Annotated in this window: 53 protein-coding genes and 1 riboswitch (2 of these 54 cut by a window edge); of the genes, 28 read left to right on the forward strand and 25 right to left on the reverse strand. The window is 70.5% G+C overall.

From position 1 onward, the window contains the following. The 4 genes in view from Psi02_RS12735 to Psi02_RS12750 are tightly spaced (at most 10 nt apart) and all read left to right on the forward strand, a layout consistent with a single transcriptional unit that may run on beyond the window. Positions 1–884, forward strand: partial view of a DUF418 domain-containing protein gene (locus tag Psi02_RS12735; RefSeq protein ID WP_203973777.1) — the 3' portion only. 103 nt of this gene lie to the left of the window's left edge; the window shows 884 of its 987 coding nt (coding positions 104–987); its start codon lies beyond the left edge, outside the window; it ends in the stop codon at positions 882–884. Continuing rightward, positions 814–1605 (forward strand): carbon-nitrogen hydrolase family protein, encoded by a 792-nt coding sequence (locus Psi02_RS12740; protein ID WP_203973778.1) that lies wholly within the window; start codon positions 814–816, stop codon positions 1603–1605. The genes Psi02_RS12735 and Psi02_RS12740 overlap by 71 nt, the downstream gene beginning before the upstream one ends. A 10-nt stretch (positions 1606–1615) precedes the next feature. Further along, the gene (locus Psi02_RS12745; RefSeq protein ID WP_239094839.1) at positions 1616–2074 is read left to right on the forward strand and encodes a hypothetical protein; all 459 of its coding nucleotides are present in this window, start codon (positions 1616–1618) and stop codon (positions 2072–2074) included. After that, positions 2071–2505 (forward strand): hypothetical protein, encoded by a 435-nt coding sequence (locus Psi02_RS12750; RefSeq protein ID WP_203973779.1) that lies wholly within the window; start codon positions 2071–2073, stop codon positions 2503–2505. Before Psi02_RS12745 ends, Psi02_RS12750 begins: the two co-directional genes overlap by 4 nt. On the opposite strand, the gene Psi02_RS12755 is transcribed toward Psi02_RS12750, so the two are convergent. From Psi02_RS12755 to Psi02_RS12765, 3 genes are all read right to left on the reverse strand, one after another. Next, positions 2484–3974, reverse strand: coding sequence for a carboxyl transferase domain-containing protein (locus Psi02_RS12755; RefSeq protein WP_203973780.1), 1491 nt, complete (start codon positions 3972–3974; stop codon positions 2484–2486). The two genes, Psi02_RS12750 and Psi02_RS12755, sit on opposite strands and share 22 nt — an antisense overlap. Beyond that, the gene (locus Psi02_RS12760) at positions 3971–5143 is read right to left on the reverse strand and encodes a CaiB/BaiF CoA transferase family protein (RefSeq protein ID WP_203973781.1); all 1173 of its coding nucleotides are present in this window, start codon (positions 5141–5143) and stop codon (positions 3971–3973) included. The genes Psi02_RS12755 and Psi02_RS12760 overlap by 4 nt, the downstream gene beginning before the upstream one ends. A 184-nt stretch (positions 5144–5327) precedes the next feature. After that, positions 5328–5483: a hypothetical protein gene (locus tag Psi02_RS12765; RefSeq protein ID WP_203973783.1), complete on the reverse strand. Its 156-nt coding sequence runs from the start codon at positions 5481–5483 to the stop codon at positions 5328–5330. Between the two features lie 184 nt (positions 5484–5667). Between Psi02_RS12765 and Psi02_RS12770 the strand changes: the two genes are divergently transcribed. Beyond that, positions 5668–7629, forward strand: coding sequence for a DUF6571 family protein (locus Psi02_RS12770; protein WP_203973785.1), 1962 nt, complete (start codon positions 5668–5670; stop codon positions 7627–7629). Position 7630: 1 nt separating this feature from the next. Here Psi02_RS12770 and Psi02_RS12775 read toward each other — a convergent pair whose 3' ends face one another. After that, positions 7631–8050 carry a hypothetical protein gene (locus tag Psi02_RS12775; RefSeq protein ID WP_203973787.1) on the reverse strand — a complete coding sequence of 140 codons (420 nt, stop codon included), beginning with the start codon at positions 8048–8050 and terminating at the stop codon, positions 7631–7633. A 157-nt stretch (positions 8051–8207) separates the two neighbouring features. Here Psi02_RS12775 and Psi02_RS12780 point away from each other — a divergent pair, with 157 nt between their 5' ends. Continuing rightward, positions 8208–8510, forward strand: coding sequence for a hypothetical protein (locus Psi02_RS12780; RefSeq protein ID WP_203973789.1), 303 nt, complete (start codon positions 8208–8210; stop codon positions 8508–8510). A gap of 5 nt (positions 8511–8515) precedes the next feature. On the opposite strand, the gene Psi02_RS12785 is transcribed toward Psi02_RS12780, so the two are convergent. From Psi02_RS12785 to Psi02_RS12795, 3 genes are all read right to left on the reverse strand, one after another. Continuing rightward, a complete protein-coding gene (locus Psi02_RS12785; protein ID WP_203973791.1) occupies positions 8516–10339 on the reverse strand; it encodes a hydantoinase B/oxoprolinase family protein in 1824 nt (607 codons plus the stop codon). Next, positions 10336–12378 carry a hydantoinase/oxoprolinase family protein gene (locus Psi02_RS12790; RefSeq protein WP_203973793.1) on the reverse strand — a complete coding sequence of 681 codons (2043 nt, stop codon included), beginning with the start codon at positions 12376–12378 and terminating at the stop codon, positions 10336–10338. The genes Psi02_RS12785 and Psi02_RS12790 overlap by 4 nt, the downstream gene beginning before the upstream one ends. 160 nt (positions 12379–12538) lie before the next feature. Continuing rightward, a complete protein-coding gene (locus Psi02_RS12795; protein WP_203973795.1) occupies positions 12539–13228 on the reverse strand; it encodes an SRPBCC family protein in 690 nt (229 codons plus the stop codon). Between the two features lie 368 nt (positions 13229–13596). Between Psi02_RS12795 and Psi02_RS12800 the strand changes: the two genes are divergently transcribed. Further along, positions 13597–14985 carry a cytochrome ubiquinol oxidase subunit I gene (locus Psi02_RS12800; RefSeq protein ID WP_203973797.1) on the forward strand — a complete coding sequence of 463 codons (1389 nt, stop codon included), beginning with the start codon at positions 13597–13599 and terminating at the stop codon, positions 14983–14985. Between the two features lie 10 nt (positions 14986–14995). Beyond that, entirely contained in the window at positions 14996–15940 is a 945-nt protein-coding gene (cydB, locus tag Psi02_RS12805) for a cytochrome d ubiquinol oxidase subunit II (protein ID WP_203973798.1), read from the forward strand. Here cydB and cutA read toward each other — a convergent pair. The 6 genes from cutA to Psi02_RS12835 form a co-directional block, all read right to left on the reverse strand. After that, on the reverse strand, positions 15898–18300 hold the full coding sequence (cutA, locus tag Psi02_RS12810; protein WP_203973800.1) for an aerobic carbon-monoxide dehydrogenase large subunit: 2403 nt from the start codon (positions 18298–18300) through the stop codon (positions 15898–15900). The two genes, cydB and cutA, sit on opposite strands and share 43 nt — an antisense overlap. Next, positions 18297–18797, reverse strand: a complete 501-nt coding sequence (locus tag Psi02_RS12815; RefSeq protein WP_203973802.1) for a (2Fe-2S)-binding protein — start codon at positions 18795–18797, stop codon at positions 18297–18299. The genes cutA and Psi02_RS12815 overlap by 4 nt, the downstream gene beginning before the upstream one ends. Further along, positions 18794–19693: an FAD binding domain-containing protein gene (locus Psi02_RS12820; protein WP_203973804.1), complete on the reverse strand. Its 900-nt coding sequence runs from the start codon at positions 19691–19693 to the stop codon at positions 18794–18796. The genes Psi02_RS12815 and Psi02_RS12820 overlap by 4 nt, the downstream gene beginning before the upstream one ends. Before the next feature lie 18 nt (positions 19694–19711). After that, positions 19712–21082, reverse strand: a complete 1371-nt coding sequence (locus Psi02_RS12825; RefSeq protein ID WP_203973807.1) for a uracil-xanthine permease family protein — start codon at positions 21080–21082, stop codon at positions 19712–19714. Positions 21083–21293: 211 nt separating this feature from the next. Then, on the reverse strand, positions 21294–21512 hold the full coding sequence (locus tag Psi02_RS12830) for an RNA-binding S4 domain-containing protein (RefSeq protein ID WP_203973809.1): 219 nt from the start codon (positions 21510–21512) through the stop codon (positions 21294–21296). Positions 21513–21527: 15 nt separating this feature from the next. After that, positions 21528–23141 carry a PucR family transcriptional regulator gene (locus Psi02_RS12835; RefSeq protein ID WP_239094840.1) on the reverse strand — a complete coding sequence of 538 codons (1614 nt, stop codon included), beginning with the start codon at positions 23139–23141 and terminating at the stop codon, positions 21528–21530. Positions 23142–23299: 158 nt separating this feature from the next. Here Psi02_RS12835 and Psi02_RS12840 point away from each other — a divergent pair, with 158 nt between their 5' ends. From Psi02_RS12840 to Psi02_RS12855, 4 genes are all read left to right on the forward strand, one after another. Then, a complete protein-coding gene (locus Psi02_RS12840) occupies positions 23300–24220 on the forward strand; it encodes an oxamate carbamoyltransferase subunit AllH family protein (RefSeq protein WP_203973811.1) in 921 nt (306 codons plus the stop codon). Beyond that, on the forward strand, positions 24217–25581 hold the full coding sequence (locus Psi02_RS12845; RefSeq protein ID WP_239094841.1) for an AllF/FdrA family protein: 1365 nt from the start codon (positions 24217–24219) through the stop codon (positions 25579–25581). The genes Psi02_RS12840 and Psi02_RS12845 overlap by 4 nt, the downstream gene beginning before the upstream one ends. After that, positions 25578–26963, forward strand: a complete 1386-nt coding sequence (locus Psi02_RS12850; RefSeq protein WP_203973813.1) for a YlbE family protein — start codon at positions 25578–25580, stop codon at positions 26961–26963. The genes Psi02_RS12845 and Psi02_RS12850 overlap by 4 nt, the downstream gene beginning before the upstream one ends. A gap of 153 nt (positions 26964–27116) precedes the next feature. Then, positions 27117–29108 carry a serine/threonine-protein kinase gene (locus Psi02_RS12855; RefSeq protein WP_203973815.1) on the forward strand — a complete coding sequence of 664 codons (1992 nt, stop codon included), beginning with the start codon at positions 27117–27119 and terminating at the stop codon, positions 29106–29108. 28 nt (positions 29109–29136) lie between these two features. Here Psi02_RS12855 and Psi02_RS12860 read toward each other — a convergent pair whose 3' ends face one another. Genes Psi02_RS12860 through Psi02_RS12870 form a run of 3 tightly spaced genes read right to left on the reverse strand, consistent with a single transcriptional unit; the run spans position 29137 to position 33885 of the window. Then, positions 29137–30744, reverse strand: a complete 1608-nt coding sequence (locus Psi02_RS12860; protein WP_203973816.1) for a bifunctional 3'-5' exonuclease/DNA polymerase — start codon at positions 30742–30744, stop codon at positions 29137–29139. Positions 30745–30777: 33 nt separating this feature from the next. After that, positions 30778–32283: a metallophosphoesterase family protein gene (locus Psi02_RS12865; protein WP_203973817.1), complete on the reverse strand. Its 1506-nt coding sequence runs from the start codon at positions 32281–32283 to the stop codon at positions 30778–30780. A gap of 33 nt (positions 32284–32316) precedes the next feature. Beyond that, positions 32317–33885 carry an FAD-binding oxidoreductase gene (locus tag Psi02_RS12870; protein WP_203973994.1) on the reverse strand — a complete coding sequence of 523 codons (1569 nt, stop codon included), beginning with the start codon at positions 33883–33885 and terminating at the stop codon, positions 32317–32319. An 86-nt stretch (positions 33886–33971) separates the two neighbouring features. Between Psi02_RS12870 and Psi02_RS12875 the strand changes: the two genes are divergently transcribed. The 3 genes from Psi02_RS12875 (at position 33972) to Psi02_RS12885 (ending at position 36885) form a co-directional block, all read left to right on the forward strand. Then, positions 33972–35498, forward strand: a complete 1527-nt coding sequence (locus tag Psi02_RS12875) for a glycerol-3-phosphate dehydrogenase/oxidase (protein ID WP_203973818.1) — start codon at positions 33972–33974, stop codon at positions 35496–35498. A gap of 52 nt (positions 35499–35550) precedes the next feature. After that, entirely contained in the window at positions 35551–36456 is a 906-nt protein-coding gene (locus Psi02_RS12880; protein ID WP_203973819.1) for a ferredoxin family protein, read from the forward strand. Between the two features lie 114 nt (positions 36457–36570). After that, positions 36571–36885, forward strand: coding sequence for a WhiB family transcriptional regulator (locus Psi02_RS12885; protein ID WP_076434697.1), 315 nt, complete (start codon positions 36571–36573; stop codon positions 36883–36885). A gap of 84 nt (positions 36886–36969) precedes the next feature. Here the strand turns inward: Psi02_RS12885 and Psi02_RS12890 are convergent, their stop codons facing one another. The 6 genes from Psi02_RS12890 to Psi02_RS12915 all read right to left on the reverse strand — a co-directional run bounded on the left by Psi02_RS12890 (position 36970) and on the right by Psi02_RS12915 (position 42996). Continuing rightward, positions 36970–37629, reverse strand: coding sequence for a phosphoribosyltransferase (locus tag Psi02_RS12890; protein ID WP_203973820.1), 660 nt, complete (start codon positions 37627–37629; stop codon positions 36970–36972). Positions 37630–37665: 36 nt separating this feature from the next. Then, entirely contained in the window at positions 37666–38763 is a 1098-nt protein-coding gene (gene rsgA / locus Psi02_RS12895; protein WP_203973821.1) for a ribosome small subunit-dependent GTPase A, read from the reverse strand. A 678-nt stretch (positions 38764–39441) separates the two neighbouring features. Next, positions 39442–40701, reverse strand: a complete 1260-nt coding sequence (gene glyA, locus Psi02_RS12900) for a serine hydroxymethyltransferase (protein ID WP_203973822.1) — start codon at positions 40699–40701, stop codon at positions 39442–39444. 26 nt (positions 40702–40727) lie between these two features. After that, a riboswitch (ZMP/ZTP riboswitch) is annotated at positions 40728–40832 on the reverse strand. Between the two features lie 26 nt (positions 40833–40858). Then, positions 40859–41059: a hypothetical protein gene (locus tag Psi02_RS12905; protein ID WP_203973824.1), complete on the reverse strand. Its 201-nt coding sequence runs from the start codon at positions 41057–41059 to the stop codon at positions 40859–40861. Next, entirely contained in the window at positions 41056–42006 is a 951-nt protein-coding gene (locus tag Psi02_RS12910) for a YihY/virulence factor BrkB family protein (protein WP_239094842.1), read from the reverse strand. Before Psi02_RS12910 ends, Psi02_RS12905 begins: the two co-directional genes overlap by 4 nt. Positions 42007–42168: 162 nt before the next feature. Continuing rightward, positions 42169–42996, reverse strand: a complete 828-nt coding sequence (locus tag Psi02_RS12915) for a TIGR03084 family metal-binding protein (RefSeq protein WP_239094843.1) — start codon at positions 42994–42996, stop codon at positions 42169–42171. 298 nt (positions 42997–43294) lie between these two features. Between Psi02_RS12915 and Psi02_RS41065 the strand changes: the two genes are divergently transcribed. From Psi02_RS41065 to Psi02_RS12935, 5 genes are all read left to right on the forward strand, one after another. Further along, positions 43295–43378, forward strand: coding sequence for a putative leader peptide (locus Psi02_RS41065; protein ID WP_357054749.1), 84 nt, complete (start codon positions 43295–43297; stop codon positions 43376–43378). Between the two features lie 140 nt (positions 43379–43518). Then, positions 43519–45201, forward strand: coding sequence for a nitrite/sulfite reductase (locus Psi02_RS12920; RefSeq protein WP_203973826.1), 1683 nt, complete (start codon positions 43519–43521; stop codon positions 45199–45201). Further along, complete coding sequence (locus Psi02_RS12925; protein ID WP_203883160.1) at positions 45198–45350, forward strand: DpnI domain-containing protein; 153 nt, start codon at positions 45198–45200, stop codon at positions 45348–45350. Before Psi02_RS12920 ends, Psi02_RS12925 begins: the two co-directional genes overlap by 4 nt. Before the next feature lie 45 nt (positions 45351–45395). Next, the gene (locus Psi02_RS12930; RefSeq protein WP_203973828.1) at positions 45396–46124 is read left to right on the forward strand and encodes a phosphoadenylyl-sulfate reductase; all 729 of its coding nucleotides are present in this window, start codon (positions 45396–45398) and stop codon (positions 46122–46124) included. A gap of 119 nt (positions 46125–46243) precedes the next feature. After that, positions 46244–46996: a sirohydrochlorin chelatase gene (locus tag Psi02_RS12935; protein ID WP_203973830.1), complete on the forward strand. Its 753-nt coding sequence runs from the start codon at positions 46244–46246 to the stop codon at positions 46994–46996. Positions 46997–47024: 28 nt separating this feature from the next. Here the strand turns inward: Psi02_RS12935 and Psi02_RS12940 are convergent, their stop codons facing one another. Further along, positions 47025–47900 (reverse strand): DUF1707 SHOCT-like domain-containing protein, encoded by an 876-nt coding sequence (locus Psi02_RS12940; protein WP_239094844.1) that lies wholly within the window; start codon positions 47898–47900, stop codon positions 47025–47027. A 231-nt stretch (positions 47901–48131) separates the two neighbouring features. On the opposite strand from Psi02_RS12940, the gene Psi02_RS12945 reads away from it, so the two are divergent. The 6 genes from Psi02_RS12945 to Psi02_RS12970 all read left to right on the forward strand — a co-directional run bounded on the left by Psi02_RS12945 (position 48132) and on the right by Psi02_RS12970 (position 54951). Then, positions 48132–49736 carry an isovaleryl-CoA dehydrogenase gene (locus Psi02_RS12945; protein ID WP_203973832.1) on the forward strand — a complete coding sequence of 535 codons (1605 nt, stop codon included), beginning with the start codon at positions 48132–48134 and terminating at the stop codon, positions 49734–49736. Positions 49737–50237: 501 nt separating this feature from the next. Continuing rightward, on the forward strand, positions 50238–50666 hold the full coding sequence (locus tag Psi02_RS12950) for an OsmC family protein (RefSeq protein WP_203973834.1): 429 nt from the start codon (positions 50238–50240) through the stop codon (positions 50664–50666). Positions 50667–50909: 243 nt separating this feature from the next. Further along, positions 50910–53033: a glycogen debranching protein GlgX gene (glgX, locus tag Psi02_RS12955; RefSeq protein WP_203973835.1), complete on the forward strand. Its 2124-nt coding sequence runs from the start codon at positions 50910–50912 to the stop codon at positions 53031–53033. A gap of 9 nt (positions 53034–53042) precedes the next feature. Further along, on the forward strand, positions 53043–53906 hold the full coding sequence (locus Psi02_RS12960) for an AraC family transcriptional regulator (protein ID WP_203973837.1): 864 nt from the start codon (positions 53043–53045) through the stop codon (positions 53904–53906). Continuing rightward, positions 53903–54649, forward strand: a complete 747-nt coding sequence (locus tag Psi02_RS12965; protein WP_239094845.1) for an AzlC family ABC transporter permease — start codon at positions 53903–53905, stop codon at positions 54647–54649. Before Psi02_RS12960 ends, Psi02_RS12965 begins: the two co-directional genes overlap by 4 nt. Then, positions 54646–54951, forward strand: coding sequence for an AzlD domain-containing protein (locus tag Psi02_RS12970; protein WP_203973839.1), 306 nt, complete (start codon positions 54646–54648; stop codon positions 54949–54951). Before Psi02_RS12965 ends, Psi02_RS12970 begins: the two co-directional genes overlap by 4 nt. 5 nt (positions 54952–54956) lie before the next feature. On the opposite strand, the gene Psi02_RS12975 is transcribed toward Psi02_RS12970, so the two are convergent. Further along, positions 54957–56033: an ATP-dependent DNA ligase gene (locus tag Psi02_RS12975; RefSeq protein ID WP_203973841.1), complete on the reverse strand. Its 1077-nt coding sequence runs from the start codon at positions 56031–56033 to the stop codon at positions 54957–54959. Beyond that, positions 56017–56754 (reverse strand): pyrimidine reductase family protein, encoded by a 738-nt coding sequence (locus Psi02_RS12980; protein ID WP_203973843.1) that lies wholly within the window; start codon positions 56752–56754, stop codon positions 56017–56019. Before Psi02_RS12980 ends, Psi02_RS12975 begins: the two co-directional genes overlap by 17 nt. A gap of 139 nt (positions 56755–56893) precedes the next feature. Here Psi02_RS12980 and Psi02_RS12985 point away from each other — a divergent pair, with 139 nt between their 5' ends. Together Psi02_RS12985 and Psi02_RS12990 are read left to right on the forward strand one after the other, a co-directional pair. Continuing rightward, on the forward strand, positions 56894–57295 hold the full coding sequence (locus Psi02_RS12985) for a hypothetical protein (protein WP_203973845.1): 402 nt from the start codon (positions 56894–56896) through the stop codon (positions 57293–57295). Between the two features lie 32 nt (positions 57296–57327). Further along, positions 57328–57671: the beginning of an acyl-CoA dehydrogenase family protein gene (locus tag Psi02_RS12990; RefSeq protein ID WP_203973847.1), read on the forward strand. 1717 nt of this gene lie beyond the right edge of the window; only the first 344 of its 2061 coding nucleotides appear in the window; the start codon lies at positions 57328–57330; the stop codon falls past the right edge of the window.

Consider the following 57671-nt stretch of genomic DNA (forward strand, 5'->3'; position numbering starts at 1 on the left):
CCTACCGGAAGTCGACGTCGATCGACTGGGTGATGGGCAACCTGTTCCAGAGCCGCTTCTATCCGATCTTCGCGTTCCTCTTCGGCATGGGCTTCGCGCTGTTCCTCCAGTCGGCGCGGGCACGGACCGGTCGTCCGCGGCTGGTGCTGCTCCGGCGGCTCGTCGTCCTGGCCCTGCTCGGCGCGGCCCACTGGTGGGTCGAGCCGGGTGAGGTGCTGCTGCCGTACGCGATCCTCGGCGTCACCGTGCTCCTCCCGGCGAGCTTCCTGCCCACACCTCTCGTTCTGCTCGCCGGCACGGGGACGATGGTCGCCGCCATGGTCACGGCCAAGCCGTACGTGCTGATCGCCGCGCTGTTCCTGCTCGGCCTGGCCACGGTCAGGTACGGCCGAGCCGCGCGCCTGGCGTCGCCGGTCGTGTTCGGGACGAGCGCGGTGCTCGCCGTGACGCTGACCTGGTGGTGGAACCATTCGCCGCCCGGCGGCGGGGTCTATCAGGCGGCGGCCCTGTGCGGCGCGGCCGCGTACGGCACCGGCTTCCTGCTGGTCGTCCGGCGGACCGAGGTCTTCGAGGCACTCGGCAGGATGGCGCTGACCAACTACGTGAGCAGCACGGCCGTCATCCTGACCGCGGCGCCGCTGCTGAGATCGGACGGCACGGGAACGGCCGTGGTCGGCGTGACCCTCGCCGCGCTCGTCGCGCAGGCCGCCTTCAGCCGGTGGTGGCTGACGCGCTACCGGTACGGCCCGCTGGAATGGGTCTGGCGATCCCTCACCTGGTGGGAACCGGTCGTCAACCGGCAGACTGGGATCCGTGACCCGTATAGCCCTGTGCCAGATCCCCATCGACCACGATCCGAAGACGAACCTCGAGACCGTTCGTGACGCCCTCGCCCAGGCGGAAGGCGCCGACCTGGCCGTTTTCCCCGAGGCGACGCTCACCCGGTTCGGCAGAGGCGTGGCGGAGGCCGCCGAGCCTCTCGACGGCCCGTTCGTCACCGGGCTCGCCGACGCGGCCAGGGAGCACGGCATCGCCGTCATCGCGGGCGTCTTCGAGCCCGCCGGCGACGGCCGGGTTCACAACACGGCCGTCGCCCTCGACGAGACGGGGCGGCTCGCCGGGGCCTACCGGAAGATCCACCTGTTCGACTCGTTCGGCGCCCGGGAGTCCGAGCTCGTCGCGCCGGGAGACGCGCCCGCCGTCGTGGAGCTGGCGGGGCTCAGGATCGGCCTCATCACCTGCTACGACATCCGATTCCCCGAGCTGGCCCGTGAACTGGTCGACCGGGGCGCCGACGCCTTCGCCGTCATCGCGGCGTGGGGCTCCGGCCCGATGAAGGAGGATCATTGGGTCACTCTGGTCAGGGCGCGGGCGATAGAGAACACGACCTGGACGATCGCCGTCGGCCAGGCTCCGAACCCGGCCGCCCGCGACGGGTTCGGCGTGGGCCGCAGCATGCTGATCGATCCGATGGGCGCCGTACGGCAGGACCTCGGTCCCGGGCCTGCCGTACAGGTCGGGGAGATCGACCCCCGCCTGACCGAAAGCGTGCGAAGGACCCTTCCGTCACTGGAACATCGCCGGCTTGGAATCACCAGCTCGTAAACTTGGGCTCATGAGCGAGCCGGGACACAGGACACAGATGCAAAAGGTGATCCCTCCCAGGCTGCTCGTGCCGTACCTCGGGAGCAAACGGACGATCATCTCGGGGTACGTCTACCGCGTGCAGGACTGCGGTCGTCTCACCACTCCCGGGTCACTCGTGGGAGCCCTCGACCTGGGCTTCGAAGGATCGGAGCTGACGCCGGACGTGCCCGAGCTGTACATCATGCGGTGGTACGCGCGTGACATCGACACCTACGTCGTCCCGTACGGCCCGCACATGGGCGGGGATTGGAGCGATTCACCGCCGTTCACGGGAAACGGGTTCACCACGTCCCGGGAGCATGTGGTGCCCCAGTTCCACACCATGCCGATGCCGATCCCGGCCGGAGCCGAGATCATCCACCTCACCGGCGCGGGGGAACGCTCCTTCGCCGGGTACGACGGCCTGACCTGGCGGCCCGCGTCATGACGGACATCGAACCGGCCGGCCTGGGTTTCGTCGCCGAATACCACACCCAGACCTACGCCGCGGCCATCGGCCCGGAAAGCGACGACGTCGTCCTGTTCAGCGAGTCCGCCGACGAGGGGTTCGTCAAGGTCGGCAGCTACTGGCGGCTGACCGTGAGCCGATCCGACCTCGAGTCGCTCACGCTGCTGCGCACGGTCGGTGCCTTCGGCGGCGAGCCGTGCCTCGTCCTGGACGAGGACGACAGCGGCGACGCCGACGGCCTGCACATCGCCTACACCGGTCACAGCGGGATGAAGGCGGAGGCTCTCGGCTACTGGCTGGTCGACCACGGCGCGTATGAGGTGGTCGTCCCCCGGGATGAGGTGCATTCGATCCGAGTGGAGCGGGTGCCCGTCCCCACCACCGGCGATCAGGACCCCAGCGACCTGTAGCGTGCCAGCCGCGCGGCGAGACGGTCCTGGGCAGGCGTGTCGAGCAGGCCGATGATCTCGTATTCGAGCGTCCGGGCGACCCTGCGGCAGAAAGCGCCGGGCTCGTAGGCCGCGTCAGGGCATTCGGGGACGATCCGGTCGACGATGCCGTCCCGCATCAGGTCCGCGGCCCGGACACCCTGGGCCCGCGCGATCTCGGGGGCGAAGTCGACCGTCCGGTAGAGAATCGCCGAGGCGCCCTCCGGCGGGAGCGGGGACAACCACCCGTGCTGGGCGCACACGACCCGGTCGGCGGGCAGCAGGGCCAGCGCCGCGCCGCCCGCGCCCTCTCCGAGCAGCAGGCACACGGTCGGCGCGTCCAGCATGACGAGGTCGGCCAGCGAACGGGCGATCTCCGCCGCGAGGCCGCCCTCCTCCGCCGCCTTGGACAACGCCGCTCCCGCCGTGTCGATCACCGTCACCAGGGGGAGGCCCAGTTCGGACGCCAGACGCATGCCGCGGCGCGCCACCCGCAGCCCCGCCGGGCCGAGAGGGGCGCCGGCCCGCTGGCGCCTGCGGTCCTGGCCCAGCACGACGGCGGGAGCCGTACCGAACCGGGCGAGAGCGAGCATGAGGCCGGGCTCGTGCTCCCCCGTGCCGGTGCCGTTGAGCGGCGTGACATCGTCCGCGCCCAGTTTGAGCAGGCTCCGAACCCCCGGCCGGTCGTCGCGCCGGGAGCGCATGATCGCCTCCCACGCCTCGGCCGGTTCGCCGGCCTCCTCCGGCTCCGGCCCGCGTTCCAGTCCCCTCCTCGGGGCGCACAACACGGCGAGCGCCCTGATCGCGATCTCCCGCGCGTCCTCCGCGGACACCACGGCGTCGACGAGACCGTGGGCGTACAGGTTCTCCGCGACCTGCACGTCCTCGGGGAACGGATAACCGTAGAGCGACTCGTAGACCCGCGGGCCCAGGAAACCGATGAGCGCCCCCGGCTCCGCCGCGGTCACGTGGCCGAGCGAGCCCCACGACGCGAAGACGCCGCCAGTGGTGGGATGGCGCAGGTAGACGACGTACGGCAGGCCCGCGTCGCGATGACGCGCCACCGCGACGGTGATCTTCACCATCTGGGCGAACGCGAGGGCGCCCTCCTGCATGCGGGTTCCGCCACTGGCCGGAGCGGCGAGCAGGGGCAGCCTCTCGGCGGTGGCCCGCTCGATCGCGCGGACCAGACGCTCGGTGGCGGCGACTCCGATGGATCCGGCGAGGAAGGAGAACTCGCACGCCACGACGGCCACCCGCCGGCCGTCGAGCGTGCCCTCCCCCGTGATCACCGCCTCGTCGTAACCGGTGGCGGCCCGGGCCGCGGCGATCTCATCGGCGTACTGCGACCCGGGGACGGCGCGGTCGGACGGCGGTTCGTCCCACGACTTCCACGACCGGGCGTCGAGCACCCGGACGATGAGGGCGCGCGCGTCCGGGCGTGAGGTCATCGTTCGCGCTCGCGGAGCCAGCTGAGAACGGCGTCGCCGTCCTGACCCAGGGCGGGGGGCGGCGTGTGGTCCCTGACGGTGTCCCCGTCGAAGCGCAGAGGCGGGCCGGGCAGCTCGATCGGGCCGAGCACGGGATGGTCGACGGTCACCACCAGGCCCTGCGAGTGCACCTGGTCCCAGGCGTAGACCTCGTCGATCGAGCGGATTGCGCCGGCGGGCACACCGAGCTCGCCGAGCGTCGCCAGCCAGTGCGCCCTGGTGTGCGCGGCCAGCGCTTTCCCCATGTCGGCGATCAGCTCCTCTCGATGCGCGAACCGATCCCTATTCGTCGCATATTTCGGGATATCTGGATCTATGTCCAGTAGCTGGGCGGTCTTCCGCCACTGACCGTCGTTGGCGACCGCGAGCTGGATCATGCCGTCCGCGCAGTGGAACGCCCCATAAGGCGCGATCGAGGCGTGATGGTTGCCGGAGGCCCGGGGAACCGTCTCCCCGACGGTCCAGGCCGTCCCGTGGTAGGAGTGCACCCCGACCACCGAGGCCAGCAGTGACGTGCGCACCACAGTGCCGCGGCCGGTCCGCTCCCGGTCGTAGAGCGCCGCGACCACGCCGTACGCGCCGTGGACGCCCGCCAGCAGGTCGGCGATCGAGGCTCCGACCCGGTACGGCTCGTCCGGCGACGGACCCGTGAGCGACATGAGACCCGCCTCGCCCTGGGCGATCTGGTCATACCCGGGCCTGCCGCCCTCGGGCCCGTCATGCCCGAACCCCGTGATGGACAGGATGACCAGGCGCGGATTGAGCTCATGCAGACGCTCGACGGGGAAGCCGAGACGGTCGAGGACCCCCGTGCGGAAGTTCTCGACCAGCACGTCGCTCTGCCGTACGAGCCTTTCGACGAGGTCGTGGCCCTCGGCCGACTTCATGTCGACGGTGATCGACTGCTTGTTGCGGTTCGCCGCCAGGTAATAGGTCGAAATATCGTGATCGGGCCCGACGAAAGGCGGGCCCCAGCCTCGCGACTCGTCCCCGGACGGGTGCTCGACCTTGATCACGTGCGCTCCCAGGTCCCCCAGCATCTGCGCTCCATGCGGACCGGCCAGAGCCCGGGACAGGTCGAGCACGACGACGCCGCTGAGAGGTCCCTGGTTACGGAGAGGTCCCTGCACGGTCAGCCTCCACGGAAGACGATTCCGGTTCTTCCGGCAAGACTGCCAGGTGGACCGGATCACTTCCACTGGAGACTCCACCCGCTCACCAGGTGCCCCGTCGCGTCAGCGCGTCGTTCTCACTGCGGTCGCACAGTGAAGGCCCGCACGGCGGGATCTGCCGTGCGGAATCAGGACCGTGGGATCAGTGGGGCGTCTTGTGCCCGCGGAACCGATCCATCAGCCGCTGGAGCCGCTGCTTGTTCCGCGGATCACGGGCCATCGTCTTCGCCTTCTCCGTCATACGCCGGCCCTGCGGACCGCTGAGATATTCCTTGATCCGGTCGAGGAGCTTCGCCATCTGTCCGTTCACCACCCTTGTATCGTTTTGTCATGAGTCGGCTACCCAGGGGTGTCGCCTCAAATCACAAGATCACACCTGACTGCCGCCATACGGTTCACGGCGAATGCCTCGGCGCACCCATCCGTGAGGCGTTACGTTGGTGCGCCTGGGGCGTCGGAGGGGCGATCGGAACATGGGAAACGTGCCACCGGGGACGGGTCCGCTCTCTCCCGGCTTCAGCGGGATCGATCCCGCGCTGCTGGGTGGCTTCGTCACCGAACTCGAGCACGCGCGTGGCGTGATCGGTGAGCGGGCCGAGATGATCCGGCGCATCTTCGCCGCCAACGGCGTGTCGGCGGCGTCTCTCGACCCCATCGGCGAGGCGGAGCGGTGGATCGACGAGAACCTGCCGGAGCTGCGCAGACGCCACCAGATGGCGGAGAACATCGCGCGTCTGCCCGGCTGGAATCCCGGGGCGCCCGGCGGGCTCCTGCCGTACGAGGAGAAGGCGATCCTCCCCGCCGCGGAGGCCCAGCGCCTCGGCCGCCAACTCGCCTCGGACTACCTCGGAATCTCGGACTCGTTCTTCAACCCGGATCGAGACGAGGACTACCGGACGATCGTGTACCGCCTGGTCGAGCACCTTCACGATCCGGAATTCACGGCGGCCTTCTTCGCCGCCCTCGGCCCGCAAGGCACACTGGATCTCCCCATGGTGCTGCGCGAGAACCTCTTCGCTCTTGCCGAGGACGCGACCCTGGGCCCGCCACGGCCTGATGACCTCTGGCTTCGAACGGTGAGCCTGGCATTCGGCACCGCGGTCACCGGGGGATCTCATGTGCCGGGATTCGCTCAAGTGAAGAACGCGATCCTTACTCCGCCCTCACAGGACTGGTTCGGCGCGAGTCTTCTCCTCAGCTCCGGGGCGTTCCCGCCCGAATGGCTGGCCGAGGCGGTCGTGGCGCGTGGTCTCGACGATCCCCGGCATGTCAACGCCGGTTATCTTTACGCACTGGGGAACAACCCCGCCGCCGCGCGCCTGGCCGTCGCGACGGTGACAGGAGGCGACCCGGCCAAGCTGCGCGACTTCCTCACGGCCTTGAACAAGAGCGCGGCCGGGATGTACCAAGAGGCGGGCCGCGGTGACGCGTTCGGACGGATGCTGGCGGCCGCATCAGGCGCGTACGACGAGAAAGACGGCGCACACAGCAGGGAAGCGGCCTTCTTCGCCTACACCGTGATGACAACCCTCGGCAGACTCGAGGTCGGCGAAGAGGTGCGCGTGCATCTGGCCGAGATCGCCGGGGCCTATGCCACAGAAATCACCGAGGGCGCCTACCTCGAAGACGGCAACCGGATGCTTCCCAGCTCCTTCCAACCAGTGGACTCCATGGTGCCCGGGCTGAGGCCCGCATTCCGGCTCAGCCCGGAGGACACCTATCGGTTCATCGCGACATTCGCCAACACGCCGGATAACCGCCGGCCGTTCGACGAGGCCATGGGCGCCCTCACTCAACGTCTTGTCGATGAAGGCGTTCCGGTGATGTTGAAAAGCCGCGACGGAGCCGAATTGGAAGCGGCATTCGCGGCGTTGGGCAACGTCAGCGGTCTCGAGTTGGCCGCTGAGGAGAAATTCGCTCAGGCGGCCGACCAAGCGGCAGAAGAACTCCATGACGACCTCAGCTTCGGGGTCGGCACCACGCTGGGAATCGCGGGAATCGTCATTCCAGGTGGAATGACAGGCGCCGTTCTCTGGACGGCGTTGTCCACCGGTTGGTCGGCTTACGACACCTACGAGCCCAATCAAGAAAGGCAGAGGGATCAAACTCGCGCGGCGTCCACCACACAGATACTCGGACGCCGGCACGCTGTGGCGCAATCCTTGATGGATGCGGGGTTTCCCCCTGACATCTCGCCTGAGGCCTATCAGGCGACCTGCCCACCTGGTGTCGCCATCGCCGACGGCAACGGCCGTCTCCGGCCTTTTCCCGACATTCTCGCATCCGGCGACACAGGTCTTCGCGCATTTGAAGAATGGACCCGACAGAACGGCCTCACGCGCGCGAGTGACATGACCCTGGCAAAGCTGTCCAGCAGATTCGCCGACCGCTTCAACGGTCAGTTGAGTATGACCGCACCACGTGCCCGATTCTTCGAGGAGTAGTTCAGGACACGGGCAGGCAGTCGGTTTCCCCGGCGACGGCGTACAAGCCGTTTCCCGGGGATTGGAAAACCAGAGTCGTCCTCGTGTCGGCGTTCACGGCACGGACCGGCTTTCCAGGAGAATCGGCTGAGACGATTCGATAGTCCGCCACGCGCCCGAGTGCCCCAATCATCAAGGCATTCAGCCCCTCAGGACTGGGGTCGCCAGCGGAATCCCGGCCGGTGGCCGCGAAAGTCTGTTTCGCCATACCGTCACCACACGACACGTTCTTGCCACCCGCGTCCGTGATCGTCACATCCAAGGCGGTTCGCTCATGCAGCACTCCGAGAATGTGATTTTTCAGGGTTTGGCCGGCTTGGGCTGCGGTGGGGCCATCGTCTGAGTCGCAGCCGGTGAGAGCCAGCGGGATCACAACCGCCACGACCACGACCAGACCGCGAAGCCGTACGAGAGCTGAAAGGCCGAGCATTCTCTTCGCCTCCGCGAGTGGCAGTGATCGGGTCCAGCCCACATAATCTCAAGCAGAACCGCTGCGCCACCCCGAATATCCCTACGTCATTCGCAGCAGGAGTCAGGCGTTGCCCCTCGACGACGATCTGGTCCCCAACCCGAGATATCGGGACCTGGAGACGGCGCTCGCGGCCGCACGAGAGCACATTCACGTGCTGGAGACGGCCCTCGACAACGCCTGCGCGACATTCGGCGGCCGGGCGGTGTGGGTGGGACCCACGGCCCGGGCGTTCGGCGACGAGCTCAACGGACGCAGGGCCCGCGTCAGGGCGGCCGCCCGGCACGTCCTCGCCGAACTCGAAGGAGAGCTTCGGGCCACCCCTCGCATGGTCTCCCGGGCGGCCGCTTCGAGCCTGACCGGCTGGTCCTGACCGGTTCAGACGATGTCGACCTCGGCATGCGCCCGTCCGCCGGACAGCCGCGGATAACCGGGCCCGCGGTCGAAGAAGGCGTCCTGCCGCGTCCGCTTGGCCGCCCGCAGCCGCTCCGTCGCCTCGTCATCGATCCGCAGATCGTCGCGTGAGCCGTGCAGGACGACGCCGTAGTCGTCCCGCGCGGCCTCCGGGGAGACCTTCCCGTCGCGGACGTCGGCGGCCACCCGCCCGGCCTCCCGTTCGTACGGCGAGCCCCAACCGCCGCCTCCTGTGGTCCTGACGCGCACGATCTCCCCCTCCTTCACGGGGAAGTCGTCCACCAGGCCCTCCATCTCCTCGCCGTTCACCGTGACGAGAAAGGGACGGCCCGCCCGGCCGCCGTTCACGCCCCAGCACGCGAGGATCGACCGGTCCGCGATCGACATGAACGACGCGTCCCGCAACATGCGGATGTGCTTGTCGTAGCCGAGACCGCCGCGGAACTCCCCCGGGCCGCCGCTGTCGACGGCCAGCCCGAGCCGTTCGACCAGGAACGGCCACCGCGCCTCGGCGAACTCCACGGGGATGTTGCGCGAGTCGGGGACGACGTGGATGGTGTCCTCCCCGTCGGCGTACCAGCGCCCGCCCGAGCCTCCGCCGAGGACCTCGCGCATCAGGTACGGGCCGTCGCCGGACTCGCCGTAGACCCCGGTGTAGCGGATGGTCTCCTGGTCGGCCGGCATGCGCCCGCCGGTCGCCTTGGCGAGCACGCCCGCCAGCACGCCGAGGAGCCGGAGGATCACGAACGTCCTGGCGTTGGTCGGCGCCGGGAAGATCGGGGTCAGCAGCGTGCCCTTCTCCGGGAACACCATCTTGATCAGCGGGACGACGCCCTCGTTGACGTCGAGTTCCGCCATCCGCTCCGGCGTGTCCGCGAGGTTGCGCAGGACCGGGGCGAGCCACTTCTTCAGGAAGACCCCGTCGGCGTAGTCGCCGGCGTGGTTGATCGGCCCCTTGGCCTGGGCGGAGGTCCCGGTGAAGTCGATCGTCAGGGGAACGTCCGCCGCGTGGTCGACGGTCAGGGTGATCCGCTGGGTGTGCAGTCTGGGCTCGTCGACGCCGTCGTGCTCGGCGTAGTCCTCCCAGACGTGCACCCCCTCGGGGATCTTCGACAACAACTCCCTGCGGAAGGTCTCCGTCGTCTTCGCGATGATCGCGTCGAAGCAGGCCTCGACGGCCTCCCGCCCGTAGCGGTCGAAGATCTCCCCCAGCCTCCGGGCGCCCATCAGGCACGCGGAGCACTCGGCGTCCAGGTCGCCCGCGAGCGAGTCGGGCATGCGCGAGTTGCGCGTCATGATCGTGAGTGCCGCACGGTTGGGCACGCCCTGGTCCCAGAGCTTGATCGGGGGGACCATCAGGCCCTCCTCGAACGCGCTGCGCGCGTGGGACGGCATCGAGCCCGGCACCGCCCCGCCGATGTCGTCGTGGTGCCCGAACGCCTGGACGAAGGCCACCACCTCTCCCTGGTGGAACACCGGCACGGTCACGCACAGATCAGGCAGGTGGCCGATCCCGCCTTCCGACAGGTAGACGTCGTTGTGGAAGTAGACGTCGCCCGGCCTCATCGTCCCGATCGGGAAGTCCCGGACGACGGGCTGGACCAGCGCCGAGTAGGACCTGCCGGTCAGCTTGCGCAGCCGTACGTCGTGGATGCCGGCGCGGAAGTCGTGCGCGTCGCGGATCATGGGCGAGCGGGCGGTCCGCGCGATCGAGGTCTCGACCTCCATCTCGACCGACGCGAGCGTCCCCTCCACGATCTCCACCAGAATCGGGTCGACGTCGGTCATCGGTCGCTCACCACCACGAGGTTGCCGTAGTCGTCCATGGTCGCCGTGAAGCCGGGGTGCACCGGCAGGGTCGAGCCGTATTCCTCGATGACCGCGGGGCCGGTCACCACGGCGCCCGCGCGGAGGTCGCCCCGGCGGTAGATCACCGTGCGGCCCCACCGTTCGTAGAACACGTCCCGCGTCGCCACCGGGCTCGGCTCGTCCGGCTGGTACGGCAGGCGCGCGATCTTGGGGCGGGTGATCGGGCCGATGCCGGAGACCCGCAGGTTCACCCATTCGACGGCGTGGCGGGAGTCGTCGCGGTAGCCGTACCCGTAGAGCCGCTGGTGCGCCTCGTGGAACCGGTCCACGACGGCGGCCCGCCAGCCCTCGTCCGGCGGCCCGTCCGGGGCGGGCACCCTGACCTCGTAGGCCTGGCCGTAGTAGCGGAGGTCGGCGCTGCGCGCGTACACGTGACTCGCGAAGCCCTCGCGGTCGAGCGCGGCGGCGGCCTGGCCCTCCAGTTCGGCGAACACGGCCCGCAGCGTCTCCTGCGAGGGGTCGCGGGAGACGTGGGTGCGGACGTAGTCGTTCTTCACGTCCACTGTGAGCAGGCCGAACGCCGACACGTTGCCCGGGTTCGGCGGGACGATCGCCGCGCGGAGGCCGAGGACGTCGATCAGCCGGCAGGCGAGCAGCGGTCCCGAGCCGCCGAACGCGACCATCGGGAAGTCCCGCACGTCGAGGCCGCGTTTGACGGTGATCTGGCGGATCGCGTTCGACTGGTTGAACGCGCTGATCTCGAGGATGCCGGTCGCGCATCGCTCGGGCGACAGTCCGAGCTTGCCCGCCAGCGCCTCGATGCCCGCCCTGGCCGCGGAGACGTCGAGCGGGATCTCGCCGCCGAGGAGGTGGGGAGGCACCCGGCCGAGGAAGACGTGGGCGTCGGTGACGGTGACCTCCGTGCCGCCTCTGCCGTAGCAGAGCGGTCCCGGGTCGGCGCCCGCCGACTTGGGCCCGACCTTCAACGTGCCCTCACGGGAGATCCAGGCGATCGACCCGCCGCCCGCGCCCACGGTCACAATGTCGATCATCGGGATCTTGCAGGGGTACCTGCCGACGTTGCCCTCGGTCGTCAGGGAGGGTTCGCCGTCGACGACCACCGCCACGTCGGTGGACGTGCCGCCGCCGTCGAGCGTGATCACGCCGGGGTGGCCGGCCGTGCCGGCGATCAGGGCGGCGCCGAGGGCGCCCGCCGCGGGCCCGGACAGGACCGTCGTGATCGGCTGGTGGACCACCTCGGACGCCGACAGCACGCCGCCGTTGCTCTTCATCACCGAGAAGGGGCGGCCGAGCCGGTCCGACAGGTTGCCGATGTACCGCCGCATGATCGGTTTGACCGCCGCGTCGACGAGCGTGGTGACCGACCGCTCGTACTCCCGGTACTCCCGCAGGACGTCGCTCGACAACGAGACGACCGCGTCCGGATGCTCACGCTCGATGACCTCGCGCATGCGCCGTTCGTGGTCGGGGTTCGCGTAGGAGTGCAGGAAGCACACGCCGATCGCGGTGACACCGTTGCCGGCGAACCAGCGTGCGGCCTGTACGGCTCCCGCCTCGTCGAACGGCCTGATCTCCCGCCCGAGATGGTCGAGCCGCCCGCCGACGGTGCGCACCCGGTGCACGGGGACGATCCGGGGCGGCTTGACCCAGAAGTAGGAATTGCCGTAACCGTCCGGGACGCTCTGCCGGGCGATCTCCAGGATGAACTCGAAACCCTCGGTCGTGACGAAGCCCAGGTGCGCGGTGCCGTCGGGACGGTCCTCGAGCAACTGGTTGGTGGCCACCGTCGTTCCGTGGACGATCGCGGACACGTCGCCGAGATCGCCCGAGCCGGTATGGAGCTCCAGGACCTTGTGGACACCTGCCATGAACCCATCGGCCGGATTGGCAGGTGTCGAAGGAGTCTTGGTCGTGACGATCTCACCGGTCTCCTCGTCGACCAGGACGACGTCCGTGAACGTGCCCCCGGTGTCGACCCCGATGCGGACGCTACCCATGCTCCAGTGTTTACCGATCGCGACCGGCACCGGGAACCGGCGCACTCTGCCGAAGAAAACTCATCCCGTCGTCAGACCCTGCCACCAGGGACCGGAGAGGCCGGGTCGTGTCTGACAAATCAAGCCCTGCCGCGCGCGGCCGGCATTTGTCGGGCGCTCCTCAGCGGCGCCGGCCCGACCGCCCGAGCAGCCAGCCGATCACCGCGCTTCCCAGCGCGATCCCGGCGCCCATGCCGAACGCGGTCAGCACCGGCCAGACGGGCGTGCCCTTCTGGGCCGCCGGCTCGGGGGAACGGGTGAAGACCTGGGCTCCGGGCGCCGCCGCGGCCGCCTCCCCGGAAACGACCCCGGCACCGGAAACGACCCCGGCACCGGCGGCGGACACGACCTCGGCGCCGGGCACCGCGACGGGTACGGACACCAGATGCCGCTCGACGGCGGTGAAGAACTCGCCGGCCGTCCTCTTCGCCACCGAACCGAGCATGCGCTGGCCGACTCCCCCGATCATGCCGCCCACGACGGCCTCGGCGTCGTAGTCGACGCGGGTCCCGCCCTCCGCGTCGCTGAGCCGTACCTGCACGGTGGCCTCGACCGTTCCGGGAGCCCCCTGGCCGCGTGCCCTGAGCACGAAGCGCTCGGGCTCGTGCTGGTCGGCGAGGGAGACCTCACCCTGATAGACGCCCTTGATCGACGCGACCCCCGCCGCGACCGTCATCTTGTAGGCGTCGCCGCCGATCTCCTCCAGGCGCTCGCAGCCGGGGATCGTCCGCACCAGGACGGCGGGGTCCTGAAGCGCGTCCCAGACCCGCTTGCGCTCGACTGCGAGCAGTGCACTGCCAACGACCTTCATGGGCACCTCCGATGCCGAGCACACTAGACAATCTCCGGGACCGGCGAGTACGGCAAGATCTGCCTCCCCCTCGCGGCGGAGTTACTCAGAAGTTCACACGTCACCCGGTCGTCGCAGCGGTACTCATGCCCAATCGGTCGGTCGGCGTACAGACGGATCACCCGTGTGGCGGATGTCCGTCCCGCCGGGCGAGCCGACCATTGATGGCGTATCTCCGGGATTCACAACATCTGTTCTTCGGGATTCACAACACCTGTGACGTAGATCGCATCGACTCCCGGCACCGCACGCCCTCATTGCTCTACGGCTTGTAGTACTACTAGGAGTAGAACTACAAGCTGTAGAGCTCCGGCACCCGCGAGGGGGACATGGACGCGCTGGACCTGGCACGGTGGCAGTTCGGGGTCACCACCGTCTACCACTTTCTCTTCGTACCCCTGACGATCGGCCTCGGCGTCTTCGTCGCAGGACTGCAGACGGCGTGGTACCGCCGCACACGCAAGGGCGGGGACGGCGAGCACCTGCTGAGGCTCACCAAGTTCTTCGGCAAGCTCTTTCTGATCAACTTCGCGATGGGGGTCGTCACCGGGATCGTGCAGGAGTTCCAGTTCGGGATGAACTGGAGCCAGTACTCGATCTTCGTGGGCGACGTCTTCGGAGCGCCGCTGGCGATGGAGGCGCTGCTCGCGTTCTTCCTGGAGTCGACCTTCCTCGGCCTGTGGATCTTCGGCTGGGAGCGGCTGCCACGCAGGGTGCACCTCGCCTGCCTGTGGGCCGCCGTCATCGGCTCCAACCTGTCCGCGTACTTCATCCTCGCCGCGAACGCGTGGATGAAGCACCCCGTCGGCTACGAGGTGGTCGGCGGCCGGGCCCGGATGACCGACCTGTGGGCCGTGCTGACCAACTCGACGGCGCTCGCCCAGGTGCCCCACGTGGTCGCGGGCGCGTTCGTCGTGGCCGGCGGTTTCGTGATCGCGGTCAGCGGCTACCGGATCCTGCGCGAGGGATCGGGCGGGACGGCCGGCATGTGGCGGACCAGCCTGCGCGGCGCCCTCGTCATGACCGCGATCGCCGGGATCGTGGTGGCCGGCACCGGCGACCAGTCCGCGCGCATGCTCCGTGAGCAGCAGCCGATGAAGCTCGCCGCGGCCGAGGGCCTGCGCCACGACACGGCCGGCGCGCCCTTCAGCGTGGTGCCGGGCCTCGAGGTGCCCGATCTGCTGAGCCTTCTGGCCGCCCACGACCCGCAGGCCGTGGTCCAGGGCATGGACGACGTCCAGCGGCGGTACGCGGCCGCCTTCGGGCCCGCCGACTACACGCCGAACCTGCCGGTGGTCTTCTGGTCGTTCCGCGTGATGATCGTGTTCGGCATGACGACCGTCGGGCTGTCCGTGCTCGGCCTGTGGCTCACCCGCCGGAGACGGCGCACGACGGCGCTCCCGCGCTGGTTCGCCCGCCTCTGCGTGCTCGCGCTGCCCCTGCCCACGGTGGCGATCGTCGCGGGCTGGCTGCTCAGCGAGATCGGCCGCCAGCCCTGGACGGTGCAGGGCGAGCTCATGACCGCGGCCAGCGTGTCGCCCGGCGTCGCCCTGACCGAGGTGGCCGCCACCCTGGCGGGATTCACCCTCCTGTACGGCGTGCTCGCCGTCGCGGAGGGCGTCCTGCTGATGCGCCACGTCAAGGCCGGTCCCGAACCGATGCCGGTCGAACCGGTCCCCTCCGACGAGGCGCGGCTGACGCCGACCCTCATGTACTGAGGAGCATCCCATGACGCTGACGACGTTCTGGTTCATCGTGATCGCGTTCCTCTGGACGGGCTACTTCGTCCTGGAGGGGTTCGACTTCGGCGTGGGCGCGCTGCTTCCGCTGCTGTCCCGGTCCGAGGCGGACCGCCGGCAGGTCCTCACGACGATCGGGCCGGTCTGGGACGGCAACGAGGTCTGGCTGATCACGGCCGTCGGCGCGATGTTCGCCGCCTTCCCCGCGTGGTACGCCCACATGCTCAGCGGCTTCTACCTCCCCCTCTTCCTCGTCATCATCGGGCTCATCGTGCGCGGCGTCGGCCTGGAGTGGCGCGGCAAGGTGACCTCCCGGCGGGAACTGGCGCTCTGCGACGCCGGGATCGTGGCGGGCAGCGTGCTCCCCGCGTTCCTGTGGGGCGCGATCTTCGGGCACATGCTGTACGGCACGGCCGCGGCGGCCGCGGTCGGCGGCGCGCTGTCGCTGGCGATGGCGACGCTCCACGGCGCGGTGTTCGTCGCGCTGCGGACGACGGGGCCCGTCCGGGCCCGCGCCAGAAGGGCCGCGCTCCTGGTGTCGGCGGGTGCGGTCCCCCTCGCGGCGGTCGCGCTGCCGTCCGTGCCCGGGTCGTCCGCCCTGACCGTTCCCGACTGGTCCGCGTCGCCGTTCCTGTGGGCCTCGGCGCTGGCCGCCATGGCCGCCCTGGCGTCGGGCGCCGCACTGATCTGGCGGCGCAGGGAGGGCTGGGCGTTCGCCGCCACCGCGGGCGCGATCGTGTTCACGACGGCCACCCTGTTCGGGGCGCTCTGGCCGGCCCCGATGCCCGGGATCACGGTCACGGAGGCGGCGTCCGCGCCCTACACCCTCACCGTGCTCACCTGGCTCGGCGTGATCGCCCTTCCCGGGGTGATCGCCTACCAGGCGTGGACCTACTGGATCTTCCGCAGGCGCGTCTCCGCCCGCAGCGAGTAGAGGTCGGAGGGGGAGATCGGCATCCTGTCGATCGTGATGCCCTCGGCGTCCTCGATCGCGGCGGCGATGACGGCGGAGACGGGGATCACCCCGGCCTCCCCCGCCCCCTTGACCCCCAGCGGGTTCAGCGGCGAGGGCGTCTCCAGATGCGCGGTCTCGATCCGCGGCACCTCGGTGGCGTAGGGCATCAGGAAGTCCATGAACGAGGCGTTCAGCAGTTGCCCGTGCTCGTCGTAGACCATCTTCTCGTAGAGTGCGCCGCCCACGCCCTGGCCCACTCCCCCGTGGATCTGCCCTTCGACGATCATCGGGTTGATCAGCTTGCCGCAGTCGTGGACGACCACGTACCGGAGGATCTTGATCTCGGCCGTCAGCGGGTCGGTCTCCACGATGGCGGCGTGCATGCCGGACGCGAACGTCGACCGGATCGGCGAGTAGTAGTCCTTGCCCTCCATCCCGGGCTCCTCGCCGTCCGCCACCGGGGGCCGGTCGTCGTCCTGCGCCCCGGCGAACTGCGTGGCCCGCTGGGTCTCCTTGTCGAAGGCGTACCTCAGCGGGTTGGACAGCACCGCGACCGTCGCCAGGGGGATCGACGCCGACGGCGTGCCGGCCACGTGGACGACGCCGTCGGTGATCTCCAGGTCGCGGGGATCGGCCTCGAGGGCGTCCGCGGCGACCTTCAGGGCCTTGTCCCGCACCTTCCTGCAGGCGAGGGCGATGGCGTTGCCGCTCATGACCGCCGCCCGCGAGGCGAACGTCCCCACGGCGTAGCCGAACCGCCGGGTGTCGCCGGTGACGACGGACACCTTCTCGATGGGCACGCCGAGTTCGGTCGCCGCGATCTGCGCGAACACGGTCTCGTGGCCCTGCCCCTGCGAGGTGAGGCCGGTCGAGACGTGCACCCGCCCGTCGGAGGTGATCTGCACGTGGCCGCCTTCGTACGGCCCGACCCCGGTGCCCTCGACGTAGCAGCCGACGCCGATGCCGATGGCCCGCCCCTCGGCGGCGGCCTCGGCCTTCATCGCCGGGAAGGAGTCCCAGCCGATGAGCTCCTTGAGCATCCGCAGTGACTCGGGGTAGTCGCCGCTGTCGTAGATGAGCGGGCGGCCGTCCTGGAAGGTCATGCCCTGGTCGTAGGGGAACTCGCCGGGCTGGATGAAGTTGGCCGTCCGCACCTCGGTCCGGTCCAGGCCGAGGTGGGCCGCGATCCGGTCCATCGTGCGCTCCATGCAGAACACGCCCTGGGGCCTGCCCGCGCCGCGGTACGGCGTGACCTGCACGGTGTTGGTGTAGATCGAGGAGAACTCGACCCGGTAGGCGCCGATCTTGTACGGCCCGACCAGCTGGGTCGAGGTGATGATGGGCACGATGATGCCGTACGGCGTGTAGGCGCCGTGGTCGTGCAGGATGTTGACGTCGAGGCCGAGGACGCGCCCGTCGTCGTCGAAGCCGACCCGCACGTGGTGCACCTGGGCGCGCTCGTGCGCCGAGGAGATGAAATGCTCGCGCCGGTCCTCGGTCCACTTGACCTCGCGGTCGAGCAGGCGGGCCGCCCACGGCACGAGGATCTCCTCCGGCCACGGGTGGACGATCTTGACGCCGAAGCCGCCGCCCACGTCCGGCGCGACGACCTCCACCTTGGGCAGCGGCAGCCCGAGCTTGGCCGCGACGGCCATCCGCACGCTGGTGGAGGTCTGCGTGGAGGAGTAGACGCGCAGCGACTGGTCGTCGGCGTCCCAGCGGGCGTAGACGCCCTTGCCCTCCAGGGGCATGGACGCGCTCCGCTCGATGTCGAGCCGGAACGCGAGCGTGTGGGGGGCGGCCTCGATGGCCTCCCGCGCGGACAGCCCGTCCGGCGACGGCACCTCCTGGACGAGGTGCGCGCCGACGTTGCCGGGCACGTCGGCGTGGACGAGGTTGACCGCCTCCGCGGCCTCCTCGACCCCCACGACCGGCTTGAGGATCTCGTAGTCGACCTCGATGAGCGAGCACGCGTCCTCGGCCACGTAACGGTCGGCGGCCACGACCATGACGACGGGCTCGCCGACGTGCCGCACGATGTCGCGCGCGAGGGCGTGGCCCGTGCGGCCGTGGGTGAGCGCGGGATGCGGGATCAGCAGCGGCAGCGGCTCGGCGAGCAGCCCGGGCAGGTCCTCCCACGTGTAGATCGCGACCAGGCCCTCCACGTCCAGCGCGGCGGAGACGTCGACGTCCCTGATCCTGGCGTGGGCGTGCGGCGACCTGACGAAGGCCGCGGCCAGCGCGTTCGCGCCGAGGTCGTCCAGGAACCGCCCCTGGCCGGTGATCAGCCGGGCGTCCTCGCGCCGCTGGACCCGCTCCCCGAACAGCTTCGTCGTCACCCGGACTCCTCCGCCTGGATCTCCGCGGCGCGATGGACCGCCTTGATGATGTTCTGGTAGCCGGTGCACCGGCACAGGTTGCCGGAGACGGCCTCCAGGACCTCCTCGTCGGTCGGCGTCCGGTTGTCCCGCAGGAAGGCGGTGACCGTGCAGAGGAAGCCGGGAGTGCAGAAGCCGCACTGCAGCCCGTGGCACTCCGAGAAGGCCCGCTGCACCGGGGACAGTTCGCCGCGCTCCGCCAGTCCCTCGACCGTGGTGATCTCGTGGCCGTCGACCGTCACCGCGAACGTCAGGCACGACCGGACCGGCTCGCCGTCCAGCAGCACCGTGCACGCGCCGCACACTCCGTGCTCGCATCCGACGTGCGTGCCGGTGAGACCGAGGTCGTGGCGCAGGCAGTCGGACAACAACCGCCGGGCGGGCACCGCCGCCTCGCGCAGCACGCCGTTGACGGTCAGCGTGATGGCGTGCCGGTGCTCGCCGGTTCGCTCGCTCATGCCCGTCCCTCCCCCGCGTCGTTTGCCCCGCTCCGGGCCGCGTCCTGGGCCGCGCCGCGCAGGGCCCGCGTGACGAGCACCCCGGTGAGGTGCCGCCGGTAGCCGGCCGTCGCGTGGATGTCGCCCTCGGGCTCGATCCGGTCCTGTACGGCTCTCGCGACCTCGTCCCAGTCGACGGACGCCGGGGGGCGCTGGCCGCAGACGCCGGTCACGTCGACCACCACGGGGACCGGGCCGACGCTGACGCACGCCACCCGGGCCGCGATGATCCGGAAGTCCTCGTCCAGCGTGACGGCGGCGGCCACTCCGGCCACGGCGTAGTCGCCGTGGCGCCGGGCCACCTCGCAGAACGCGGTGCCCGACCGCTCGGGCAGCGCGGGGAAGAACGCCGACACCGCCATCTCTCCCGGCAGGCAGGCCGACTCCAGCGGCCCGACGAAGAAGTCCCGGGCGTGCACGTCGCGCTCGCCCCCGAGGCGCGCCAGCCGTACGGAGCCTCCGAGGAGGGCGAGGACGGCGGGCATCTCCGCGGACGGATCGGCGTGGACGAGGCTGCCGACGACGGTCCCGCGATTGCGGATGACGGGATGGGCGACCAGCGCGAGTGCCTGGGCCAGCAGCGGCTGGACGGCGCGCGCGGAGCCGTCGCGTTCCACGGCCGCGTGCCGGGCCAGGGCGCCCACCCGCACACCGGACGCGTCCGCGGATATCGTGGCGAGCTCCGTCAGGCCGTTGATGTCGACGAGGTGCCCGGGCGCGGCCAGCCGCATGTTGAGCAGCGGGATCAGGCTCTGGCCCCCCGCCAGCACCTTGCCGTGCGAGCCGGCCTCGGCGAGGGCCTGGAGCGCCTCGCCGAGACCGGCGGGCCGGTGATAGTCGAAGGGGGGTGGCTTCACGACCGGGGGATCCGCCCGTCAGCCTGCCGTCGCGTCTCGCTCGAATCCGATCTCCCCACCGGAGACCTCCTTGTCCGGACGGCGCGCCATCGCGCGCAGCAGGTGATATCCACCAAGTACCACTATGGTGCCGAGCGTGATGCCGGCTAGCGAGAAATCGTCGGTGATCTGGTGCGTCACGGGGCCCACCGCGAGGATGATCCCCGCTCCGATCGGGACCATGTTGACCGGATCGGAGAAGTCCACCCGGTTCTCGATCCAGATCTTCGCGCCCAGCAGGCCGATCATGCCGTACAGGATGACCGTGATGCCGCCCAGCACGCCTCCGGGCGTGGCGGCGACCAGGGCGCCGAACTTCGGGATGAAGCCGAACAGGATCGCCACGACGGCGGCGATGTAGTAGGCGGCCGTCGAATAGACGCGGGTGGCCGCCATGACGCCGATGTTCTCCGCGTAGGTGGTCGTCGGTGAGCCGCCGACCGCGCTCGCGAGTGCGGTGCCCACACCGTCGCCGATGATGGCCCGGCCGACGAGCGGGTCGACGTCCGTGCCGGTCATCTCGCCGACGGCCTTGACGTGGCCGACGTTCTCCGCGATGAGCGCGATGACGGCGGGCAGGACGAGGACGACCGCCGAGGCCTGGAAGGTCGGCGCGTGGAAGCTGGGCAGGCCGAACCAGTCCGCCGCCGTCACGTTGCCGAAGTTGACGCGGGGATGCGTGTCGATCTGGCCGGTCCCGGCGTTGAGGGCGGTGATGTTCCCCCAGATCTTGTCGACGAGCCAGGACACGGCGAATCCGAAGACCAGGCCGAGCAGGATGCCGATCCGGCCGAGGAAGCCCTTGAACACCACGAGGAACACGCCGGTCGCGCACATCGTGACGAGCGCGATCCACGGATCCTGGGGCCAGTAGATGTCGGCCACCACGTACGCGAGGCCGAGCCCGATCAGCATGACCACCGCGCCGGTCACCACCGGAGGGAAGATCTTGTGGATGATCTGCACGCCGAGGTAGTGGATGGCCACGCCGACCGCGGCCAGGACCAGGCCGGCCACCAGGATCGCGCCGGTGACCGTCGCGCTGTCGCCCTGGGCCGCGCGGATGGCCGCGACGGCGCCGACGAACGACGCCGACGTCCCGAGATAACTGGGGATCCTGCCCTGCACGATGAGCAGGAAGATGATCGTGGCGACGCCCGACATCATGATCGCGAGGTTCGGGTCCAGACCCATGACGAGCGGGAAGACGAATGTCGCGCCGAACATCGCGATCACGTGCTGGGCGCCGAAGCCCGCCATCCGCGGCCAGCTGAGCCGCTCGTCGGGCTTGACCACCTCGCCCGGCGCGAGGCCTCGTCCCTCACCGTGGACAGTCCATCGAAATGCCATGTGAGCCCCTTCAGCTAAACGGGCCGTGGGCCGGTGGCCACCCCGCAGGCGTCCCGCCGCGGCGTTTCGTGCCGGTCGATCTCGACCGTTTGCCGGGACTGTAAGACCGCTGCGGCCGTTAGACATGGGCATGATCTGCCAAAGCGGGACCCGGTTGACGCCGAAACCTCGCGCACCGTCCGGGAACCGTCTCCGTGCGCTCGGTCGCCGATCAGGGGGAGGCGATCACCCGGATCTCGAAGCCGTCGCCGCTGACGACCTGACCTGCGCGGATCTTGCACGCCTTGCGCAACTCCACGTCGCCGTCCACCAGGACGTTCCCCTCGGCGATGAGATGTTTGGCCGCGCCGCCGCTCTCGGTGACGAAGCAGAATTTCAGCAGGTCGCAGAGGGGGATGTAGTCGCCTCTGAGCTCGAAGGTCTCTCTCACGGCGTCAATATAGGGTCAGATGCCACGCATGCGGAGCACGTGGAGCGCCAGGGTCAGGTTCAGCCTCAGGTGGGCGTCCTCGGTGAAGTTGCCGAGCAGCCGCTCCAGCTTGCCGATCCGGTAGCGGAGCGTGTTGTAGTGGAAGTGCAGCCTGCGTGCCGTCTCGGCGACGTTGAGGTTGGTGTCCAGCAGCACCTGCAGGGTTCTGCGCAGGTCGGCGTTCTCCACGTCGTCGTCCCCCGCGAGCGACCCGAGCGTCTCCCGGACGAACGCGTGGAGTTCGTCGGTGTCGTTCACCAACGACAGCAGCCGGTAGACGCCGAGCTCGTCGAAGTGGGCGACGGCCCCCGACCCGTGGAGCTGACGCCCCACCCTGGCGGCCTTGAGCGCCTGGCCGTAGGCCGCGGGAAGGGAGTCGGTCCCGCCCGAGACCCGGCTGAGCCCGGTCGAGAACGTGCCGTCGGTGATGGCGGCCAGCGCGTCCCTGGCGAGCCGGGGGGCGTCCACGTCGGCTCCGACGATGGCGACGACCTCATGGGAGAAGCCGGCGACCGCGCCCTTCGGGTCGTACTTGCGCACCGCCGCCTGCCAGGCCGCGAGCATGCGGTCCTGCGCCGAGCGCTCGTCGGCGTCCGGGTCGATCTCCGCCACCAGCACGCTCACGGGGCGTTCCAGATTCCAGCCGAAGGCCTGGGCGCGTTCCGCGACCCGCGTCCCGCCCCGGCCGGTGAGCACGTCCCGCAGGAAGTCGGCGCGGTACTTGCTCTCGACGGCGGTGATCGCCTCCTGCCGGGTGATGACGAGGGCCACGACTGTCGCCGCCCGCTCGAGGATCCCGATGTCGCTCGGGGTGAGCGTGCCGGCCGCGCTGAACGCGGCGATCCTGCCGTGGTGGTGGCCTCCGGCCACGACCGGGACCGCCACGTAGTGCCCGTCGGCTCCCGTCACGGGTTCCACCGTCGGCGCGGGCGTCCCCGCTCCCGCGCCGTGCGCCTCCCGCAACATCGTGACCTGTTCGGCGTCGCCCGCGGTGGCCAGGAGCCGGCCGGAGGCGTCGACGGCCGCCACGGCCGCGTGCAGCAGCCCGGCGACCTCGGCCGTCACCTCGCGCATCCCCCCGCCCGCGAGCACGATCTGCACGAGGGCCCGGTGCGCCTCCTCCGTCCGCGCGAGTATCGCCGCGTGCCGGTTGAGGATGTCGGTGAGCACCTGGTTGAGGATGTCGTCGAAGCCGACGTCGTTCGGCAGCAGGATCAGCGGGAAGCCCAGCCTGTCGGCCTGCTCGACCATCTCTCCTGGCAGTTCGTCCAGATAGCGACCGAGTTTGATCGCGAGGGCGGCGAGCCCCCGCTCGTCGAGGTCGGCCACAAGGCGGTCGAGCGACTGCGGCGTGTTCCGAAGCGGATATCCCGTCGTGAGCAGCAACTCGTGCGGCTTCACCCACGCGAGGATGTCGGGGACCTCCATGACGTTCAGCCGCTGGACGATGCGGTCGAGCCCGCTCTTGCCGGCGATCAGCCGGGCGTCCGCCAGGGTCGACACCCCGAGCACCTCGCCCACCGAGACACCGTGGAGGATCGTTCCCGTGCTGGCCAGGCGCATTGCCGGGGGGGCCGGGTCCATCGTCATCATGCGCTCCGGGGTGTCAAGGGCTCACGCCGATTGTGCATGATCGACCCGACTGTCAGGAAGAGCCAAGCATTTGGCGGACTGTTGGCAGCTTTCTCCGTACGGAGCGTGCCAACGTCGTTCTAGCGTCGGCAGGAACTGGCTTGTCGGGAGGTTCGGTGACTGTTGGGACGCGCCCGAAAGCCCGGCGGGCGGCGTCGCCCGCCTTCCGGGGCGTGGGGAGCCACACGTATGTGAGCGGGGCGGCGAGCGCCTCGCTGCGCCCGGCCCTCGAGTCGCCGCGCCGCCCGGCACGCGTGCTCGCGGCCTTCCCGCTCGCCGTCTACCTCGAGGTCAGGAGCGAGACCGAGCCCCACGTCATCACGCTCGTGACCGGGGGGGCCATCCGCCTGCCCAACGCCGTCGTGGTCGGCGACCTGCTGGACGGCATCGCGGCGGGAGACGACGGCTGGGTCGGGGACGGGGTCATCGAGATCGGCGGGCTCGCCATCCGGGTGCGCCGCTGGTGGGACCCCGCGCCGCCGCTCGGCTCCGCCGCCCTCGTACGGCTGTCGCGATCGGCCGGCCTGCTCGGCGAGGTCAGACGGCGGTCGCCGAGGCAGCCGGGGCTGGACCCGGCCGGGGCTCCGAGCCTTCTCGACACCGGCTGCAGGACGGGATCGCTGACCGACGCCATCACGGCGGCCGAGCGCCTGATCGGGCTGGGCCCGGGGCTGACGCCCAGCGGCGACGACATGCTCTCGGGCCTCCTGGTCGCGCTGCGGCATCTCGGCGGGGCGACCGGCACGCCGAGGGCCGTCTGGCTGGCCGACTGGCTGGCGGCGGCCGTCACCTACGACGCCCGCACCCGCACGACTCCGATCTCGGCGACGCTGCTCCACTGCGCCGCGAAAGGCGAGACGAGCCCCGAGGTGACCGGGGTCCTGCGGGCCGTGGCGGGGCGCCAGCCCCTGGAACCGGCGACGCACCGCCTGCTCCACCTGGGTCACACCTCAGGCGCCGACATCGCCTGGGGAATCCAGATCGGCCTGTCCGCCGTCCTGTCCCACGCCGTCCATTCCAACGGGGAGCCTTCTTGAGCGATCTGGTCGAAGTGCGTGCCGGGGTCTACCACGACTCGGTGAGCCTCATGCGGGTGAGTCAGGCCCTCGCGGCCCGTGCCGGCGTCGAGGTGGCCGTCGTGGCGATGGCCACGGAGCTCAACGTGGATCTGGCCCGCGACCTCGGCTTCGCCGTACCGGCCGCGACGGGCGGCGACCTGCTCGTCGCGATCAGAGCCTCGGGGGACGCGCGACTCGAGGAGGCGTCGGCCGAGCTCGACCGGCAGCTCACGGCCAGGGCGCCGGCCGGCGGGACGGACGCCCGGGACGCACCGCCGCGCACCACCCGTTCGGCGAGCAGGGCGTGGGACGCGACGGTGGCCCTCGTGAGCGTTCCCGGCGAGCACGCGTTCGTGGAGGCGGCCGACGCCGTCGAGGCGGGCCTGTCCGTCATGATCTTCAGCGACAACGTCCCGGTGGAGCAGGAGATCCTCCTCAAGGACCGCGCCAGGGACAAGGGCGTGCTCGTGATGGGCCCCGACTGCGGCACCGCCGTGATCGGCGGTGCCGGTCTGGGCTTCGCCAACGTCCTGCGGCCCGGCCGGGTGGGCGTCGTGGCCGCCTCGGGCACCGGCGCGCAGCAGGTGACGAGCCTGCTCGACCAGGCCGGGGTCGGTGTCAGCCACCTCCTCGGGGTCGGCGGCAGGGACCTGTCCGCCCAGGTCGGCGGCCGCTCGACGACGCAGGCGCTGCTGGCCCTCGACGAGGACCCGGCGACCGAGCTGATCGTGCTGGTCTCCAAACCCCCCGCCCCCGAGGTCGCGACTGCCGTACAGGAGCTGAGCCTGTCCAAGCCCGTCGTCCGCGCGCTCCTCGGGCCGGGGCAGGACGACCTGACGACGGCCGTGGAGAAGGTGCTGGGCGCCCTCGGCGTCCCGGTGCCCGAGTGGCCGTCGTGGCCGGCCGGGCCTCCGCCGGTCCCGGGAGGGCCGCTGCGCGGCCTGTATTCCGGGGGCACGCTCTGCACCGAGGCCGCCCTCATCGCGGGCACCGGCGAGTTCACCGACTTCGGCGACGACGAGTACACGCGGGGCCGGGCGCATCCCATGATCGACCCCGCTCTCCGCCTGGAGGCGCTCGCCGCGGTGGAGACGGGCGTCGTCCTGCTCGACGTGGTCCTCGGTCACGGGTCCGATCCCGATCCGTCGGCGTCGCTGGCGCCGGCCGTCGAGAAGGCGTGCGAGCGCGGCGTGGCCGTCGTGGTCGCGCTCGTCGGGACGGAGGGCGACCCCCAGGGCCTGCGCGCCCAGGCCGCCCGCCTGAACGAGGCGGGAGCCGCCGTCTTCACGTCCAACGCCGCCGCGGCCCGCCACGCCCGCCTCCTGATCGGAGCCTCATGACCCTCTCGATGTTGCTCGGCGAGCCGCGCGTGATCTCCGTGGGCGCGGCGGTGCTCGGCGAGGCTCTCGACCAGCAGGCCGTGCCGTGGACGCCGGTCGACTGGCGCCCGCCGCTGCCCGGCACGTCGGACGCCCTGGCCCGCGTGCTGGCCGATCCGCGCCGCGAGCGCGCCAACGCACTCGCCGTGGGGCGGCTGCTGTCGGCCCGCCCCCAACTGGTCGGTGTACGGCGGGCCCGCGACGTCCTCGGGCTGGAGCCCGGCACGTTCTTCCACGCCGGGCCGCCGATCACCTGGGAGCGCGCCTCCGGCCCGATGCGCGGGGCGCTGATCGGGGCGATGTTGTTCGAGGGGCTGGCCTCCTCCCCCGAGGACGCGGAGCGCAGGCTCGCCTCCGGTGAGGGGATCACGCTCGACCCCTGTCACCACCACCGCACGGTCGGCCCGATGGCGGGGGTCGTCAGCCCGTCGATGTGGATGTTCGAGGTCACCGACGCCGAGCACGGGGGCACCGCCTACTGCTCGCTCAACGAGGGCCTGGGCAAGGTGCTGCGGTACGGCGCCTACGGGACCGAGGTGGTCGAGCGGCTGCGCTGGATGGGCGAGGTGCTGGGGCCGGTCCTCCAGGCGACCCTCAGCCGCACCGGCCCACTCGACCTGCGGTCGCTCATCGCCCAGGCTCTGCAGATGGGCGACGAACTCCACAACCGGAACCGGGCGGCCACCTCGCTCCTGGTCCGCGAACTCGCCCCGGCGATCGTCGACGCCGCGCCGGATCGGGCCGCGGAGGTCCTGCGTTTCGTCAATGGAAATGATCATTTCTTCTTGAACGCGGGAATGGCCGCCGCGAAAGTGAGCGCCGACGCGGCACGGAACGTTCCGGGTTCCAGTCTCGTCGTCGCCATGGCACGAAATGGAACGGAATTCGGTATCCAGGTGTCCGGGCTCGGCGATCGCTGGTTCACCGGCCCCGCGGGCGTTCCCGACGGTCTGTACCTCGGCGCGTACGGCCCCGAGGACGCCAACCCGGACATCGGCGACTCGACCATCACCGAGACGTCGGGCCTGGGAGGCTTCGCGATGGCGGCCGCGCCGGCCATCGTGAGGTTCGTCGGCGGCGACGTGTCGGACGCCGTCGCGGCCACGACCTCGATGTACGAGATCACGCTGGCCGAGCATCCGGCCTACCAGATCCCCGGGCTGGGCTTCCGCGGGACACCCGTGGGGATCGACGTCACGCTTGTCGCGAGGACCGGGATTCTGCCCGTGGTGAACACCGGCATAGCGGGCCGCGTGGCCGGAACCGGGCAGGTCGGGGCCGGTCTGGTGAGCCCTCCCGTGGAGGCCTTCACCGCGGCCCTGGAGGCCTTGGTTCTAGCATGAATTCCCATTGAGGCGGCTTTGACCCTAATATCGGTGCCCAACCTCACATATCCAGTGGAATTCGCATGATCCAGTCGGGGGATCTCGCGGATCGATTGATGAATTGGGGACCGTCCTATGTCGACCGATGGCCTGCTCGGTATGGTCCCCCCTATGCCAGAGGGTCAGGGACCCGCGGGAAACGTCCATTCTGAGGCGACCCCGGAAGGGCAGGGACGACTCGTCGGGCGGCGGTACCGCCTGCTGTCCCCGGTCGGCCGCGGCGGCATGGGCATGGTCTGGCACGCCCACGACGTGCTGCTCGATCGCGACGTGGCGGTCAAGGAGCTGATCCTTCCTTACGGGCTCGACCAGTCGGCCACCCAGGTGGCCAACCGCCGCGTGCTCCGGGAGGCGCGTTCGGCCGCCCGGCTGAGTCACCCCGGCATCGTGACCGTTCACGACGTGGTCGAGGAGGACGGCCGGCCCTGGATCGTGATGGAACTCGTCCGCGCGTGGTCCCTGGAGCAGGCCGTACGGCAGAGCGGCCCGCTCCCCGTGATCCAGGCCGCCGAGATCGGCATCCGCGTGCTCGACGCCATCCGGCACGCCCACGCCGCCGGAATCCTCCACCGGGACGTCAAGCCGGGCAACGTGCTGCTCACCGCCGACCGCGTCGTGCTGACCGACTTCGGGATCGCCGCCATCGAGGGCGACGTCACCATCACCCAGACCGGGCTGCTGATGGGCTCCCCCGCCTACATCCCGCCGGAGCGCCTGCAGGGCCGTCCGATCACGCACGCAGCCGACCTGTGGTCGTTCGGCGCCACCCTGTACGCCGCCGTCGAGGGCCGGCCGCCCTACGAGGGAGCCGACGCGGTCGCCGTCCTCGGCGCCGTGCTCACCCAGGAGCCGAACCGGCCGCAGCGGGCGGGCGCGCTGCTCCCCGTGATCGAAGGACTGCTGCGCAAGAACCCGGCCGACCGCATCGCCGCCGCGCAGGTGGCCGAGATGCTGGAGCGGGTGCTGCACAGCAGCGGGGCGGGGCTGCCGGGCCGCGGCGTCTCCTCCCTGTCCATGCCGACCCCCCAGAACCCCACGCCCGCCGGGCTGCTGCCGCCCTTCGACCTCCCGTCGGGACCGCTTCCCTCGCGCATCATCGAGACGCCGTCGGGGCCGGTCCGGGTGCCGTTCGCGCCGGAGGACCTGCCCGGCTCCATGACCGGCCCGCAGCCGGGCGGCGCCACGGGTCCCCACGCGATGCCGGCCTACGACCCCCTGGCCTCCCCCTCGGGGTCGAGCCACGCGCCGGAGCGGTCGCGTGAGGTGATGTGGCCGACGCCGTCGCCCGGCGACCTTCCCGGCGACCTGGCCGCCCGGCCGGGCCGCAACGGCACCGGCGAGCATCGGACCGGCGAGCATCGCACGACCGGGCCCATCCCGCGGGTGTCCTCCACAGGGGCGCACTCCACTGGCGGGCACTCCACCGGTGGGCATTCCGTCACGGGCCCGCAGGGCGCCGGCCGCAGGCGCAGGGACGAGGACGAACCGCGCGAGGAGCGCGACTCCCGTTCGATGGTCCTGATCGCCGTGACGGCCGTGGCGGTCATCGGCCTGGTGGTCACCCTCCTGTTCGTCCTGCTGCCGAGCGGATCGGACGACTCCACGCCGGAGGTCGCCCAGGGCGTGCCGTCCGTGAGCGGGCAGAAGGACCCGTCCGCCCAGGCCGGCGGCCAGGCGCCCAAGGGCTTCACCGAGCACAGCGAGGACGGCGTGTCGGTCGCGGTGCCCAAGGAGTGGACGGTGACCGATCAGGGCGGCTCCGTGACGTACTCGGGCCCGAAGGACAGCGCCCAGCGGATCAAGATCCAGAAGATCAAGGACGGCAGCCTCGCCGCGCTCCAGGCCGCCGAGCAGAACCTGAACGTGAAGGACTATCCCGACTACACCCAGGTCCAGCTCGGCAAGGTCACCTACCGCTATCCGGCGGCCGACTGGGAGTACACCTACACCAACACCAGCCAGGTGACCGTCCACGCCGTCACCCGCTACGTGGAGGCCGAGGGCCAGGGCTACTCCATCACCTTCTCCTCCCCCGACTACGACTGGGGCGAGTCGGCCGCGCCCGTCCGCCAGGCGCTCTGGAACACCTTCACGCCGGCCTGACACGGCTGATCCCCCTGCGCGCCGGCGGTCATTTCGCGTCGGCGTAGCAGGCGACGGCGACCGCCTCCATCGGGAAGCGCACCGGAGTCCGCCCGAACACGAGCCGGGTCGCCTCCTCGGCCGCCTGCCCGACCGCGGCGCGCACCTCGGACGCGAGATCCTCCGGGCAGTGCACCATGACCTCGTCGTGCTGGAAGAACACGAGCCTGGCCGGCTCGGGCAGCAGGCCCCGGAGCACGGCCATGAGCGTGAGCGCCCACTCCGCGGCCGTGGCCTGGACGACGAAGTTCCGGGTGAACCGGCCGCGGTCGCGGGCCGCCCTCACGCCCTCGGGACCGGAGACCAGTTCGCGCCACCGGGCGGAGGGCGGCGGGCTCGTACGGCCGAGCCACGACCTGACCAGCCGTCCGTCCTCCCCCGCCCGGGCCGCGTCCTCCACGAACGCGTACGCCTGGGGGAAGCGCTGCCGCATGACGGCCAGGAGCTTGGGCGCGTCGCCGCTGGTGCCGCCGTACATCGCGGACAGCATGGCGATCTTCGCGGAGTCGCGGACGCCGCCGAACGCCTGGGCCAGGGCGGCGTACAGGTCGATCTCGCCGGCCGCCCGGGCGAGCCCGCCGTCGCCGGCCATCGCCGCGAGCACCCGCGGCTCCAGCTGGGCCGCGTCGGCCACGACCAGCGTCCAGCCCTCGTCGGCCACCACGACCCTGCGCATGACCTTGGGGATCTGCAGCGCCCCGCCGCCGCTCGTGGCCCATCGGCCGCTGACGACGCCGCCCACGACGTACTCCGGGTGGAACCGGTCGTCCCTCACCCACTGGTCGGCCCAGACCCAGCCGTGGAAGCTGTAGAGCCTGGCCAGCTCCTTGTAGGCGAGCAGCGGTCGCGTCCCCGGATGCTCGACCTGCTTGATCACGTGTGATCGCGTGGACGGGATCGTGATGCCCGCGCTCTTGTACGCCTTGACGATCTGCTGCGGGGAGTCGGGGTTCACCGGGTGGCCGAAGGCGGCCGAGACCTCGTCGGCGAGCGCCTGCAGCTTGGCCGGCCGCATCCCGTGGGCCGGCCGCGGGCCGAGCAGTTCCGTCAGCAGGGCGTCGTGGACGTCCTGCCGCCACGGCATGCCGTCGTGGGCCATCTCGGCCGCGATGAGCGCCCCCGCCGACTCGGCCGCCACGAGCAGGCGGAAGCGCCCCGGGTCGGAGGTCAGGGCGATCCGGCGCAACTGGTCGTCGAGCACCTCGGTGACGAGGTCGGCCTCCGCCACGTCGGGACCGTCCTTCGCCGGCTCGAAGAGCGCGACCTGGGCCGCCTCTGCGAGCTCGTGGGCGTCCTCGGGCACCGGAAGGCCGTGGAGCCGCGCATAGGCCGCCGCGGGCTGCCTGGGCTCGCCGTAGCGGCCTTCGGCGGCCAGCAGGAGGCCCTCGGTCAGCGTCACGTCGTGGCAGCGCGACAGCCGTACGCCTCCGGCCAGCAGCGCCGGGTAGACGCGCCGCGCGTCGGCCCACGCCCAGCGCGGACGCCCGGCCTCCAGCTCCCGGACGGCCGACCTCAGGTCGGCGACCCGGGCGGCCTCCCGCCCGGCCGGACGGATCGACCCGCCGCCGTCAGGGTCGGCCGCCACCACTACGTGCACGCCCCAAGAGTGCCAGGCGGCACCGACAACGTCTCAGATCGGGATCTCGACCTCGTCCTCCATCGGCGGATCGATCTCCTGTGGCAGGCAGCCCGTGGCGGCGAAGCACCTGATCTTCAGCCGGTCGGCCGTGACCGACACGTGCAGGAAGCTCTTGAAGAACGGCGGCGTGTCCCAGTCGGACAACTCCGAGATCCACCGGTGGAAGACCCGCCCGACGGGCAGGTGGAAGGGCATCGGCCAGGCGCCGAGCAGGCGCGCGGCCCACCGCATCCGCAGTGTGATCCGCGCGCCGGGAGTGGGCCGGGGCGGAGTGTTGCCCACCTGCCGCGACATGAGCTCGAGTCCCTGCTCGGGCGTGATGTAGAGCCAGCGCATCCGCAGGCGTCTGCTGTAGAGCAGGCTGTAGAACGACAACGAGTCGCCGCGCAGCGGATAGCACTTGAACTCGTCCTCGTGCACGCCGCCGACGTCGACCCGCGGGATCGTGTGCGTGGCGTGCATGAACGCGCCCCCGCCCCCGGAGACGATGTACTGGATGGTCCGGCCGTCCACCCGCACGGGGAAACGCTCGTAGTTGTGGATGTCCCCGCCGATCGCGGCCACGTAGTTGTTCGCCGGGTCGCGGACGACGTCGTCGACCGTGCCCCCGCCCTCGATCGCGCAGGGGTGGTACTCGTTGCGGACGTAGATGGGTTTGCCGGTGACGAGGATCTTGGGCCTGGGGTCGGCGGAGACGCGGCGCAGCCACTCCCCCTGCTCGCGGTCGATGTCGCCCTTGATGCCCGTGTCGATCCCGACGATGACGAGCCTGCCCAGGTCCAGCACCCAGTACGGCGCGGGCAGCGTGGCCCGCTGCCCGGGCAGCGACCGCATCTTCCGCGCCTGCTCCAAGGCGGCCTCGTCGACGGCCTCCGGCTTCTTCCAGAGCAGTCCGCGCACGCCCGCGGGCGACAGCCGGAAACCCTGCCGCTGGACCTCGAGCGGTTTCGCCTCGCAGAAGACCCGCATGAAGCCGCCGATCCCGTCGTACCAGTCGTGGTTGCCGGGGACCGCGTAGATCGGGGCCGGGTAGTCCTGGTAGGGCCGGAAGAACTTGTCCCCGTACTCGTTGCCCGAACCCGTGGGGTAGATCACGTCGCTGGCGATCACCGCGAACGACGTGCCCTCCCCCAGCTTCAGCATCCCGGGGATCACCGCGTACTGCGAGGCGTCGCCCTCGCCGGTGTCACCCATGACCAGGAACGAGAACTCCTCCCCCACCTCGTGCTCGATCCGAAGATCCGGGTCGGCCCCGCTCTCCCGCTGGGCGGCCACCCACCGCCGCCTGACCTCGGGAGAGGGGTCGCCGAAGAGCTGGGCGAGGATCTCGTTGCGCGACCGCCAGAGGGTCGCGGGGTTCAGCCAGGTGAAGGTCTTCCTGCTCGGCCGCAACTTCTCGAACGTGCCGATCTGCTGGCAGTTCCACCCGGCTCCCTCCTCCGAGACCCGTGACGAGACCTGCTTTCCGCGCGCCGCGGCCGCACCGACATCCACCATGGGACAATCTTGACGCTTCCGCGGCAAATGGATCTACGGAATCAGCACACCCGGATTGAGGACGCCCACCGGATCGAGCCTTTCCTTGATCGCGCGCAGGATCTCCACGCCCACCTCTCCGATCTCCGCCCCGTACGGCTCCCGGTGGTCACGCCCGACCCCGTGGTGGTGGGTGATCGTCCCTCCGGCGCGCAGGATGGCCTCGCTCGCCGCGTGCTTGGCCGCCGCCCACTGGCCGATCGGATCCCCGGTCTGGGCGGTGACCACGGTGAAGTACAGCGAGGCGCCGGTGCCGTACACGTGCGAGACGTGGCACATCACCAGCGGCGAGCCGAGGGCGCCCGTGAGGGCCTGCCGTACGGACTCCTGGAGGCGCGGCACCGCGGACCAGAAGCAGGCCGTCTCCAGCGTCTCCACGGTCGCGCCGGCGGCGAGCAGCGAGTCCCGCAGGTACGGCGCGGAGAACCGGCCGTGCGCCCACTTCTCCCCGGGCTCGGGGCCGAGGTGGACGCCGCCCATGCCGGTCAGGACCGCCGCCGCGCGCTCCCCGCGGTACGACACGTCCTCGGGGGCGCCCTCGTAGCCGGCGACGACGAGGCAGCCGGAGCCGGACGGCGAGGTGCCGAGCTCACCCGGCTGGGCCAGGCCCACCATGGTCTCGGTCTCGTCGGACAGCCGCAGGACCGTCGGCGACGGCCCGTCCTGCGTGAGCCGCCGGATCGCCGCGAGCCCGTCCGCGAACGTGGCGAACCGCCAGCCCTCGTAGACCCGCCGTCCGGGAGCCCTGTGGACGCGGAGCCTGAGCGAGGTGATCACTCCGAAGGCGCCCTCGGACCCGAGGATCACCTGCCGCAGGTCCGGGCCCGCCGCGGACTTGGGGGCGCGTCCGGTCTCCAGGGTGCCTCGCGGGGTCGCGACGGTCATCCCGACGACCATGTCGTCGAACCGGCCGTATCCGGCCGACGCCTGCCCGCTCGACCTGGCCGCGGCGAACCCGCCGAGGGTCGCGTACTCGTAGGACTGGGGAAAGTGGCCCAGCGTCAGCCCGTGGGCGGCGAGCAGTTCCTCCGCCTGGGGCGCCCGCAGGCCGGGCTCCATCTCGGCGACCATCGACTCGGCGTCCACCGAGACGAGCCTGTTCAGCCGGGACAGATCCAGGGCCGCCACCCCGGCGAACCCCTCACGCGTGGCGACCAGGCCGCCGACCACCGACGTCCCGCCGCCGTACGGCACGACCGCCACCCGGTGCTCCGCGCACACGCGGAGCACCTCGGCCACCTCGTCATGCGAGCCGGGCAGGACGACGGCGTCCGGCGCGTCCGAGCCGTCCCCCGCCCGCATCAGCAGCAGGTCGGGCGTGGACCTGCCGCGCGTGTGACGGATGCGGGCGTCGTCGTCGGTGCGCACGTGCTCCGGGCCGGTGATCGCCGCGAGCGCGGCCAGGGCGGGGGGCGGCAGGACCGGGGCGGGCAGCCGCACCTCGCCGAAGGTGGCGGCGGGACCGGCGGGCCCGCGGACGCCGAGGAAGTCGGCGAGCAGCCTGCGCACGGGTTCCGGCAGTTCGGCGGCCTTGGCGGGGTCACCCCAGCCGGACCAGAGCATCGGTTCCGCGGGGGTCGAAGGGGTCTCCACGTCGTGCACGCCTCCAGATAGGTTACTCAAGGGTAATGCGCGGCCCTAGGAGCGGTATGGACACTTCGCTGAACGCCACCCGGCGGGCTCGCGAGCTCGCCGAAGTCCGGGACGCCGTCGTGGACGTCCTCGTCGTCGGCCTCGGCGCCACAGGAGCGGGAGCGGCCCTCGACGCCGCGTCGCGCGGCCTGTCGGTCGCCGCGATCGACGCGCACGACATCGCCTTCGGCACGTCCCGATGGAGCTCGAAGCTCATACACGGAGGGCTGCGCTACCTCGCGAAGGGGCAGGTCGGCGTCGCGCACGAGAGCGCCGCCGAGCGCGGCATCCTGATGCGTCACACGGCCCCCCACCTGGTCCGCGCCCAGCCGTACCTGCTGCCGCTCACGCCGGCGGTGCCGCCCGGGCAGGCGGCCATGGTCATGGCCGGCTACCGGCTGGGCGACGCCCTGCGTGCCGCCGCCCGCACGCCGCGCGGCGTGCTGCCCGGCCCGTCCCGGCTGCCCGCCGAGCGGGCGCTCGCGCTCGCACCGCCGCTGAGCCCGCGCGGCCTGCGCGGCGCGCTGCTGTCGTGGGACGGGCGGGTCGTGGACGACGCGCGACTGGTCGTCGCCGTCGCCCGTACGGCCGCGGGTCACGGGGCGCGGATCCTCACCAGGTGCCGCGCGCTCTCCCTCGCCGGAGACGGAGCCCAGGTCCGCGACGAGCTGACCGGCGCCGAGTTCGGCGTCAGGGCCCGCGCGGTGATCAACGCCGCCGGAGTCTGGGCCGGGCAGCTCGTGCCGTCGGTACGGCTGCGCCCCTCCCGCGGCACCCACCTCGTGCTCGCGCCCGAGGTCCTCGGCGGGCTGCGCGCCGGGATGCACGTGCCCATCCCCGGAGAGCGGAACCGCTTCGCGCTCGTCCTCCCCCAGGCCGACGGGCGGGTCTACGTGGGCCTCACGGACGAGCCCGTCGAGGGACCCGTCCCCGACGTCCCCGAGGCCCCGGAGGGCGACGTGGCCTTCCTCCTGGACGTCCTGGGCTCCGTCCTGGCCGAGCCGGTCCGGCGCGAGCAGGTAGCGGGCGCCTACGCCGGTCTGCGCCCACTGGTCGACGCCGGAGGCGGCAGGACGGCCGACGTGTCCCGCAAGCACGCCGTGCTCCGGTCGCCCGACGGCGTGGTCACCGTCGTGGGCGGCAAGCTCACCACCTACCGCCGCATGGCCGAGGACGCCGTCGACGCGGCCTGCCCCGGCGCACCCGCGAGCCGTACGGCACGGCTGCCGCTGATCGGCGCTCCGGGGCCGCGTCCCCCCGAAGACGGGGCACCCGCACGGCTCGTCGAGAGGTACGGCACGGAGGCCTCCGCCGTACAGGCACTGGGCCGGGAGAACCCCGCGCTCGCCGAATCCGTGGCCCTGGAAGTGACCCGGGCGGAACTGGTGTGGGCGGTGAGGCATGAGGGCGCGCTCGACGCGGGCGACCTCCTCGACAGGCGCACGCGGATCGGGCTGGTGGCCGCCGACCGGGAGGCGGCGCTCCCCGCGGCCGAGGAGGCGCTCTCGGATTCATGGGACCCACCCGTCACACCGCTTGACTAGATTAGCTAAGGTAAGACTTACCTAATCGAGCGTGAGGGAGGCGGGACACCCGATGGCCAACGGCTGCGAGCATCCCGCCGGGTGCCACACCGGCGCCGCCCCCGTCCTCGCGAGCGCGACCGTCGGCGCGCGGTTCTGGCTGCTGATCGAGCACTCCGGGCCGTGGGCGGCCTATCTCGACGAGATGACGCTGCCCGACCCGGTGCGCGCGCTGATCGACCGGGCCACGTCGCTGGGCGTCCGGCCGCAGCTGATCCGGCGCCCCGGCCGCCGCACCGCCAGCACCGGCCCACTCCACGTCTTCGTGGCCTCCTCCGCCGGCTCCGAGCCGTGGCTGGCGGAGGGCTTCTTCGAGAACCCCGACGATCTTGACCTGGGCTCGCTCGTGCACGGAGTGGTTCCGGAGTCCTGCATACTGGTGAACGAGCCGATGTTCCTGGTCTGCACGCACGGCAAACGCAATGCCTGTTGCGCCCGACTCGGCCTTCCGCTGGCCCGGTTCCTGGATGGGAACCTGCCCGGAGGGGCCTGGGAGACCAGTCATGTTGGCGGCGATCGATACGCCGCTAACCTCGTATGCTTGCCACACGGGCTTTACTACGGCAGCATGTCTCAAGCTGCTGCGATCGCGGCGGCAAACGCGTACCGGTCCGGCGAGGTCGTCCTCGACCGTTACCGGGGGCGCGCGGGTATCCCTGAGCCATTGCAAGCCGCCGAGCATTTCGTCCGGTCCCACACCGGTGAGTTCTCGGTCGGCGGAGTGGCCGTGGAATCCTCCCGGTCGGAAAGCGACACCACGGTGTGCGTCGTGCGAAGCACGTCACAGCGGGGACTGTCGCGATTTCGGGTAGTGGTCGAACGCGCGGTGTTCACGGCACCGTGCGGGATGACCTGTGCCGACGAGATCTCGACCTACAGGTTGGCCGATTTGAGGCAGCTCACTCCGGCTCTGACCTGAGGCGTCCGCCCGGAGTCGGGAACATCACGGCCGGTCCTCGCGTTGGAAACAGGGACGCCACAAGCGTCCAATGCGGCACACCCTTGAAATACCTCTCACCAAAGGTGGTTTCTCATGTCTCAGGTACGTCGGCAGCTCGCCCGCCCCCGCCCCAGCTGGGGATGGCAGGATGATGCCGCGTGCCGGGGAGAGGACCTTGTGCTGTTCTTCGGTCCTGACGGTGAGCGTCAGCCGGAGCGCGACATCCGTGAGCGCAAGGCCAAGGCCATCTGCGCTCAGTGTCCCGTGCGCGCCGAGTGCCTCGACTACGCCCTGTCCCGTCCCGAGAAGTACGGGACCTGGGGCGGGCTGAACGAGGACGAGCGCGCCTCCGAGCGTCGTCGCCGCATGCGCCGCGCGGCGAGCGCCGGCATCAGCGCTGTCGCCTGAACGCCGTCTTCCCCCTCCCCCGACACGCGTCAGCAGGCCTCCGGGTGTTCCGCCAACCGTCAAGGAACGCGGGACACCCTCAGGTCACGGCCGTTCCCTGAGCAGGTCGAGAACATCGTCGTCGGTCAGCTGGTCGAAGGATTCGTACCACTGCCCGACCGCTCGGAAACCCCACGGAACCGCTAGAACCACGACATTGTCGGCTTCTTTTCGCATTCGCTCCACGGTATCCCCTGCCGCGACCGGAACCGCCAGCGTCGAGGTCCCCCGCCCCGCCTGCCGCACCCGTACGGCCCGCAGCGCCGCCGTCGCGGTTCCCCCCGTCGCCATGCCGTCGTCGACGACGATCACGTCCTTGCCCCGGAGCTCGGGTGCGGGACGCTCACCCCGGTAGACCTTCACCCGCCTGGCCAGCTCGAGCCTCTCCCGGTCCACGACCGGCACGACGTCCTCCGGCTCGAGTCCCAGCTTCTCCAGCAGATCCTGGTGGAACACCGGCTCTCCTCCCTCGGCGATCGCACCGACGCCGAGCTCCGGCTGGCCGGGGCACCCGATCTTCCGCGTCACCAGCACGTCCAGGGGCGCGTCGAGCATGTCCGACACGGGTGCGGCCACCGCCACCCCGCCGCGCGGCAGGGCGAGCACCAAGGGATCCCCCCGGCGCATGCCGTACAGGGCGTGGGCGAGAAGGGCTCCCGCCTGCGCCCTGTCCGCGAACGGGAGCCGGACCCGCATCGGCTTCATAAAATCCTCATACCCGGCAAATCGCGCCAGGCACCTCTATGGGCGGGCCCGGCCCGACCGGCGCATCTCCTTGTGGATGACCTTCCACTTGCGGGTCTCCTCACTCTGGAGACGCGCGTCGGTCCTGCGGGCCATCCAGGCGGCCTCACGCTGGAGCTTGTGCCAGCTCTCCAGCCGCCGCACGGGCAGTTCCCCCGACTCGACCGCCGCCTGTACGGCACAGCCGGGCTCCTCCCCATGGGCGCAGTCGGAGAACCGGCACCGCCCGGCCAACTCCTCGATGTCGGAGAAGACGAGGTCGACGCCGTCGCTCATCTCGTACAGGCCGACCCGGCGGATGCCGGGGGTGTCGATGACGAGCCCGCCCCCGGGCAGCGGGATCAGCTCCCGATGGACGGTCGTGTGCCTGCCCCGGCCGTCGGCCGCCCGGACCTGCTGGGTGTCCATCACCTCGCCCTGGGCGAGGGCGTTGACCAGAGTGGACTTGCCCGCCCCCGAGGGACCGAGCACCACCGCGGTCCTGGAGCCGGCGAGATGAGCGCGGACGAGGTCCACGCCGTCGCCGGTCAGCGAGCTGATCGCATGGACGTCCACCCCCGGCACCGAGGACGCGACGTCGGCGAGCAGGTCGTCGAGCCCCATCTCGAACAGGTCGGTCTTGGTGATCAGGACGACGGGCATGCCGCCGCTCTCCCAGGCCAGCGCGACAAGGCGCTCGATCCTGCCGAGATCGGCGAAATCGGTGGAGTGCATCGACGGCTCGGCGACGAACACGACGTCGACGTTGGCGGCCAGTACCTGGCCCTGCCCGTCTCCGGACAGGCCGCCCCTGGACATGCGGCTGACGCCGCCTCGGACGAAGGCCGTGGTGCGGGGAAGTACCTCGTCGAGCTCGTAGCGGCCCTCAGGGAGCCGATGGAGGGCCACCCAGTCACCCACGCAGGGAAGGGCGATCGGGTCGGCCGCGGAGGCCCTGCGGACGTGTGAGCCGTACCGGGCCTGGTGTGTGCCGTCGGCGGCGATGACTTCGGCGGCGCCGCGGTCGACCCGTGCCACCCGGGCGGGAACGGTGCCCGCGGGAAGCTCGGAATAGCGGTCGTCCTGCCAGCCGAGAAGCGAGAGATCGAACAACATTCGGTGAGACACCCTTCGGAAACGGGTGCCTCAGCGAGAAGACTAGGCGGGCACCCGGAGGTTGATGGACGGCATGCTCGTCAGAAAGACCCGCATGATCCTCACCTCCCGAATCTCCGCGGCCGCATGGGAAAGCGGCATTGCCAGAACCCTAACGGAGCTCCCCCACCCCTCCGCAACCCATTTCCCCACCCCTCCGCCGTGATCATGCACAGGTTCGGGAAGAGTGCCTCCCACCTGCACAAACCCCGAGCGTGATCATGCACAGGTTCGGAGATCCGGCGCCGACCTGCGACGACCCCCGCCGTGATCATGCACTGATTCGGTGACACACGCACCGACCAGGCAACTCTCCGAGCGTGATCATGCACAGGTTCAGGGAAAGGGCGCCCGACCTGGGCACTCCAAGCACGTGATCATGCAGGGGCCGAGGGCACACTTGCCGCTTTCATCGGTCACTGCATGATCACGTACGGCAAAGCGCCAGCTCAGCACGGCCTTCCCCGAAGCCGCGCATGATCACGATCGGCCTTCACCCAGGTCAGGACCACTTCTCCCGAAGCCGTGCATGATCACGGCGGGAGTCGCGGCAGCGCGGAGGGCCTTTCTCCGAACCTGTGCATGATCACGCCCCAGGGGTGGCCTGTGCATGATCACGCCCCAGGGCGCGGGGGTGGGTCAGGAGAGGCCGGGGGCGGGGAACTGGGCGGTGAGGTCGCTGACCTCCCGGTGGACCCGCCCGATCACGTCCTCGGCGTCGCCCTTGGCCACGGCCGTGACGACCTCGTCGATCCAGGCGCCGATCTGCCGCATCTCCGCCTCGCCCATGCCCCGCGACGTCACCGACGGCGTGCCGATCCGGATGCCGGAGGGGTCGAACGGCTTGCGCGGGTCGAACGGCACCGTGTTGTAGTTCGTCTCCAGGCCGGCCCGGTCGAGGGCCTTGGCCGCGGGCTTGCCCCCGATCCCCTTGGGCGTGAGGTCCATCAGGATCAGGTGGTTGTCGGTGCCGCCCGAGACGAGGTCGAACCCTCTGCCCGCGAGTTCGTCGGCGAGCGCCTGGGCGTTCTTCACGACCTGCGCGGCGTACGCCTTGAAGTCCGGCTGGGCGGCCTCGTGCAGGGCCACGGCGATGGCGGCCGTCGTGTGGTTGTGCGGTCCGCCCTGCAGACCCGGGAAGACGGCCTTGTTGAGGGCGGTCGCGTGCTCGTCCGAGGTCGCCATCAGCATGGCGCCGCGCGGTCCGCGCAGGGTCTTGTGCGTGGTCGTGGAGATCACGTCGGCGTGGCCGACCGGCGACGGGTGAGCCCCACCGGCGACGAGGCCGGCGATGTGCGCGATGTCGGCCGCGAGGACCGCGCCGACCTCACGGGCGATCTCGGCGAACGCCGGGAAGTCGATCGTGCGCGGGATCGCGGTGCCGCCGCAGAAGATCAGCTTGGGCCGGTGCTCCAGCGCCAGCGCGCGGACCTCGTCCATGTCGATGCGGCCGGTCTCCTTGCGCACGCCGTACCGGACCGAGTTGAACCACTTGCCGGTGGCCGAGACCGACCAGCCGTGGGTGAGGTGGCCGCCGAACGGGAGACCCATGCCGAGCACGGTGTCACCGGGGTTCAGGAACGCCAGGTAGATCGCCAGGTTCGCGGGCGAGCCCGAGTACGGCTGGACGTTGGCGTGGTTCACCCCGAACAGCGACTTGGCCCGTTCCACCGCGATGGTCTCGATCTGGTCGATGACCTGCTGACCCTCGTAGTACCGCTTGCCCGCGTAGCCCTCGGAGTACTTGTTCGTGAGGACCGTTCCCGTGGCCTCGAGAACGGCCCTGGAGACGTAGTTCTCCGACGCGATGAGCTTGACCGTGTCGGCCTGCCGCCGTTCCTCGGCCGTGATGAGCCCGGCGATCTCGGGATCGACGGAGTTCAGCGAGTTCCCAGCCATGGCGCTTCCTTGTCCGTATCGGCGATGACGGCGGCCCAGGCGCACGGCCTCCGCGAGAATGCTCCCCGGTGGTGCCCCACCTTGCGACGCGGCCCCATGGGGACACGCCAGCGCCAGTCGCGACTTCCCTACTTTATCGGGAGTGGTCCGGTACGGCTCACCCTTCCGAAATGGGGATGTCGGGGACGAGCCCGAATCCGGGGATGTCCACGCCGGCCTTCTCCACGTCCTCGGGCACACCGGAGTAGCTCGCGTACACGCGGAGGGAGTCGCCGGACTTCAGCCACTGGTTGGTCCCGGTGACCTTGACTTGTTTCGCGACAAATCCGGCTATGTCCGGGAGTTGGCCGAGCCTCACTCGCACCGCTCGTGCCGGGCGGTGCCGTTGAGGGGCCACAGCCGGTCGACTTCGGCGTTCAGCGTGGCGCCGATCAGCACGGCCAGAGCGGTGATGTACAGCCACAACAGCACGGCGATCGGGGCGGCCAGCGACCCGTAGATGGACAACGGCGTGAACCAGGCGGCCAGCACCTCGCGGAGGACGGTGGCGCAGAGGATCCAGATGATCAGAGCGAGCACGGCTCCCGGCGTCTCCCGCCACCAGCGGGTCCGCCTCGGGATGCTCACGTGGTAGAGCAGCGTGAGCATCAGCACCGACCCGAGGATCACCACCGGCCAGTAGAAGACCGAGACCAGCACGCCGTACCGGCTCAGGGTGTTGGACAGCAGCGTGGGGCCGATCACCAGGGTGGGCATGATGACCAGGCCGATCAGGAGCGCGGCCACGTACAGACCGAACGACAGGACCCGGGTGCGGATGATCCCCCGGGTCTCCCCCAGGCCGTACGCGATGGAGATCAGGTCGACGTAGACGAACAGCGCGCGGGACCCCGACCACAGCGAGAGCAAAAAGCCGACGGAGATGAGCGACACCTGGCCGCCGGTCAGCACGTCGTTGAGCAGGGGCGTGACGACCCGGTCGACGGTGTTGCTGGTGAACAGCAACTCGGCCTGGTCCACGACCCACTGTTTGATCTCCAGGACGGTGGCCTCGCCGAGCATTCCGCTCAGGTGGCCCATGACGCCGAGCAGTCCCAGGACGAAGGGCGGCAGCGACAGCAGGGCGAAGAAGGCCGCCTCACCCGCGAGGCCCGTCACGCGGTAGTTGACGCCCGCCATCGTGGTCGCCTTCAACAGCGCCCAGCCGCTGGTGTCGCGGACCCAGCTCATGCGGGCACGGGCCCGCGCCATCGCGAGGCGTGAGACATGCCTCGGCCTGCGCGTCGAAGCGTCCGTGGACGTCATGGCACCCAACCGTATACACACAGTGAAGATGTCCGCGGCTCAGCGTGATCTTTGAATGCGAACACCGGCTGTTAGAACTGAGGACTACCCGCATCCGGCGTGAATACCGCCACCCGGCTCGCCCCGGGCCCTCTACGCCGTCGTCAGGCCAAGGATAGGGGGTTATTCCGAGCGCCTCGCCAGCGCCGGGGAATAACCGGGGCGCCGCCCCTTGCCCGGCGGCCCGGCGAACGCCTGCGCGATCTTCAGCCATGACGTCGCCGTCGCGCCCGCGGCCTCCAGACGGGTGTCGTCGAGGTGGCAGCGCTGGGTGACCAGCAGGCAGAAGTCGAGGGCAGGACCCCGTACGACGTCCTGGGCGCCCGGCGGCCCGGCGGCCCACGGGGCGCCGTCGGGCAGGGTCAGTTCCACCCGCACGGGATCCGCGGGGAGCGCGAGGCCGCGCACCGCGAAGCCGTACGGCAGGGCACGAACGCCCAGGCTCGCCACGTGCCGCAGCCGGGCGGTCGGCACACGGACGATCCCGAGCGCGTCGGCCACGTCCTGCCCGTGCGCCCATGTCTCCATCAGGCGTGCCGTGGCGGACGACGCCGCCGACATGTCGGGGCCGTACCAGGGAACCCGCAGCCGGGCGTCGGTCCCCGCCAGTTCCCCGATCATGCGGGTGCGGGCCGTGCCGAACCAGCCGAGGAGTTCACGCGGGCTGAGGCCGCGCGCTCCGGCGGCCAGGTCGTCGATCACGCCCGCGCCCCGGGAGAACAGGGCGTCGCGGGCCACGCGGAACCCCTCGGGATCGGTCAGCGAGCGGGTCGCCGCGTCGTCGAACCACGCGAGATGGCTGATCTGGTCCCGTACGGCCCAGCCGGCGGCCGGGGTCGGCAGGTCCCAGGCGGCGGCGTCGAGGTCCTCCACCATGCCGGCGAGGTCGGCCGTCTCGGCTCGGAGGTCGGCGACGAGTTCGGCCATGAGCCCGGATCCTGTGATTCCCATCACATCTCCCGTGACATCCGCGGGTGACACTCGGCTCACGCCAGCGTAACCGGGGGAGAACAATGAAGACATGATCTGCGACGCGTGCAAGGACCGCAGGCACGACGACTGCCGGGGCGGGTCATGGTGCGACTGCCAGCATCAGGAGTCGCCGGACGGCCGGCGGACCGAGCCAGCCGAGAACTGGGTCAGCCAGGGGTGACGACCCGTCTCGCCTGGAAAAATGAAGCAGAGGTTACAGTCCCGCATCGTGGACACGAACTTGGACATCCGGGATCTCCGAGGTATCGTCTAGGACATGCCAGCGGACCCATTGCTCGTCGTGCGACGTCACGTCGATCTTCTGCGCGTCCGTAGTGCCATCTGTATCGACGCCGGCTGACCGCTCCCTCTGTTGACCCGGGGCGCATAGCAGGCGTCTTTTTCATGCCCTCACACTCGATGACGAGGTGGGAGGCGGCCTGCCCAGCGCGTCCCGGACCGTAGTCCGATCAGACCGATCACTCGGAAAAGGACGTGCCCATGAGCACCCCGGCCCGCCCGGCGAACCGCCACCACAAGCGCCCGCGCGGCGAAGGTCAGTGGGCTCTCGGTTACCGTGAGCCGCTGAACAAGAACGAGGAGAACAAGAAGAACGACGACGGGCTCAACGTCCGTCAGCGGATCATCGACGTCTACTCGAAGCGTGGTTTCGACTCGATCGACCCGGCCGACCTCCGGGGGCGGTTCCGCTGGTTCGGCCTGTACACGCAGCGCCGGCCCGGGATCGACGGCGGCAAGACCGCCATCCTCGAGCCCGAGGAGCTCGACGACCGCTACTTCATGCTCCGCGTCCGGATCGACGGCGGCCAGCTCAGCCTGGAGCAGCTCCGGGTGATCGCCGACATCTCCAACGAGTACGGCAGGGGCACGGCCGACATCACCGACCGGCAGAACATCCAGCTCCACTGGATCGAGGTCGAGGCGGTCCCCGACATCTGGGAGCGGCTTGAGGCCGTCGGCCTGTCCACGATGGAGGCCTGCGGCGACACTCCCCGTGTCATCCTGGGCTGCCCTCTCGCGGGCATCGACGCCGACGAGGTGATCGACGGCACCGCCCAGATCCACGAGATCGACGAGCGGTACATCGGGAGCCCGGAGTTCTCCAACCTCCCCCGGAAGTTCAAGACGGCGATCAGCGGGTGCCAGGCGCACTGCACCGTCCATGAGATCAACGACATCGCCTTCGTCGGCGTCGTGAACGAGCGGGGCGAGCAGGGCTTCGACGTCTGGGTGGGCGGCGGCCTGTCGACCAACCCGATGTTCGCCAAGCGTCTCGGCGCGTTCGTCCGGCCCGAGCAGGTCCACGAGGTCTGGGCGGGGGTCTGCGGGATCTTCCGCGACTACGGCTACCGGCGCCTGCGCCACAGGGCCCGGATCAAGTTCCTCATCAACGACTGGGGCGCGGAGAAGTTCCGCGAGGTCCTCGAGACCGAGTACCTCAAGTACGAACTGCCCGACGGTCCCGCCCCCGCGGTGCCGCGCGACGTCCGCCGCGACCATGTCGGCGTCCGCCCCCAGAAGGACGGCAACTTCTACGTGGGGTTCGCCCCCAAGGTCGGCCGGGTCAACGGCGACAAGCTGCACGAGATCGCCGACATCGCCGAGCGCCACGGGGCCACCCGGGTGCGCACGACGGTCGAGCAGAAGATGGTGATCCTCGACGTCGCGCCCGACCAGGTGGACTCGATCGTCACAGACCTCGAGGCGGCCGACCTCCAGGTCAACCCGTCGACCTTCCGCCGGCAGACCATGGCGTGCACGGGGATCGAGTTCTGCAAGCTGGCGATCGTCGAGACCAAGGCCACGGCCGCCGACCTGATCGACGAGCTGGAAAAGCGCCTTCCGGACTTCACCGAGCCGCTGACCATCAACGTCAACGGCTGCCCGAACTCCTGCGCCCGCATCCAGGTCGCCGACATCGGGCTCAAGGGCCAGTTGGTGACCAACGACAAGGGCGAGCAGGTCGAGGGCTTCCAGGTGCATCTGGGCGGCTCCGTGGGCCTCAACCCCAACTTCGGCCGCAAGGTCCGCGGGCTGAAGGCCACCACCGAGGAACTGCCCGACTACGTGGAGCGCGTGGTCCGGAACTTCGAGAAGCAGAAGAACGAGGGCGAGACCTTCAGCGAGTGGGTCCAGCGCGCGGACGAGGCCGACCTCAAGTGAGCGAGAGAGCGGCGCCGTTCTACTGCCCCTACTGCGGCGAGGAAGACCTGGAGCCCTATGTCACCGAGGAGGAGAGCTACGGGTGGTACTGCCGCTCCTGCGCTCGCGCCTTCCGGGTGAAGTTCCTCGGGCTCGGCGTGCGTTCGTGACGAGTCGACCAGTGATCTTAGAGAAATGACGTGTGAGGAGTGGCAATGACCGTCGTGGACATCGAGGCCGGTCTTGAACGGCAGCGGGTGACGCTCGACCTACAGAGCATCGTGGCGTCCGCCGCCGAGTTCCTTGAGGACGCACCCGCCCGGGAGATCATCCGCTGGGCGGCGGCCACGTTCGGCGACCGTCTCTGTCTCACGTCCTCGATGAGCGACGCGCTGCTGATCGACCTGGTCAGCCGCGTCAAGCCCGGCGTGGACGTGTTGTTCATCGACACTGGCTACCACTTCGCCGAGACCATCGGCACGCGCGACGCCGTGCAGCAGGTCTACGACGTCAACGTGATCAACATTCAGCCTTCGCGGACCGTGGCCGAGCAGGATCGCGACCTCGGGCCCCGGTTGTTCGGGCGCAACCCGGATCTGTGCTGCTACCTGCGCAAGGTGGAGCCGCTCAACCGGGCGCTCGAGCCGTACCTGGCCTGGATCTCGGGCATCCGCCGCGACGAGTCCCCCACCCGGGCGGACACCAAGGTCGTCGAGTGGGACGCCAAGCGGCAGATGGTCAAGATCAACCCGATCGCGCGGTGGACGCAGGACGAGGTGGACAACTACATCTCGGACAACGGCGTGCTGATCAACCCGCTTCACTACGACAACTACCCCTCGATCGGCTGCGGCCCGTGCACCCGGCAGGTCGCGCCCGGCGAGGACCCGAGGAGCGGCCGCTGGTCGGGCCTCGGCAAGATCGAGTGCGGCATCCACCTCTGACCCGGGCGTGATCATGCACAGGTTCGGGGAAACGGCGGCCGACCTGCTCCTTCACCGACCGTGATCATGCACGAATTCGTGAAAACACCCGACGACCAGGCGGAACTCCTTTCGTGATCATGCACAGCCGTCCAGCCGACCGAGCACCGCTGATCGCGGTGGCGCACGGGTCCCGCGACCCGCGCGCCGCCGTGACGGTGGAGGCGCTCCTGCATGCCGTACGGCAGCGGGAGCCCGGTCTCGAGGTCAGGACGGCGTATCTGGATCACGCCCCGCCGACGCTGACCGCGGCGCTGTCGGGTCTGGACGAGGCCGTCGTCCTCCCCCTGCTTCTCACCGCGGCCTACCACAGCCGCGTGGACATCCCTGCGGCGCTCCGCGAGGCGTCCGCCCGCCGGCCGAGGCTCCAGGTCGCGTGCGGGGATACCCTCGGACCCCATCCGCTCCTCATCGGGGCGCTCGAGCGCCGGCTTGCCGAGGCCGGAGTGACGCCGGGCGACCCCGGCACCGCCGTGGTCCTCGTGTCCGCCGGTTCCAGCGACCCCCGGGCCAACCTCGTGATCACGCGGATGGCCCGCGAGTGGGCGCGGGCACGTCCGTGGTGGGCGGTCACCGCGGCCTTCGCCTCCGCCGCCGCCCCCTCCCCCGAGCAGGAGGTCGCACGGCTCAGGCGGGCCGGGGCGCCCAGGATCGTGGTGGCCCCCTACCTGCTGGCGCCGGGCCACTTCGCCGACAAGGTCGAGCGGGACACCATGCGTGCCGGAGCCGATGTAGTGGCCGGCGTCCTCGGGCCCGCGCCCGAACTCGTCACCATCGTCCTCGAAAGGTACGGCCAGGCCGTACGGGGCCTGAAGGCCGTCGCGACGGCCTGAAAAGGGCTAGGAGACGGCCTGAAAGGGTCTAGGAGGAGGGGTCGTCGCCACGGCGGAGGTCACGCCAGGCGTCACGATCCTCACGGCGGGACTCCCGCCGGGCCTCACGATCGTCGCGCATGAACTGCCGGCGGAACTCCTGCTCCCCCTGCCTGGCCTCACGCTGCATATGCCGGAACTCCCTGGTGGCGTCCCGGTGGGCCTGCATAATCTCGCGGTGGGCCTGACGGCCGCCGTCGATCGTCTGGCGCAGGTCCGCGCGGAGCTGCTGGCGAACCTCCTTGCGGCGGTCCCACCACCACTCACTCCAGGCGAACCATCCCCGCTTGATCGGATCGGCCAGGGAATCGCCGATGATCTTCACGTCGCCCATGAGGACGAAGGCCTTGACCCTGACGACGGGGGCGTTCTGGCCCGCCGGAGCCTCGGCCACCTGGACCTTCTTGTCGCCCATGATGGTCACGCCGGACAGCTCGACATCGACGCCGTCCGGGACGATGATCTTCACGTCGCCCATGACGCAGGTGGCCGTGATCTCCACCTCACGTGTGCGCACCTCGGCCTGGCGGAGGTCGAGCGTCACGTCGCCCATGACGCTGACGGCGGCGATCTCCTGGTCGATGCGCCAGGTGCCGGTGCGCTTGGCGTCGCCCATGACCGCGACGACCCAGGTCTTCACCTTGCCCGGCGTCTTCATCGGCTGAGGCCGGGGTGCCGGGGCGCCGCCGGGAAGGTCGGCGGTGATCTGTGCCAGCTCCGCGTGCGTCCGGGCCAGGTAGGCGGCCTCCGTCCGCTCGGTCAACTCGGCGAGGGTCAGCCGTCCCTCGACGGAGGCCTCACGGAGTCTCTCGACCGCCTGCTCCCGTTCCGTGTCGGAAGCGCGCATCTCTCCTAGATCGCTCACGCCTCCACGCTATCCCGCACGACGCGATCGACCTATCCTCCCTGGGAAGGAATCACCTCTCCCAGAGGACGAACTTCAGGCACTCTCCGGGCGTTCTCCGGATCCGGCGACGCCGACGGCTCTCTGGACGGCCGCCCCGTGTGATTGTGGAGTTATCCCCCTCGACCCCCGTATTTCATCATCCACTTGAAATGTTGAGATGGTTGATGACGACCCGGACAGGAGGCCCAAGTGACCCACGACGTGATCAACCAGGCACCACCGCTGATCGGGCACGACGTGTCAAGCGACCGCGCGCTGCTCGACGGGCTGGACCGGGAGGGCGCGGACTGGGCGATCGGGGAGCTCCGCCAGATCGGCCTGCTGGCCGGCTCCGCGAAGGCACAGGAGTGGGCGCGGCTGGCCAACGACAACCCGCCGGTGTTGCGGACGCATGACCGGTACGGCCACCGCATCGACGAGGTGGAGTTCCATCCCGCGTGGCACGACCTGATGGCCGTCGCGGTCGAGAACGGCATGCACGCCTCGCCCTGGACCTCCGCCAGGCCGGGCGCCCACGTGGCCAGGGCGGCGAAGTTCTTCACCTGGTCGCAGGTCGAGGCGGGGCACGGCTGCCCGATCTCCATGACGTACGCCGCCGTCGCCGCGCTCCGGCACTCCCCCGACCTCAGAGCCGAGTGGGAGCCCCAGCTTGCCTCGCGGACCTACGACTTCGGGCTCAGGCCCGCGCACGACAAACGCGGCGTGCTGGCCGGCATGGCCATGACCGAGAAGCAGGGCGGCTCCGACGTCCGCGCGAACACCACCAGGGCCGAACGGCTGGGCGACGGCACGTTCGCCCTGACCGGCCACAAGTGGTTCAACTCCGCCCCGATGTGCGACGTCTTCCTCGTCCTGGCCCAGGCCCCCGGCGGCTTGTCGTGCTTCCTGCTGCCCCGGGTGCTCCCGGACGGGTCCCGCAACGCGATGCGCCTGTTGCGGCTGAAGGACAAGCTGGGCAACAGGTCGAACGCCTCAGCCGAGGTGGAGTACGACGGCGCGGTCGCCCACCTCGTGGGCGAGGAAGGCCGGGGCATCCGCACGATCATCGAGATGGTCAACATGACCCGACTCGACTGCGTGATCGGCTCGGCGGCCGGCATGCGGTACGGCCTGACCCAGGCGATCCATCACACCACTCACCGAAAGGCCTTCGGCAAGGCGCTCATCGACCAGCCGCTGATGCGCAACGTGCTCGCGGACCTGGCCCTGGAGTCCGAGGCGGCCACCACGCTGATGATGCGCCTGGCCGGGGCCACCGATCGCGCGGTGCGCGGCGACGCCGCCGAGGGGCTGTTCCGCCGTACGGCTCTGGCCGCGTCGAAGTACTGGATCTGCAAGCGGGCTCCCGTCCACGCCGCCGAGGCGCTCGAGTGCCTGGGCGGCAACGGGTACGTCGAGGAGTCGCAGATGCCGCGGTTGTTCCGCGACTCGCCGCTGAACGGCATCTGGGAGGGCTCGGGCAACGTAGCCGCGCTCGATCTCGTGCGGGCGCTCGCCAAGGAGCCCGAGGGGCTGGAGGCGTTCTTCGCCGAGGTCGCGCTGGCCGGCGACCGCCGGGTGGGCGACGCCGCCGAGCGGGCCCGCAAGACGCTCGCGTCGGCCGGGGAGGGCGACGCCCGGCGCCTCGCCGAGGAGCTCACCCTGGTGCTCCAGGCGTCCCTGCTCGTGCGGCACGCGCCCGCGGCGGTGGCGGACGCGTTCTGCGCCTCCCGCCTGGCGGGTGAGTGGGGGCGGGCCTTCGGCACACTTCCGACGGGCCTCGACCTCGAGGCGATCGTCGAACAGGCATCCTGAACGGCATTTCGCCGTGATCATGCACACTTTCGTGGATCGGCCCCTTGACCTGCGGCTTCGCCGTACGTGATCATGCGCAAATTCGCGATCACGCGGGATGAACAGGCGTTTCGCCGTACATGATCATGCAATGGGCGGGACGCGTGATCGGGTGTCGCATGGGCATGAACCGGCTCCGCATGATCACGTACGGCGAAGCCGCAGGTCCGTATGGCATTGCGCGAATGTGTGCATGATCACGAGCCATATCGCCGCAGGTCACAGGCCACATTCACGAGGATGTGCATGATCACGACTCGGGAATGGCCAGGTCGGTCGGCCTGTCGCCGAACCTGTGCATGATCACGCCCCGGGTTTTGGCTGCTCAGACAACACATCTACGAATCTGTGCATGATCACGGCCGAGAGGGGGGTGGTTGGGTGAGCCTGAGCATGATCACTGCCTGGGGAGGCTCTAAGCTCGCTCATGGATGTGACTTAACCGATGAAGGGACAATCGCCATGGCGACCACTCGTACCGCGACCACGCAGTGGAAGGGCGCTCTCCTCGACGGCTCGGGCGTCGTCTCGCTGGACACCTCCGGCGTCGGCACCTTCGACGTCACCTGGGCTTCGCGGGCCGAGACGGCCAACGGCAAGACCAGCCCCGAAGAGCTGATCGCGGCCGCCCACTCCTCCTGCTTCTCGATGGCCCTGTCCCACGCCCTCGCCGGCGCGGGCACCCCGCCGCAGTCGCTGGAGACCAAGGCGGACGTCACCTTCCAGCCGGGTGAGGGCATCACCGGCATCGTCCTGTCGGTCCGCGGCCAGGTCCCCGGCCTGTCCGCCGAGGACTTCCAGCAGGCCGCCGAGACGGCCAAGGCCAACTGCCCGGTGAGCAAGGCCCTCGCCGGCACGACGATCACGCTGAACGCCGAACTCGTCGGCTGAACATGCCCTGATGGCCGGGCAGAGCCCCCGCCGGACGCGATCCGGTGGGGGCTCTCGCATATCCCCAGACGGACGACACACCCGAACGACGTTCCAACGGCCGTTTCCCGGAAACCTTTTCCGGTGACGATCTACCGAAGACGTCCCCGGCGATGTGCCTGGTGAGGTTTCCTGACGGGGTTCCTGACCACCTCGAGCCTCTCCAGGTGCGCGATCGACCGCGGGAGTGGAGAATGAGGTTACATGCGTGAAGTTTGGCCTGGAGAGCCGTACCCGCTCGGAGCCACCTGGGATGGAGTGGGCACCAGTTTCTCGGTGTTCTCCGAGGTGGCCGAGCGGGTCGAGTTGTGCCTGTTCGACGATCACGGCGAAGAGAGCCGCGTCGACCTCCCCGAGGTCGACGGGTTCGTGTGGCACGGCTACCTGCCGGGGATCATGCCCGGCCAGAGGTACGGCTTCCGCGTGCACGGGCCGTACCGGCCGGGGCACGGCCACCGGAACAACCCGGCCAAGCTCCTGCTCGACCCGTACGGCAAGGCGGTCGAGGGCTCGGTCAAATGGAACGAGTCCCTGTTCTCCTACCACTTCACCGACCCCGCGCGGCTGAACGTCGACGACTCGGCCTCGTACATGCCGAAGAACGTGGTGGTCAATCCGTTCTTCGAATGGGGCAACGACCGGTCGCCCCGCACGCCGTACCACGACACCGTGATCTACGAGGCCCACGTGCGCGGCCTGACCATCCGGCATCCGAAGGTGCCCGAGGAGCAGCGCGGCACCTACGCCGGCCTCGCGCACCCCGCCGTGATCGAGCATCTGCAGTCGATCGGGGTCACCGCCGTCGAGTTGATGCCGGTCCACCAGTTCGTGCCCGAGCACGCGATGGTGGCCCGCGGGCTGACGAACTACTGGGGCTACAACACGATCGCCTACCTCGCCCCGCACAACGCCTACTCCAGCGCGGGGCAGCTCGGTGAGCAGGTCCAGGAGTTCAAGGCGATGGTCCGCGCGCTGCACGAGGCGGGCATCGAGGTCATCCTCGACGTGGTCTACAACCACACCGCCGAGGGCGACCACATGGGCCCGACGCTCGGCTTCCGCGGGATCGACAACGTCGCCTACTACCGGCTGCGCGACGAGGACCGGCGCTACTACCTCGACTACACCGGCTGCGGCAACTCGCTGAACGTCCGCTCGCCCCACGCTCTGCAGCTCATCATGGACTCGCTGCGCTACTGGGTGCTCGAGATGCACGTGGACGGCTTCCGCTTCGACCTCGCCGCCGCGCTCGCCCGCGAGTTGCACGACGTCGACCGGCTGTCGGCGTTCTTCGACCTCATCCAGCAGGACCCGGTGATCTCGCAGGTCAAGCTGATCGCCGAGCCGTGGGATGTCGGCCCTGGCGGGTACCAGGTAGGAAATTTCCCGCCTTTATGGACGGAATGGAACGGGAAATATCGCGACTCCGTCCGAGATTTCTGGCGGGGCAGCTCCCGCACGGTGCCCGAGTTCGCCTCGCGGCTGACCGGATCGAGCGACCTCTACGCCACCAGCGGCCGCCGCCCGGTGGCCTCGATCAACTTCGTGACCTGCCACGACGGCTTCACCCTCACCGACCTGGTCTCCTACAACCGCAAGCACAACGACGCCAACGGCGAGGCCAACCGCGACGGCACCGACGACAACCGCTCGTGGAACTGCGGTGCCGAGGGCCCCGTCGAGGATCCCGGGATCGTACGGCTGCGCAAGCGGCAGCGGCGCAACTTCCTGGCCACGCTGTTCGTCTCCCAGGGCGTCCCGATGATGCTGGCGGGCGACGAGTTCGGCCGGACCCAGGGCGGCAACAACAACGCCTACTGCCAGGACAACGAGACGTCCTGGACCGACTGGTCGCTGCTCAAGCAGGAGGACGACCTGCTCGAGTTCGTCCGCGCACTCGCCGAGTTGCGGCGTGAGCATCCCGTCTTCCGCCGGCGCAGGTTCTTCCACGGCCGCAAGGCGCAGGACGGCACGCGCGACATCGTCTGGCTGACTCCTTCGGGGAAGGAGATGGCCGACTCCGACTGGAACGCGGGTTACGCCAAGTCTCTCGCGGTGTTCCTGAACGGCGAGGCGATCAGCGAGCCGGGCCAGCGCGGGGAGAGGATCAGGGACGACTCGTTCCTGCTGCTGATCAACGCCCACCACGACGAGCTCATGTTCAACCTGCCCGGTGCCGAGTTCGGCCAGGAGTGGCACCTCGTCCTCGACACGGCGGACGAGAGCCCGCGGGAGGAGACGTCCGGGGAGGAGACGTGCCCGGCGGGCGCCAAGGTGCCCGTCACGGCCCGGTCGCTGCAGATCCTGCGCCGCGCCGGCGAGGACTGACGCCCGGCGATGAGTGCGCGGGAGAGGGCGCGGCACTGGCGGCACCCCGGCCTGCCGGGCGTCGACCTGCTCGACGCCCGCTACGTGAGCAAGACCTTCGCCCGGCACACGCACGAGTCGTTCGTCATCGCCGCGATCACCTCGGGCGTCGAGGAGTTCCACCATCGCGACTCGATCGAGCGCGCGGGGCCGGGCCACCTCGCGCTGGTCAATCCCGACACGGTGCACACGGGCCAGGCGGGCGTGCCCGAGGGCTGGACCTACAGCGTGATCTACCCGTCGGCGGCCGTCGTGGGCGAGATCGCCGCGGAGACGACCTCGATCCGCGGGAATCCCGGTTTCGCCGTCGCCGTGGCCCACGACCCGCAGGCCGTCCGCCTGATCACCCAGGTGCTCCGGGCCGCGGACGGCCGGAACGCGCTCGCCGCCGACACGATGCTCCGCCTGGTGGTGGCCCGGCTGCTGCGCTCCAGCGGGACGGCGCTGCCCGCACGCTCTCCGCGTCCGGCGCCCCCGCGCGACGTGTCGCGGGCCCGGGAGATCCTCGAGTCCCGGATGGCCGAGCCTCCGTCCCTGCGGGAACTCGCGGCCCAACTCGGCATCGGCCCGTTCGCGTTGTTGCGGGCCTTCCGCGACGCGTACGGCATGCCGCCCCACGTGTGGCTCACCGACGCGAGAGTGCGGCGTGCCCGGCACCTCCTCGACACCGGGATCGCGCCGGCGGACGTCGCCGCGGCCGTGGGCTTCACGGATCAGCCGCACCTGAACCGGCACTTCACCCGGATCGTCGGCGTGCCGCCCGGCGCCTACAGCCGAGAGCGCAAGAACGTACAAGACTCGCGAAAGGGGCCGCGCCTAGCCTCGGCCGAGTGACCGCATCATCCACGCAGACCGGCCCTCCACCCCCCAAACCGCGAGCCGCGGTCGTCCGGGACGCCCTCGGCGTCGGGATCACCGTCGGCCTGTCCGGCTTCGTCTTCGGCGTCACCTCGTCGGGAGCCGGCCTGAGCGTGGCGCAGACCTGCGCCCTTTCTCTCCTGGTGTTCACCGGGGCGTCGCAGTTCGCCCTCGTCGGGGCCATCGGCGCGGGCGGCGCCCCGTTCGCCGCGGCGGCGGGCGCCCTCTTCCTCGGGGCGCGCAACGCCTTCTACGGGCTGCGGTTGTCGCAGTTGCTCGCCCTGCCCGCCGCCGTCCGCCCGCTGGCGGCCCAGTGGGTGATCGACGAGACCTCGGCCGTGGCCCTCGCCCAGCCGGACCGGGCCGCCGCCCGCCTGGGTTTCACGGTCACCGGTGTGAGCCTCTACCTCGGATGGAACATCACGACGTTGCTGGGCGCGCTGGGTGCGTCGGCGCTCGGCGATCCGTCGGCATGGGGACTGGACGCGGCAGGTCCTGCGGTCTTCCTGGCACTTCTCGTGTCGATGGTGCGGGGCGGGGACTCGCGCGGGTCGTGGCGACGGATCCGCGAGCGTCCAGAGCCCGTGACGGCCTTCGTCGCCGCCGTCCTCGCGCTGGCGAGCCTGCCGTTCCTGCCTGCCGGAGTGCCCATCCTGGTGGCGGCGCTCGCGGCGCCCGCCGTCCTCGTCGTGAACCGCCGCCGGAGGGACCTGTCATGATCTGGGCCGCCATCGCCCTCGTCGCCGCGGGCTGCTACGCCGTGAAACTCCTCGGGCTGTCCGTGCCCGCAGCCGTCCTGGAACGGCCGATGGTGCGCCGGCTCGCGGCCCTCGTGCCCATCGCGACGCTCGCCGGCCTCATCGCCCTGCAGACGTTCGGTGAGGGACGCACGCTGGTCGTGGACGCCCGCGCGGCCGGGCTCGCCGCCGCGGCGGCGGCTCTGCTCCTGCGGGCGCCGTTCCTCGTGGTCGTGGCGGCCGCCGTGCTCGTCACCGCCGCCGTCAGGGCCCTCACGGGCTGACGCGGCTATCGGGCCAGGATCTCGCCGAGGTCGTACCGGACCGGCCTGTCCAGCTGGTCATAGGTGCAGGAGGACGGGGTGCGGTCCGGGCGCCAGCGGCGGAACTGGGCCGTGTGCCGGAACCGGTCCCCCTCCATGTGGTCGTAGGCCACCTCGATCACCAGGTCGGGCCGCAGCGGGATGAACGACAGGTCCTTCTTCGCGTTCCACCGCGAGACGGCCCCCGGCAGGCGCTGGCCCTCGGAGCCGCCCTGCGCGAACTCGGCCCACGCCCCCCAGGGATGTTCGCTCAGATCGTCCAGCCGGTACGGCGCCAGCTCCGCCACGAGCTCCTCCCGCCGCTTCATGGGGAACGACGCCGCCACGCCCACATGGTGCAGGCGCCCGTCAGGCGAATACAGCCCCAGCAGCAGGGAGCCGACGATCGGGCCGGACTTGTGCTCCCGGTAGCCGGCGACGACGCAGTCGGCCGTGCGCTCGTGCTTCACCTTGAACATGACCCGCTTGTCCGGCGAGTACGGCAGGTCTCCCGGCTTGACCACGATGCCGTCGAGCCCGGCGCCCTCGAACATGTCGAACCACTCGCCGGCCACCCGGTCGTCCTGCGTGACGGGCGTGAGCCGCACCGAGTCGCCGGCCTTGGCGAGGGCTTCCTCGAGCCGGGCTCTGCGCACCGAGAACGGCTCGTCCATCAGGCTCTCGGACCCGAGGGCGAGCAGGTCGAAGGCCACGAACGACGCGGGCGTCTGCTCCGACAGCAGCTTCACCCGCGAGGCCGCCGGATGGATGCGCTGCTGGAGGGTGTCGAAGTCGAGCGACTCGCCGCGGACGATGATGATCTCGCCGTCCACGACGCACCGCGGCGGCAGCTCGTTCTTCACCGCCTCCACCAGCTCGGGGAAGTAGCGCGTGAACGGCCGCTCGTTGCGGCTGCCCAGATAGACCTCGTCGCCGTCGCGGAAGACGATGCAGCGGAAGCCGTCCCACTTCGGCTCGTAGTAGAGCGAGCCGTCCTGGGGCGGCATGCCTTTGACCGCCTTCGCGAGCATCGGCGAGACCGGTGGTTCAACCGGCAGGGCCATCCTGGACCTCCCTGACGTATCTGCAGAAGAGGAAGCCGTCCTCTTCCAGGACCTGGGCGAGCACGAGGGGGATCTGCGACGCCACGCCGTTAAGGATGCGGGCGGCGTCCCCGCCGAGGAGCACGGGGCTGACCGACAGTGACAGCTCGTCGACCAGCCCGGCGGCCGCGAGCTGGGCGTTGAGGCGGGGGCCGCCCTCGCACAGGATCCTGCCGAGCCCTCTGGCGCGCAGCTCGCGCACGGCGAGCGGCATGTCGACCCGGTCGTCTCCGGCGATGACGACGTCGGCGTTCTTGGCCGCCTCCTCACGGCGGTCCTGCGCGGCGGCCTCCGTCGTTATGACGATGGGCCGCGCGTACGGCTCGGCCTCGGTGAACAGCGGACCGCCGAGGTCGAGGTCGAGCCGCCGCGTGACGACGGCGATCGGCGGGGCGGGCGGGCGTCCCTCCCGGAGGGCGGACCACGACTCGCGGGGCCTTGCCGGGCCGTACCCCTCGCTGCGGACGGTCGCCGCTCCCGCGAGGACCACGTCGGACAGACCGCGCATGATGCCGAAGATCCTGCGGTCGCCCTCGCCGGACAGCCCGGCGGACAGGCCCTTCATCCATGCCGCGCCGTCGGCGCTGGCCACCATGTTGAGCCTCAGCCATTCGTCGCGCGGGTAGGCGTAGGAGGCGACGAGATCGGGATCGTCCTCGACATCGGGATGGATACGGCGCACGGTCTCTACATTGGCACACACGGGCGACAGACCGGCAGAGCGGAGACGAGCCGATAACGGTTCGATGTCACGGCGTGTGAGACGTCGCGGAGTTGACGAAAGACCTCACAGAACTGTTCGGAAACCTGTCGGAGGGCCCGTGCAACTCGCCGCGCTCACAGTTTGGCTGGTCTCGACCCTGGCCGGGCTCTACCTCATGATCCGGTGGCTGGCCGACGGCGGTCTGCGGCCCCAGGCCACCAAGGTCACCCGCTATCCCCGCACTCTGATCGTCGGCCACCCGGCCCTCGCCGTCGCCGGGCTCGCCCTCTGGGTGGCCTTCCTCCTCACTCACGACGAGGGCTACGCGTGGGCCGCCCTGGTCGTGATCACAGCGGTCGCGCTGCTCGGTTTCACGATGCTGACGCGCTGGCTGGGCGGCGGGCGTCACGCGCGGGACTCGGGAAGACGCCGCCCGATGGCCGCCATCCTGCTCCACGGGCTCACAGGGCTGTCCACCTTCGTGCTCGTCATGCTGATCACGACGACCATCCGCTGGTAGCGCCGGGCGGGAAGGCGATCTACAGTGCGCGCATGGGCATCGGGCTGACCACCGACCATCGGGATCTCGAGGCCGCCGTACGGCGGTTCGCGGAGCGGCGGGTCTCCGCCAGAGCCGCCGATCACCGGGAGTTCTGGGACGACCTGGCCACGCAGGGGCTGCTCGGCCTGCACCTGCCCGAGGAGCACGGCGGCCAGGGGTTCGGGCCGCCCGAGCTCGCCGTCGTCCTGGAGGTGCTGGGCGAACGCTGCGCCCCAGGCCCCTTCCTGCCCACGATGATCGCGTCCGCGGTCATCGCCGAGTGGGGGACGGAGAAGCTCCGGGCCGAACTGCTCCCCCTGCTCGCCGACGGCTCACTCACCGCCGCCGTGGCGCT

It is taken from the genome of Planotetraspora silvatica (assembly GCF_016863315.1).
GTDB lineage: Bacteria > Actinomycetota > Actinomycetes > Streptosporangiales > Streptosporangiaceae > Planotetraspora > Planotetraspora silvatica.

Coding starts and splice junctions, on each gene's coding strand:
- Psi02_RS12865 (WP_203973817.1), bottom strand. CDS start 32,283: ATGGTGGATGTCGGTGCGGCCGCGGCGCGCGGAAAGCAGGTCTCGTCA.
- rsgA (WP_203973821.1), bottom strand. CDS start 38,763: ATGTTGTTCGATCTCTCGCTTCTCGGCTGGCAGGACGACCGCTATTCC.
- Psi02_RS12910 (WP_239094842.1), bottom strand. CDS start 42,006: ATGACGTCCACGGACGCTTCGACGCGCAGGCCGAGGCATGTCTCACGC.
- Psi02_RS12870 (WP_203973994.1), bottom strand. CDS start 33,885: ATGCTCTGGTCCGGCTGGGGTGACCCCGCCAAGGCCGCCGAACTGCCG.
- Psi02_RS12825 (WP_203973807.1), bottom strand. CDS start 21,082: ATGGCATTTCGATGGACTGTCCACGGTGAGGGACGAGGCCTCGCGCCG.
- glyA (WP_203973822.1), bottom strand. CDS start 40,701: ATGGCTGGGAACTCGCTGAACTCCGTCGATCCCGAGATCGCCGGGCTC.
- Psi02_RS41065 (WP_357054749.1), top strand. CDS start 43,295: ATGCCAGCGGACCCATTGCTCGTCGTGCGACGTCACGTCGATCTTCTG.
- Psi02_RS12800 (WP_203973797.1), top strand. CDS start 13,597: ATGGACGCGCTGGACCTGGCACGGTGGCAGTTCGGGGTCACCACCGTC.
- Psi02_RS12745 (WP_239094839.1), top strand. CDS start 1,616: ATGAGCGAGCCGGGACACAGGACACAGATGCAAAAGGTGATCCCTCCC.
- Psi02_RS12835 (WP_239094840.1), bottom strand. CDS start 23,141: ATGACGATGGACCCGGCCCCCCCGGCAATGCGCCTGGCCAGCACGGGA.
- Psi02_RS12935 (WP_203973830.1), top strand. CDS start 46,244: ATGCACAGCCGTCCAGCCGACCGAGCACCGCTGATCGCGGTGGCGCAC.
- Psi02_RS12920 (WP_203973826.1), top strand. CDS start 43,519: ATGAGCACCCCGGCCCGCCCGGCGAACCGCCACCACAAGCGCCCGCGC.
- Psi02_RS12890 (WP_203973820.1), bottom strand. CDS start 37,629: ATGAAGCCGATGCGGGTCCGGCTCCCGTTCGCGGACAGGGCGCAGGCG.
- Psi02_RS12785 (WP_203973791.1), bottom strand. CDS start 10,339: ATGACCGACGTCGACCCGATTCTGGTGGAGATCGTGGAGGGGACGCTC.
- Psi02_RS12790 (WP_203973793.1), bottom strand. CDS start 12,378: ATGGGTAGCGTCCGCATCGGGGTCGACACCGGGGGCACGTTCACGGAC.
- Psi02_RS12930 (WP_203973828.1), top strand. CDS start 45,396: ATGACCGTCGTGGACATCGAGGCCGGTCTTGAACGGCAGCGGGTGACG.
- Psi02_RS12885 (WP_076434697.1), top strand. CDS start 36,571: ATGTCTCAGGTACGTCGGCAGCTCGCCCGCCCCCGCCCCAGCTGGGGA.
- Psi02_RS12970 (WP_203973839.1), top strand. CDS start 54,646: ATGATCTGGGCCGCCATCGCCCTCGTCGCCGCGGGCTGCTACGCCGTG.
- Psi02_RS12950 (WP_203973834.1), top strand. CDS start 50,238: ATGGCGACCACTCGTACCGCGACCACGCAGTGGAAGGGCGCTCTCCTC.
- Psi02_RS12975 (WP_203973841.1), bottom strand. CDS start 56,033: ATGGCCCTGCCGGTTGAACCACCGGTCTCGCCGATGCTCGCGAAGGCG.
- Psi02_RS12960 (WP_203973837.1), top strand. CDS start 53,043: ATGAGTGCGCGGGAGAGGGCGCGGCACTGGCGGCACCCCGGCCTGCCG.
- Psi02_RS12750 (WP_203973779.1), top strand. CDS start 2,071: ATGACGGACATCGAACCGGCCGGCCTGGGTTTCGTCGCCGAATACCAC.
- cydB (WP_203973798.1), top strand. CDS start 14,996: ATGACGCTGACGACGTTCTGGTTCATCGTGATCGCGTTCCTCTGGACG.
- Psi02_RS12755 (WP_203973780.1), bottom strand. CDS start 3,974: ATGACCTCACGCCCGGACGCGCGCGCCCTCATCGTCCGGGTGCTCGAC.
- Psi02_RS12795 (WP_203973795.1), bottom strand. CDS start 13,228: ATGAAGGTCGTTGGCAGTGCACTGCTCGCAGTCGAGCGCAAGCGGGTC.
- glgX (WP_203973835.1), top strand. CDS start 50,910: ATGCGTGAAGTTTGGCCTGGAGAGCCGTACCCGCTCGGAGCCACCTGG.
- Psi02_RS12815 (WP_203973802.1), bottom strand. CDS start 18,797: ATGAGCGAGCGAACCGGCGAGCACCGGCACGCCATCACGCTGACCGTC.
- Psi02_RS12915 (WP_239094843.1), bottom strand. CDS start 42,996: ATGGGAATCACAGGATCCGGGCTCATGGCCGAACTCGTCGCCGACCTC.
- Psi02_RS12880 (WP_203973819.1), top strand. CDS start 35,551: ATGGCCAACGGCTGCGAGCATCCCGCCGGGTGCCACACCGGCGCCGCC.
- Psi02_RS12765 (WP_203973783.1), bottom strand. CDS start 5,483: ATGGCGAAGCTCCTCGACCGGATCAAGGAATATCTCAGCGGTCCGCAG.
- Psi02_RS12875 (WP_203973818.1), top strand. CDS start 33,972: ATGGACACTTCGCTGAACGCCACCCGGCGGGCTCGCGAGCTCGCCGAA.
- Psi02_RS12850 (WP_203973813.1), top strand. CDS start 25,578: ATGACCCTCTCGATGTTGCTCGGCGAGCCGCGCGTGATCTCCGTGGGC.
- Psi02_RS12855 (WP_203973815.1), top strand. CDS start 27,117: ATGCCAGAGGGTCAGGGACCCGCGGGAAACGTCCATTCTGAGGCGACC.